The organism is Sphingobacterium sp. UBA5996, assembly GCF_002429765.1.
In the GTDB taxonomy this organism is placed as follows: Bacteria; Bacteroidota; Bacteroidia; order Sphingobacteriales; family Sphingobacteriaceae; genus Sphingobacterium.
The window spans coordinates 173015-225133 of sequence record NZ_DJAS01000024.1 but is presented as its reverse complement, the minus strand read 5'-3'; the positions used below and the strand labels follow the sequence as shown (position 1 = coordinate 225133).

The 52119-nt window shown below is 39.1% G+C and carries 48 protein-coding genes (1 of these 48 running past the window's edge); 30 read left to right on the top strand and 18 right to left on the bottom strand.

Translation table 11 applies throughout. The annotated features are described in order from the left end of the window. Nucleotides 1-242: 242 nt before the first annotated feature. On the top strand, nt 243-584 hold the full coding sequence (locus B3E00_RS19425) for a hypothetical protein (RefSeq protein WP_293885345.1): 342 nt from the start codon (nt 243-245) through the stop codon (nt 582-584). Nucleotides 585-610: 26 nt separating this feature from the next. Then, nucleotides 611-1552 (top strand): TIGR01212 family radical SAM protein, encoded by a 942-nt coding sequence (locus B3E00_RS19420; RefSeq protein WP_209581625.1) that lies wholly within the window; start codon nt 611-613, stop codon nt 1550-1552. 138 nt (nt 1553-1690) lie between these two features. Here the strand turns inward: B3E00_RS19420 and B3E00_RS19415 are convergent, their stop codons facing one another. Then, nucleotides 1691-2158 (bottom strand): nucleoside triphosphate pyrophosphohydrolase family protein, encoded by a 468-nt coding sequence (locus tag B3E00_RS19415; RefSeq protein ID WP_046671593.1) that lies wholly within the window; start codon nt 2156-2158, stop codon nt 1691-1693. Between the two features lie 93 nt (nt 2159-2251). After that, nucleotides 2252-3643, bottom strand: coding sequence for a pseudouridine synthase (locus B3E00_RS19410; protein ID WP_293939728.1), 1392 nt, complete (start codon nt 3641-3643; stop codon nt 2252-2254). A 243-nt stretch (nt 3644-3886) separates the two neighbouring features. Between B3E00_RS19410 and B3E00_RS19405 the strand changes: the two genes are divergently transcribed. Next, nucleotides 3887-4699, top strand: a complete 813-nt coding sequence (locus B3E00_RS19405) for a lytic transglycosylase domain-containing protein (protein ID WP_293888784.1) — start codon at nt 3887-3889, stop codon at nt 4697-4699. 97 nt (nt 4700-4796) lie between these two features. Here the strand turns inward: B3E00_RS19405 and B3E00_RS19400 are convergent, their stop codons facing one another. Together B3E00_RS19400 and B3E00_RS19395 are read right to left on the bottom strand one after the other, a co-directional pair. Next, the gene (locus B3E00_RS19400) at nt 4797-5450 is read right to left on the bottom strand and encodes a LolA family protein (protein WP_293885338.1); all 654 of its coding nucleotides are present in this window, start codon (nt 5448-5450) and stop codon (nt 4797-4799) included. 1 nt (nt 5451) lies between these two features. After that, entirely contained in the window at nt 5452-8187 is a 2736-nt protein-coding gene (locus B3E00_RS19395; protein WP_293885336.1) for an FtsK/SpoIIIE family DNA translocase, read from the bottom strand. Nucleotides 8188-8461: 274 nt separating this feature from the next. On the opposite strand from B3E00_RS19395, the gene B3E00_RS19390 reads away from it, so the two are divergent. Further along, nucleotides 8462-8971 (top strand): GNAT family N-acetyltransferase, encoded by a 510-nt coding sequence (locus B3E00_RS19390; RefSeq protein ID WP_293885334.1) that lies wholly within the window; start codon nt 8462-8464, stop codon nt 8969-8971. Nucleotides 8972-9083: 112 nt separating this feature from the next. Here B3E00_RS19390 and tyrS read toward each other — a convergent pair whose 3' ends face one another. Further along, nucleotides 9084-10367 (bottom strand): tyrosine--tRNA ligase, encoded by a 1284-nt coding sequence (tyrS, locus tag B3E00_RS19385; RefSeq protein WP_293885332.1) that lies wholly within the window; start codon nt 10365-10367, stop codon nt 9084-9086. Nucleotides 10368-10470: 103 nt separating this feature from the next. Between tyrS and B3E00_RS19380 the strand changes: the two genes are divergently transcribed. Next, entirely contained in the window at nt 10471-11154 is a 684-nt protein-coding gene (locus tag B3E00_RS19380) for a hypothetical protein (protein ID WP_293885330.1), read from the top strand. Nucleotides 11155-11233: 79 nt separating this feature from the next. Beyond that, nucleotides 11234-12928, top strand: coding sequence for an amino acid permease (locus B3E00_RS19375; protein ID WP_293939726.1), 1695 nt, complete (start codon nt 11234-11236; stop codon nt 12926-12928). A gap of 73 nt (nt 12929-13001) precedes the next feature. Here B3E00_RS19375 and rlmF read toward each other — a convergent pair whose 3' ends face one another. Beyond that, a complete protein-coding gene (rlmF, locus tag B3E00_RS19370; protein ID WP_293888786.1) occupies nt 13002-13913 on the bottom strand; it encodes a 23S rRNA (adenine(1618)-N(6))-methyltransferase RlmF in 912 nt (303 codons plus the stop codon). 77 nt (nt 13914-13990) lie between these two features. Continuing rightward, nucleotides 13991-15937 carry a KUP/HAK/KT family potassium transporter gene (locus B3E00_RS19365; RefSeq protein WP_293885326.1) on the bottom strand — a complete coding sequence of 649 codons (1947 nt, stop codon included), beginning with the start codon at nt 15935-15937 and terminating at the stop codon, nt 13991-13993. A 260-nt stretch (nt 15938-16197) separates the two neighbouring features. Here B3E00_RS19365 and B3E00_RS19360 point away from each other — a divergent pair, with 260 nt between their 5' ends. After that, entirely contained in the window at nt 16198-16632 is a 435-nt protein-coding gene (locus B3E00_RS19360; protein WP_293939725.1) for a T9SS type A sorting domain-containing protein, read from the top strand. Between the two features lie 84 nt (nt 16633-16716). Here B3E00_RS19360 and ispG read toward each other — a convergent pair whose 3' ends face one another. Together ispG and B3E00_RS19350 are read right to left on the bottom strand one after the other, a co-directional pair. Next, complete coding sequence (ispG, locus tag B3E00_RS19355) at nt 16717-18723, bottom strand: (E)-4-hydroxy-3-methylbut-2-enyl-diphosphate synthase (protein WP_293939723.1); 2007 nt, start codon at nt 18721-18723, stop codon at nt 16717-16719. A 45-nt stretch (nt 18724-18768) separates the two neighbouring features. Beyond that, nucleotides 18769-19719 carry a LiaI-LiaF-like domain-containing protein gene (locus B3E00_RS19350; RefSeq protein WP_293885320.1) on the bottom strand — a complete coding sequence of 317 codons (951 nt, stop codon included), beginning with the start codon at nt 19717-19719 and terminating at the stop codon, nt 18769-18771. 246 nt (nt 19720-19965) lie between these two features. On the opposite strand from B3E00_RS19350, the gene B3E00_RS19345 reads away from it, so the two are divergent. The 3 genes from B3E00_RS19345 to B3E00_RS19335 all read left to right on the top strand — a co-directional run bounded on the left by B3E00_RS19345 (nt 19966) and on the right by B3E00_RS19335 (nt 22480). Beyond that, complete coding sequence (locus tag B3E00_RS19345; RefSeq protein WP_293885318.1) at nt 19966-20700, top strand: MlaE family ABC transporter permease; 735 nt, start codon at nt 19966-19968, stop codon at nt 20698-20700. Between the two features lie 9 nt (nt 20701-20709). Further along, nucleotides 20710-21465 carry an ABC transporter ATP-binding protein gene (locus B3E00_RS19340; protein WP_209581341.1) on the top strand — a complete coding sequence of 252 codons (756 nt, stop codon included), beginning with the start codon at nt 20710-20712 and terminating at the stop codon, nt 21463-21465. 109 nt (nt 21466-21574) lie between these two features. Beyond that, the gene (locus B3E00_RS19335; protein ID WP_293885316.1) at nt 21575-22480 is read left to right on the top strand and encodes a class I SAM-dependent methyltransferase; all 906 of its coding nucleotides are present in this window, start codon (nt 21575-21577) and stop codon (nt 22478-22480) included. An 88-nt stretch (nt 22481-22568) separates the two neighbouring features. Here the strand turns inward: B3E00_RS19335 and B3E00_RS19330 are convergent, their stop codons facing one another. The 3 genes from B3E00_RS19330 to B3E00_RS19320 all read right to left on the bottom strand — a co-directional run bounded on the left by B3E00_RS19330 (nt 22569) and on the right by B3E00_RS19320 (nt 27165). After that, entirely contained in the window at nt 22569-24347 is a 1779-nt protein-coding gene (locus tag B3E00_RS19330) for a hypothetical protein (protein WP_293885314.1), read from the bottom strand. Nucleotides 24348-24430: 83 nt separating this feature from the next. After that, nucleotides 24431-25273 carry a formyltetrahydrofolate deformylase gene (gene purU, locus B3E00_RS19325; protein ID WP_293888792.1) on the bottom strand — a complete coding sequence of 281 codons (843 nt, stop codon included), beginning with the start codon at nt 25271-25273 and terminating at the stop codon, nt 24431-24433. Nucleotides 25274-25311: 38 nt separating this feature from the next. Beyond that, entirely contained in the window at nt 25312-27165 is a 1854-nt protein-coding gene (locus B3E00_RS19320) for a DNA topoisomerase IV subunit B (protein WP_209581351.1), read from the bottom strand. A gap of 178 nt (nt 27166-27343) precedes the next feature. Here B3E00_RS19320 and B3E00_RS19315 point away from each other — a divergent pair, with 178 nt between their 5' ends. Together B3E00_RS19315 and B3E00_RS19310 are read left to right on the top strand one after the other, a co-directional pair. Further along, complete coding sequence (locus B3E00_RS19315; protein WP_293939721.1) at nt 27344-28492, top strand: SPFH domain-containing protein; 1149 nt, start codon at nt 27344-27346, stop codon at nt 28490-28492. Between the two features lie 24 nt (nt 28493-28516). Then, the gene (locus B3E00_RS19310) at nt 28517-29626 is read left to right on the top strand and encodes a zinc finger domain-containing protein (protein WP_293885308.1); all 1110 of its coding nucleotides are present in this window, start codon (nt 28517-28519) and stop codon (nt 29624-29626) included. 72 nt (nt 29627-29698) lie between these two features. Here the strand turns inward: B3E00_RS19310 and B3E00_RS19305 are convergent, their stop codons facing one another. The 4 genes from B3E00_RS19305 to B3E00_RS19290 form a co-directional block, all read right to left on the bottom strand. Next, the gene (locus B3E00_RS19305; protein ID WP_293888797.1) at nt 29699-30691 is read right to left on the bottom strand and encodes a hypothetical protein; all 993 of its coding nucleotides are present in this window, start codon (nt 30689-30691) and stop codon (nt 29699-29701) included. 26 nt (nt 30692-30717) lie between these two features. Beyond that, nucleotides 30718-31827 carry a hypothetical protein gene (locus B3E00_RS19300; protein ID WP_209581360.1) on the bottom strand — a complete coding sequence of 370 codons (1110 nt, stop codon included), beginning with the start codon at nt 31825-31827 and terminating at the stop codon, nt 30718-30720. Between the two features lie 10 nt (nt 31828-31837). Further along, nucleotides 31838-32578: a hypothetical protein gene (locus B3E00_RS19295; RefSeq protein ID WP_293885305.1), complete on the bottom strand. Its 741-nt coding sequence runs from the start codon at nt 32576-32578 to the stop codon at nt 31838-31840. A 227-nt stretch (nt 32579-32805) separates the two neighbouring features. After that, a complete protein-coding gene (locus B3E00_RS19290) occupies nt 32806-33303 on the bottom strand; it encodes a phosphoheptose isomerase (RefSeq protein ID WP_209581364.1) in 498 nt (165 codons plus the stop codon). Between the two features lie 195 nt (nt 33304-33498). On the opposite strand from B3E00_RS19290, the gene B3E00_RS19285 reads away from it, so the two are divergent. From B3E00_RS19285 to atpG, 9 genes are all read left to right on the top strand, one after another. Continuing rightward, nucleotides 33499-35724, top strand: coding sequence for a helix-turn-helix domain-containing protein (locus B3E00_RS19285; protein WP_293939720.1), 2226 nt, complete (start codon nt 33499-33501; stop codon nt 35722-35724). A gap of 83 nt (nt 35725-35807) precedes the next feature. After that, nucleotides 35808-36023 (top strand): AtpZ/AtpI family protein, encoded by a 216-nt coding sequence (locus tag B3E00_RS22265; protein WP_209581368.1) that lies wholly within the window; start codon nt 35808-35810, stop codon nt 36021-36023. After that, nucleotides 36020-36406 (top strand): hypothetical protein, encoded by a 387-nt coding sequence (locus B3E00_RS19280; protein WP_293885301.1) that lies wholly within the window; start codon nt 36020-36022, stop codon nt 36404-36406. The genes B3E00_RS22265 and B3E00_RS19280 overlap by 4 nt, the downstream gene beginning before the upstream one ends. A 104-nt stretch (nt 36407-36510) precedes the next feature. After that, nucleotides 36511-37707, top strand: coding sequence for a F0F1 ATP synthase subunit A (atpB, locus tag B3E00_RS19275; RefSeq protein WP_293885299.1), 1197 nt, complete (start codon nt 36511-36513; stop codon nt 37705-37707). A gap of 34 nt (nt 37708-37741) precedes the next feature. Then, nucleotides 37742-37930 carry an ATP synthase F0 subunit C gene (gene atpE, locus B3E00_RS19270; RefSeq protein WP_021188666.1) on the top strand — a complete coding sequence of 63 codons (189 nt, stop codon included), beginning with the start codon at nt 37742-37744 and terminating at the stop codon, nt 37928-37930. Nucleotides 37931-38026: 96 nt separating this feature from the next. Continuing rightward, complete coding sequence (locus B3E00_RS19265; protein WP_209581373.1) at nt 38027-38527, top strand: F0F1 ATP synthase subunit B; 501 nt, start codon at nt 38027-38029, stop codon at nt 38525-38527. 29 nt (nt 38528-38556) lie between these two features. Further along, nucleotides 38557-39099 carry a F0F1 ATP synthase subunit delta gene (locus tag B3E00_RS19260; RefSeq protein WP_293939718.1) on the top strand — a complete coding sequence of 181 codons (543 nt, stop codon included), beginning with the start codon at nt 38557-38559 and terminating at the stop codon, nt 39097-39099. A 54-nt stretch (nt 39100-39153) separates the two neighbouring features. Beyond that, on the top strand, nt 39154-40728 hold the full coding sequence (gene atpA, locus B3E00_RS19255; protein ID WP_209581384.1) for a F0F1 ATP synthase subunit alpha: 1575 nt from the start codon (nt 39154-39156) through the stop codon (nt 40726-40728). A gap of 77 nt (nt 40729-40805) precedes the next feature. Then, nucleotides 40806-41708, top strand: a complete 903-nt coding sequence (atpG, locus tag B3E00_RS19250) for an ATP synthase F1 subunit gamma (protein WP_293888800.1) — start codon at nt 40806-40808, stop codon at nt 41706-41708. A 67-nt stretch (nt 41709-41775) separates the two neighbouring features. Here the strand turns inward: atpG and B3E00_RS19245 are convergent, their stop codons facing one another. Beyond that, nucleotides 41776-42822 carry a 3-oxoacyl-ACP synthase III family protein gene (locus tag B3E00_RS19245; RefSeq protein ID WP_293881461.1) on the bottom strand — a complete coding sequence of 349 codons (1047 nt, stop codon included), beginning with the start codon at nt 42820-42822 and terminating at the stop codon, nt 41776-41778. A gap of 78 nt (nt 42823-42900) precedes the next feature. Between B3E00_RS19245 and B3E00_RS19240 the strand changes: the two genes are divergently transcribed. The 3 genes from B3E00_RS19240 (at nt 42901) to B3E00_RS19230 (ending at nt 46614) form a co-directional block, all read left to right on the top strand. Beyond that, nucleotides 42901-43182 carry an ATP-dependent Clp protease adaptor ClpS gene (locus B3E00_RS19240; protein ID WP_209581393.1) on the top strand — a complete coding sequence of 94 codons (282 nt, stop codon included), beginning with the start codon at nt 42901-42903 and terminating at the stop codon, nt 43180-43182. 104 nt (nt 43183-43286) lie between these two features. Further along, nucleotides 43287-45737, top strand: coding sequence for a TonB-dependent receptor domain-containing protein (locus tag B3E00_RS19235; RefSeq protein WP_293939716.1), 2451 nt, complete (start codon nt 43287-43289; stop codon nt 45735-45737). Nucleotides 45738-45804: 67 nt separating this feature from the next. Next, entirely contained in the window at nt 45805-46614 is an 810-nt protein-coding gene (locus B3E00_RS19230; RefSeq protein WP_209581398.1) for a 3-keto-disaccharide hydrolase, read from the top strand. A 32-nt stretch (nt 46615-46646) separates the two neighbouring features. Here B3E00_RS19230 and B3E00_RS19225 read toward each other — a convergent pair whose 3' ends face one another. Then, nucleotides 46647-47351 (bottom strand): YjjG family noncanonical pyrimidine nucleotidase, encoded by a 705-nt coding sequence (locus tag B3E00_RS19225; RefSeq protein WP_293888808.1) that lies wholly within the window; start codon nt 47349-47351, stop codon nt 46647-46649. Nucleotides 47352-47553: 202 nt separating this feature from the next. On the opposite strand from B3E00_RS19225, the gene B3E00_RS19220 reads away from it, so the two are divergent. The 6 genes from B3E00_RS19220 to B3E00_RS19195 all read left to right on the top strand — a co-directional run. Continuing rightward, on the top strand, nt 47554-48429 hold the full coding sequence (locus B3E00_RS19220; RefSeq protein ID WP_209581404.1) for a sensor histidine kinase: 876 nt from the start codon (nt 47554-47556) through the stop codon (nt 48427-48429). Continuing rightward, nucleotides 48419-49126 (top strand): response regulator transcription factor, encoded by a 708-nt coding sequence (locus B3E00_RS19215; RefSeq protein WP_070563139.1) that lies wholly within the window; start codon nt 48419-48421, stop codon nt 49124-49126. The genes B3E00_RS19220 and B3E00_RS19215 overlap by 11 nt, the downstream gene beginning before the upstream one ends. Before the next feature lie 10 nt (nt 49127-49136). Continuing rightward, nucleotides 49137-49655: a hypothetical protein gene (locus tag B3E00_RS19210; RefSeq protein WP_293881477.1), complete on the top strand. Its 519-nt coding sequence runs from the start codon at nt 49137-49139 to the stop codon at nt 49653-49655. Beyond that, nucleotides 49655-50692 carry a uroporphyrinogen decarboxylase gene (gene hemE / locus B3E00_RS19205; RefSeq protein WP_293881478.1) on the top strand — a complete coding sequence of 346 codons (1038 nt, stop codon included), beginning with the start codon at nt 49655-49657 and terminating at the stop codon, nt 50690-50692. Before B3E00_RS19210 ends, hemE begins: the two co-directional genes overlap by 1 nt. Before the next feature lie 163 nt (nt 50693-50855). Beyond that, nucleotides 50856-51407: a CopD family protein gene (locus B3E00_RS19200; protein ID WP_293881479.1), complete on the top strand. Its 552-nt coding sequence runs from the start codon at nt 50856-50858 to the stop codon at nt 51405-51407. A gap of 64 nt (nt 51408-51471) precedes the next feature. After that, on the top strand, nt 51472-52119 hold the 5' portion of the coding sequence (locus B3E00_RS19195) for a DUF4476 domain-containing protein (protein ID WP_293939714.1). Its footprint extends 246 nt past the window's final position; only the first 648 of its 894 coding nucleotides appear in the window; it begins with the start codon at nt 51472-51474; its stop codon lies beyond the right edge, outside the window.

Sequence of the window (52119 nt, the reverse complement as noted above, 5' to 3'; positions counted from 1 at the left end):
TAGATGCGGCTGGTCCATCTGCTATGTTCCGCAACCGGCACTGTCCTCAGTCGCACAGTGCATCTTCATAGAAGTCTGCCGATCAATCTTAGTCCAAACTTGCAATTGTATCGATAGTGGCTATTGCATAACTGAAGTAAAGGAGTGCTCTTAAACAATAGATACGGCATAGCCATATTGCTTTTCTATAATTCTTGTATTCGTGTTTTTGTATCTTGCTGTAAATATTACTTATTGGTCATATGAGAAATTGTTTCATCATCGCTTTCCTACTATTGTTTATCTTGAGATCAGGTATTTCCCAAGAGGTGCAAGATTACACTTTTCTTTCTTATGAAAACTATCTTCCAACTCCAGAGATAGGTATTGTTGATTTTTATAAGAACTTAAATGAAAAATGGAAATGTAATTGGAATATGAATCATGATAAAGCTTATGTAAGATTCGAGGTTAGTAAGGATAGTACCGTTAAGGTTGTTTCTAGCAACATTGGACATGTCGATATGACTGAGGAAATGAATCAGAAATTTTCTTCCATATCGAAGTTTAACATTCGATCCGAAGAAAGTAATGGTAACATATGATTTTAATTGAGTAACTTTGCAGGGCAATGGGTACATTATTGGATAAAGGAGTTAAACCGTATAATCATTACGGGGCTTATTTAAAGCAAAAGTATAACGGACAGAGAGTGTTTAAAGTGATTGTGGATGGTAATTTTACTTGTCCAAATCGCGATGGCAGTAAGGGCTACGGCGGTTGTACGTACTGTAATGTAGATTCTTTTACACCGGATACAGCCCGCAAAATTCCTTCGATACGGGAACAAGTGGAATCGGGTATCGAAAGAGCCCGCAATAGCTATGGAGCTGAAAAGTTTATTATCTATTTCCAGCCAAACACGAATACGTATGCGCCGACTCATTTACTGAAAATGATGTATGATGAGGCCCTAAGCATTGATCCTGAAAATACCTTAGGTCTTTCTGTGGGAACACGTCCTGATTGTTTAGATTTTGAAAAGATCGCGTTATTGGAATCTTATACGGATCGTTATGATGTAGATTTAGAAATGGGAATGGAATCTATCTACAACGATACATTGGAGAAAATTAATCGAGGCTGCTCGCACGATGAGTTTGTTCAGGCAATGGATATGTTAAAGAATACTCCTCTGGAGATTTGTGTACATACAATTTTTGGTTTTCCATGGGAATCTGAAGAGATGATGTTAAAGTATGCAGACGAGATTAACCGGTTTCCACAGATTAAATTTGTGAAATTGCACCACTTGCATATTGTAGAAGGCTCCATTATGGGGGTAAAATATAAAAGAGAACCTTTTGAACTTTTCTCGATAGAAGGTTATACTGATTTCTTAGCCAAATTGATTCCACGATTACGGCCTGATCTGATTATTCAACGTATTTTCGGGATCGCAGACAAAGAATTGCTGATAGCACCAAATTGGGGCTTTCCGAAGTCACATATACAAACGGCAATAGATAAAGGTTTGGAGGCACGTCAGGTTGTGCAGGGGAGTCTTTTTTAAAGTCTATATCCGTTCCTCTAAATTTTGCGACACTGGCATTGAACCGGTTGTTTGAACGTAAAATAAGATAAATAAATAAGGCNNGCCTTATTTATTTATCTTATTAAAGAAAAGGGGAAAGCTATTTTCCTTTTCCATTTAGCCCTCAACAATCGTTTTTAGATCCGCTGGAGAATAATTGATGGATTTTAAAGTTTTGTTGTCAGCAGTTCTGAATACTAAAAACTTGCCATCAACTTCTTTGTAATAAGATTCTACTCCTTTCAATTTATAGTGTTCTTGGGTAGCAATTGCTTCCGCTTCGTCTTTACATGCTTTACTCATGTTAGAACGTTGAACCTCATCAAAAAGGGCAGAGAATTTATCTTTTAAGCCAAATTCCAATACTGCTCCGGCAAGTACATATTGGATGTCACATAGTGCATCTGCAATCTCTACCAAATCTTTATCCTGGATGGCTTCTTCTAATTCTTTTAATTCCTCAGCAATCAACGATACCCTTAAAGCACATCGTTGTTCAGATGGAATAGTAGGCGTGTCAAGGATGGGATGTTGGAATGTTTTATGGAATTCCGCAACGGAAGAAAGTGTTTTCGGATCAGTCATATTCTTTGTTTTTTTATTTTAAAGAGCAAATATAAAAAATAAGGACGGTTAACTGAATGACCGTCCTTTATTTTTATTGATATCCTTGAGCGATTAAAGGAGGTGCTTCAATTGCACAATTTCTCGTTCTTCTAGGTATCTCCAACGGCCACGAGGTAAGTCTTTTTTAGTCAGATTGGCATATACCACACGATCTAATTTAACTACTTCATATCCTAAAGATTCAAAAATACGACGTACGATACGATTTTTCCCTGAGTGAATCTGGATGCCGACTTCGCGTTTTGATCCGCCTTGAACATAGCTCAAATCGTCCGGTTTGATCACACCGTCTTCTAATTCGATACCAAAGTTAATTTTGTTAAAATCGCCCTGTGTAAGGCTTTTGTTTAGTTCGACATTATAGATTTTGCTGATGCTGTTACGCGGGTGCGAAAGCTTTTCGGCAAGGCTTCCATCATTTGTCATTAAAAGGAGTCCAGTCGTATTTCTATCGAGGCGACCAACAGGATAGATTCTTTCTTTGGTTGCTTTAGAAACAAGTTCCATCACCGTATGACGCTCTTGGGGATCGTCTGTAGTCGTGATATAATCTTTTGGTTTGTTTAACAAAACATAAACATTTTTTTCACGTTTCAAGCGTTCGTTGTTGTAGCGGATTTCATCTGTTGCAGGGTCTACTTTAGTACCCAATTCGGTAACAGGTTCTCCATTTACCCAAATGACACCAGCCGTGATAAGTTCATCTGCTTTACGTCTTGAACAAATACCAGCATTGGCTATGTAACGATTCAAACGAACTAAGCCGTCGTCTTCTGACTCCGCAGCTTTTTTCTTTGGACGTTTAATATATTGTTTTTCACCAAAGTTCTTGTTGTCATCTAAATTTCGACTTCTTTCTCCGTCAAATTTTCTGTTTGAAGACCTTGGACCGTCATTTCTGTCGGTACGTTTGAATTTATCTTTTTTGTCGAAAGAACGTTCTGATCTGTCGAATGACCTTGGACCGTCATTTCTGTCGGTACGTTTGAAGTTATCTTTTTTGTCGAAAGAGCGTTCTGATCTGTCGAATGACCTTGGACCGTCATTTCTGTCGGTACGTTTGAAATTATCTTTTTTGTCAAAAGAACGTTCTGATCTGTCGAATTTATTGAAGGAATCTTTTTTATCAAAAGATCGTGAAGAATCATTTTTATCAAATGAACGAGATCCTCTACCGAATGATTTTTCTGAATTATCTTTTGAACGGGAGGAATTATTATCTTTTTGGAATGATGGTCTGTCTGAGAATTTTTTAGATCCGAATGATCTATTTTCACGATTATCATCTTTTCTGAAAGATCCTCTTTCAGAAGAGTCGTTTGACCCGTATGATTTTTTTCCGAAACTATTGTTCTTATCGCTTCTAGATTTGAAGCCGTCTGAGTTGCCTCGTGACTTTCTGGAGTTGTCATCACGACTGTTCCTTTTATTGCTGAATGGCATTGTGTTTTACTAAAAATGTGAACAGCAAAGTTAGGTATAATTTTGGGTTTTGCGAAAAAATCCTTATCTTTTTGTCTTTTCCTGAATTTACTTCATTTTTAAACTAAAAAAGCCGCTTTAAAGTGCTTAGGAGGTAACTATTTGTTTTTTAAATAAATAGTGTTTACCTTTGTACCCTTGAATTTGAACCAAGCTATTTTTTGATCGATTAGAGTCGTGGATAGGATAGCATTAAGGGAGTAAATGATAAGAAAGAAAGTTTTATGTAGTAGTGTGATTTTGTTTGCTTTATTGCTGTCGAAATTATACTCAACCCCACACAACAACGCTTCGAACGGCGGTCAGATCGCCGAGCCAAAGCTCATCTTAATTCCAGCTCATTCTGGAAAAGATGAAGAGAAGAAAGAAAAAAGCAATTCGTTTGAATCTTATATGAGTTCATTGACATTTGCCGAAGATTCCTTACCTATGGATCGTCCGCTTGTGGAAAGTAAATTGCGCAAATTTTTCAATCGATTCTCGTTTAAAAAGACAGGATCATACGATATGCATAGAAAGGCAGAAACCTATTTGCCGATGATCGCAAAGATCCTTAAATCACATGGTATTCCGGAGGACTTTAAGTACATTCCATTGGTGGAAAGCGGGCTCAGTAAGGCTGTAGTTTCCTCCAAGGGGGCAGGTGGCTATTGGCAGTTTATGCCTGCAACAGCCCGTTTGTATGGATTAAGAGTCAATGGTAAAGTAGATGACCGGAAAGATCTTGTCAAATCTACGCATGCTGCTGCCAGGTACCTTAAATATCTGTATGCCCAATTTGGAAACTGGACTTTGGTGGCTGCTGCATACAATGTCGGTGATGGTAGTCTAAAGGGCTCCATGAGGAGGCAAAAAAAGGACGATTATTTTGCGTTGAAGTTGAATAATGAAACTGGTTCCTATGTATACAAGCTAGTTTCGATGAAGGAAATTATTGAACATCCGCAGAAACATGGCTATTCGCGTTATGCAAATAAAGAATTGGAGACTTTAGATAAGGAACCTAATATGCTGTAAAATCAGTTGAATTAAAATAATGGCTACAGTGCAATAGAAAAGGCTNNAGCCTTTTCTATTGCACTGTATTTCTAAGTAGTGTATTATCGATGGATTCTTATCTTAAATCGACTATATCGAATCCTTTGTAGTCATTTTTGTTAAATACGAATAGATTGTCTGAAAGTACCTTATTGCCCTGTTGTGAAGCTAATGTATATGTATAGCGGTTTCCACTTTTATCGAATATAGTGGTATCATAGATCAAATTCGTTGCTTTATTGATGCGTAGCTTTATCTTTGAATAGTTTTTTTTGCTATCCACTGGGGTTAAATTGACGACATTCAGTGTAAGTCCATTGATCTTTTCGGTATTGGTCAATGTATACTTAAAACCAGTTGTATAGAAGCTAAAGATGTTTGTTGCGTTGATCTCATTGGTCGAATTGCTGGCTTCCGAGATTTCAACTTCCTTTTCGGCTTTCATGATATTCCACTGTGTCTTGGAGTCTGATATCAATACTTGATTTTTGGTGTTCACCTGATATTTGTTGTTAGCCTTGTCCAGATATAGGGTTCCAGCATCAGCATGTGATCCTCCGTTCGCTTGTTTAATATGCAATGAGAAATTGGCCTGTATTGTTTTGTATGAATTGTACTTTTGGCTTACTTTCGTCAATAGCGTCTTAGCAGCCGCATCATTTTGTGCATAGCTGTTTTGACTGTATATCATAAATAGCAGCCCTACAATAAACCATAATTGTTTTTTCATTTTAGTTGTCCTTTTTTAACGTCTCCAAAAATTGTTCTAATGAATACTCATCTGGATAGAGCACTTCGCGTGCTTTACTTCCTTCAAATGGACCTACAATTCCTGCAGCTTCCAATTGATCGATGATTCGTCCTGCTCTGTTATAACCCAATTTTAATTTACGTTGGATTAATGAAGTTGAGCCTTGCTGATGCATGACAATCAATCGGGCAGCTTCTTCAAACAATTGATCGCGGTCTTTGGGATCGAAATCTGTACTACCAGAACCATCACCGTTTTCATCTACGTATTCCGGAAGCATAAATGCCGAAGGATAGCCTCGTTGTGCACCGATGTAGTCGGAAATCTGTTCAACTTCAGGCGTATCGACAAATGCACATTGGATACGTATCAGATCACTTCCAGTTGCCAGTAGCATATCACCTCGACCGATCAACTGATCTGCACCTCCTGTATCGAGAATGGTCCGTGAATCGACTTTTGATAAAACACGGAATGCAAGACGAGCAGGGAAGTTGGCCTTGATTGTACCGGTAATGATATTAACAGAAGGTCGCTGGGTCGCTATGACTAGGTGAATACCCACTGCACGGGCTAATTGGGCCAAGCGCGCAATTGGTGTTTCTACCTCTTTTCCTGCTGTCATCATCAAGTCGGCAAATTCATCAACAATAAGAACGATATAAGGTAAGAATCGATGACCCTCCTCAGGGTTTAATCGGCGATTGATAAATTTTGCATTATATTCCTTTAAATTACGTACCTGAGCATTTTTTAACAAATCATAACGTTGATCCATCTCTATACACAAGGAATTTAGCGTGTTAATTACTTTTTTAGTATCGGTAATAATGGCGTCTCCGTCATCAGGTAATTTCGCAAGGAAGTGTCGTTCCACTTTTTTGAATAAAGACAGTTCCACTTTTTTAGGGTCAACAAGTACAAATTTGAGCTCAGCCGGATGCTTTTTGTACAGCAAAGAGGTCAGAATGGCATTAATACCGACTGATTTACCTTGGCCGGTAGCACCTGCAACCAAGAGGTGGGGCATTTTCGCCAAATCTGCAATATACACTTCATTAGAGATTGTTTTACCTAAAGCGATAGGGAGATCCATTTCTGTTTTTTGAAACTTTTCAGTAGCCAGGACTGATCGCATGGATACCATCTCCGGATTGGAGTTTGGTACCTCAATACCGATTGTTCCCTTTCCGGGCATAGGTGCAATAATTCGGATGCCTAAAGCAGCAAGACTTAAGGCAATGTCATCTTCCAGATTCTTGATTTTTGAAATCCTTACGCCTGGTTTCGGTATAATTTCATACAGCGTTACCGTTGGACCTATGGTTGCTTTGATGCTTTCGATCTCTATGCTATAGTTTCTCAGGGTATCAACAATCTTGTTTTTGTTTGCTTCAAGTTCGTGTTGATTGATTGTTATTTTACCCCCACCATAGTCTCTCAATAAATCCAAAGTTGGGTGTTGATAACCCGAAAGATCCAATTTTGGATCATATTGTCCGAATTGCGCCACCAGGTCGCTGGCAGTAATTTCTTTTTCTTCTTTGATATCTTCGACAACCAGACCTGGTACTGCTTCCACTTCTAGTGATGGTTCAGGTTCTTTTTGGGACGGAGTTGCAACAGCTGGCGGTTGGTATTCACGTATTAGCGGTACTTCTGCGTCTTCAAATTCTTCATTCGGCTGGTCAATCGTAAAACTGATAGATGGTGTATTATCTGTTCGATCCATCGGACTATCATCAAATGATAGTACCACTTTGTCTTTCGGATCAATCTGTACATCAGGTATTGGATGATGGGTAAATGCAGGGCGTTGAAGCTCTTCTTGTACTTCTTTTTCCCGGGCAGATTGAAAACGCTCGTTGATGGATGTCGGCCGCTGGATAGATTCCCGGACAGATTGGATGGAATCATCTTCAATATGAATTTTATTCCTTAGGTTTTGCGTAGCGTATTCATCTTCGTCCTCCTGATCTATATCCTCCGAAAATGACTTGGATTTTCTATTGCTGAAAAGAACAAATTTGAAATCGAGGTTGTAAAGTAAGATTAATGTGGTCAGATAGGCAAAACCTAATATACACCCAACGCCCACAATGCCAACTTGCGCTTCCAATAATTTATTGGTCCAAAAGCCAAATTTACCCTCGAGCATATGTGGAGTGTCGGCCATAAATCCATGTAAGAAACCCAGTGTTACGGAAATAAAAACGATGGCGACAAAGGAATAGACCACAGTACGGTACAATGGAAGCAAAGATTTTTTAAACAGCAAGCGATATCCTAAAATAAAGAGCACTGGAATAAAAAGAAACGATGCAACGCCAAACCATTCGTACATGAACTGGTTGGCAAGCAATGCTCCAAACTTTCCTAATTTATTATCGACAACAGGTAGATCCACTGCTTCATCATTGATTTCTTCTACAGACCGGAATAATGTAGACCAGCCGCCATTGGTTTTAGCGATATAACTTTGATCGTCTTCCCAAGTGAATAGATAGGAGACGAAAGCTGTGGCAAAAGCCAACGAAAGGAAGATCAATAAAATTCCTAATATCTTGACCGCCTTTTGCTGTGCATCAGAATAATCTGTTGGTACAGCGTTTTTTAGACTTTTTTCTTTTTTAAATGTTGTCGATTCCTTTTGAGGGGCACGTTTGCCAGAAACTGAATTTCCTGTCTGCCTAAATGTATTTCCTTTGTTTGACATTGAAAAGCTCACAATTATACTGCGTACAAACTTAGTTATTTTGATAGTATTTTAAGGATGCCTATGACCTATTATTTTAAGTTTGTCGTTTTTTATGAATGAATAAATTTAGATGTCGCTAAAAAGCGTGATAGGTATAAGGACTAGCAAATACTATGCCCTGCAAATAGGTCGGTTAAAAGAATGGCGAATAGCTGTAATGGATTGCTGGTGCTTTGTATATTGTTGGAGTTGCAGTAAAATATGTAGTTTTACGAAAAATACAAAAGATAGCATGAACAAGTTTGAGATACGTAAAGCGACATTAGCTGATAAAGGACGAATTTGGGAAATTATACAGCAGGCAATTGCCTTAAGGAAGGAACAAGGCAGCAGGCAATGGCAAGATGGGTATCCGAATGAGGATGTCGTGCAATCGGATATTGATAAAGGATATGCCCATGTCGTTGAAGTAGCGCATAGGATTGTAGGTTATGTTGCAATCATTTTTGATGTGGAGCCTGCTTATGATGATATCGATGGGAAATGGTTGAGCAATGGTCCCTATGTCGGTATACACAGACTTGCCTCGGCGCAAGACCCCCATATGAAGGGTGTGGGAACGGCTATTATGCGGGGTGTTGAGGAGATTGCAATTGATCATTCGGTTTATAGTATCAAGGTAGATACTAATTTTGATAATGGCGGTATGTTGCATGTGTTTGAAAAATTGGGATACCAATATTGTGGTGAGGTGCATTTTAGAGGTGCGTCACGTAAAGCTTTTGAAAAACTACTAAAATAATCGGCTCAATTTTTTCATAATGAAAAAAAGCTTTCGACTGCATAATAAAAAGTCCCTTTTGATTTGCTCAAAAGGGACTTTTTTACCTATAGGGTTCAATAAACCACAAGCATTAATCTACAATAATCAGGTAGTAATTCTTTTTACCACGTTGTGCAACAATATATTTATTGTTTAGCAGGTGATTGATTGTAATTGAGGCGTCAATATCCGTAGCTTTTTCTCTATTGATAGAAACTCCCCCGCCTTGTAGCATTTTTCGGGCTTCGCCTTTTGAAGGGAATACTTGGGTCTGAACAGCCAGTAAATCAAGAATATTAATTCCTGCAGCGAGATCTGTACGAGCGATCTGGAATTGCGGAATACCTTCAAATACTTCTAGAACAGCCTCATGATCTAAGTTGTCCAAGAATTCCAACGAACCATTTCCAAAAAGAAATTCAGAAGTTTTGATAGCTGTTTCATAAGCTTCTTCTGAGTGTGTGCGAATGGTGATATCTTTTGCTAATGCTTTTTGAACTAAACGTAGATGAGGTGCAGCATCATGGTCTGCAATAATAGCCTCTATTTCGTTCTGAGGTTTTAGCGTAAAAATTTTGATCCAGTTTTTAGCATCATCATCGGACGTATTCAACCAAAATTGGTAATATTTATACGGCGAAGTTTTCTTTGGATCTAGCCATACCGCCCCAGATTCTGTTTTTCCAAATTTTTGGCCATCCGCTTTTTTGATCAATTGTGTGGTGATAGCATAGGCTGTTCCTTGATCCTGGCGACGAATCATTTCACTTCCTGTTACGATATTACCCCATTGATCGGACCCACCCATCTGAATTTTGCAGTTGTGGTGCTTCCAAAGGTAATAGAAGTCATATCCTTGAATCAATTGATAGGTAAACTCTGTAAATGAAAGCCCATTGTCACCTTCTAAACGTTTTTTCACAGAATCTTTTGCCATCATATAGTTAACGGTAATCATTTTACCAATATCACGGATAAAATCCAAAAATTTAAAATCTTTAAACCAATCGTAATTATTAACCATTTTGGCGTCATTTTCACCTTCTCCAAATTCGAGAAATTTGCCTAACTGTTTTTTCAGACAAGCTACATTATGCTGTAGGGTAGCTTCGTCCAACAAGTTACGCTCTGCAGATTTGAAAGAAGGGTCCCCAATCATCCCCGTTGCTCCTCCAACCAAAGCAACCGGCTTATGGCCCGCATTTTGGAAGTGGATCAAGGTCATGATTTGAGTTAAGTGTCCTACGTGTAGAGAGTCTCCTGTGGGGTCAAAACCGATATAACCAGCGACTTTTTCCTTATTTAGTAAGTCTTCAGTTCCCGGCATAATGTCTTGTAACATGCCTCTCCAACGTAATTCTTCTACAAAGCTCATTGTTAAATGGATTTAATTTTTTAATTTACAAGATGCAAAGATAGGAGATTAAGCGTATATTGAGCGAATAAATCCGTATAAAACCACACGCTAATAAGCTGGTATGAATTTTTTATCACATTTTTATTTTGAACGGTTTGCCACTAATCCCGAACGTATTGTAGGTGGATTACTACCCGATCTATTAAAGAATGCTGATAAATCTTTTATGCTAAAGCCTCGTCAGTATGAAGATGAGCTTTTGAATAATCCTTTATTGGAACAAATGTATATCGGTTGGAACCGTCATATTGAAGTGGATCGGCTTTTTCATAATTCAACTTATTTTTTTCATCATACGCATCAGCTAAAGTTACAAATTCAGCCGAGTTTGGTGGGATTGCCTATCCGGCCTTCCTTTATGGCACATATTGGGCTAGAGCTTTTGTTGGACCATATACTCACGCAAAAGAGTGCTGTTTCAGTCGATAAATTCTATGCCGCGTTAATACACGTCAACCAAGATGCCCTGCGGAAGTTTTTAGCAGTAAACCAGCTTCATGACATTCCGAAGTTTGAAAAATTCTATCATCAGTTTATAGACTGGAAGTATATTTACGACTATGCACAGGTGGAAAAAATTGCCGGGGCGCTTTTTAATATTTGTAGGCGATTGTGGCATTTTGACGTTTCAGCGCAGCAAAGACAGGCGCTTACGGAACAGCTGATTTCTTATCTGCATATACAGATGGCCGATTATCAGGAAATTTACCAGTATATTCAATATGAGCTGATGGACTTTAGTTAGCCTATCAGAAAATACCAATAGTATAAGACCTTGAAAATATTTATTTTCGCATAATTTTAAGTATCAAAACTAAATTTACATGTCACATAGACTTTTTCGGAAGAAAAGTGTTGATCAGATTCTCCATGACACTCAAAAAGAGGAGGGAACAGGCCTTGCAAAGGTATTGGGTGTAACCGATCTGGTTTCTTTGGGTATCGCCGCCATTGTTGGAGCTGGAATCTTCAGCACAATTGGATTGGCCAGTTATGAAGGTGGACCTGCAGTATCACTTCTCTTCGTTTTTACAGCTTTTGCCTGTGTTTTTACGGCATTGGCTTATGCGCAATTTGCCAGTACAGTTCCTGTTTCGGGCTCTGCGTATACCTATGCTTATGTGGCATTTGGTGAATTGTTTGCCTGGATCATCGGTTGGGCATTGGTTTTAGAGTACGCGGTTTCGAATACAGTGATTGCGATTTCGTGGTCGCAATATTTTGTCTCCATGCTGGAGGGCTTTGGGGTTCACATACCGCCTTGGTTATCCATGGCTCCAGGCTACGCTTACGATGCTGTAGACAAAATGAACCAGCATGGCGCGGCTGCCTTAACTGCAATCGATCAGCATGGGTTAGATGCTTTTAATAGTGCTCCGCGAATCGGAGGGCTACCCATTATTTTCGATTTACCAGCGGGAGTTATTACATTTTTGGTCACATGGTTGGTTTATATCGGTATAAAGGAATCTCAAAAAGCGAGTATGATCATGGTGATGATCAAAGTTGCTATTATTCTGGCGGTAATATTTGGTGGAATATTCTTCATAAAGCCCGAAAATTGGACACCATTTGCACCTAATGGCCTTAAAGGTGTACTCGGAAGTGTTGCCGCTGTGTTCTTTGCCTTCATCGGATTCGATTCGATATCGACAACTGCTGAAGAGTGTAAAAATCCGCAGCGCGACCTGCCTAAAGCCATGATTTATTGTTTATTGATTTGTACGGTACTGTATGTAGCCATAACCTTGGTATTGACAGGAATGGTCAACTATACAGAATTGAACGTAAAGGATCCATTGGCTTTTGTCTTTAAGTATGTCGGCTTTGATCATATGGCGGGAATTATATCGGTGACTTCTGTAATTGCCATCACTAGTGCCTTACTGGTATATCAACTGGCTCAACCAAGAATCTGGATGACTATGAGCAGGGATGGTCTGTTGTGGAAGAAATTTGCAACGATCCATCCCAAATATAAAACGCCTTCTTTCGCTACGATCGTCACGGGGTTGGTGGTAGCCATCCCGTCGTTATTTTTTAAAATGGACTTCTTTGTGGATCTGACGAGCGTGGGCACCTTTTTTGCCTTTATCCTTGTTTGTGCAGGCGTATTGTATATGGACTATTCCGGCTTATCTGCAAAATCGAAATTTAAGGTTCCTTATATCAACGGTAAATATTTGGTCGGTGGTGGACTGTTAATTGCTATTGTGCTCATTTTTATCTACGGTCAGGGAACGGTGCAAGAATGGAAATCGCTGTCGGCACTTGAAATTATAGAACATAAAATGCTCGTTATTATATTTTGGCTGATTTGGCTTGGGCTAAGTGTTTACAGTTTCAAAATGAATTTTTCTTTATTGCCTGTCGTTGGCATCCTGATCAACCTGTATTTAATGACCGAATTGGGCGCCAGCAACTGGATTATATTTGTGATCTGGCTCGTGGTCGGCCTGGCTGTGTATTTTATGTATGGCTATAAACATTCTAAGTTAAACAAGTTGACGCAAGTATAACGGATGATATCCTATTCAAAAAAGGAGCTATCTGTCGTAAGATAGCTCCTTTTTTGAATCCTTTATATCGTTATTAGAATCTCCATAGGAGAATCCGGCTTACTTTGTTGCCTTGTTCCATGCGGATCACCTCGGTCTCTTTTACATTTATTTTCTTTAGTTTGTGTTGTAGAAAGCGGATGTCTTCACGATGTGCTACTAACGTCGTAAACCATTTTACTTGATCTTTGTGAAACTGGCTTTCAAAGATCATGCGTGACAAGAAGGCTTTTTCACCGCCATCGCACCATAATTCGCTTCCCTGCCCCGAAAAAGTTTGTGTCACCGGTTTTTCGTCTATTTTAGCATCTTTTATACCTGTGGTTTTGCGGATGGATTGTTGTAAAGCTTCGGTTTGAGAGCTAAAAAATGGCGGGTTACAGATCACTACATCATATTTTTCACCTGGAAGGATAATATCTTTGAATATGGCCTTTGGATTATTTTGTAGGCGTATTTGTATACTCTTTTTTAGGCTCATGTTTGTCCGTGTTATCTCGATTGCATTTTTGTATGCGCTCTTAATAATTTCGGAGCCTACAAAGCTCCAGCCATATTCCTGATGACCGATGATCGGGTAAATACAATTGGCACCAACACCGATATCGAGGATATGGATATTTCCGCCTTTTGGAATTTCATTGTTGTTGTCGCGCGCAAGCACATCCGCGATATAATGAATATAATCTGCACGACCTGGGATAGGAGGGCAAAGATTCTCTTTGGGAATGTCCCAGTGTTGAATATGATAGTATTTCTTTAGAAGCGCCTTGTTTAATGTCTTAACGGCATCAGGATTGTTAAAATCGATGGATTTTACTTTGTAAGCGTTTTCTATTACAAATTCCTTGAGCGAGGGTTCTACTTTGCTCAGTTCTTCAAAATTGTAGTTATCGAGATGTCTATTTCTAGGATGTAATTTCTTTTTTGGATTAGCGTCTGCCATGATGTATTATTTGCAACAAAAGTAATGCAATTCTATTGAATAAAAAAGGTGATGCTTTGGCATCACCTTGAGAAGTATTAATCTTTGCGTATGAGATGGACTTCTGAAGTCTGCGGAAAATTGAGCGGTACGCGCTCTATCGTAACAAAACTGGAATCTAAACCGAAACCTTTTTCTTCGGATAAGCTCATTTTTTTGAGGTAACCATAGATGTCCATAATAACCTTTTCTATCCATGTCATCTGATTGGTTTTGGAAAGTACTTTTTCTAAAACAACAAATTTAAAATCGCCTGGTATATTATGTTTACGTAAGGTATCGTACTGGCTAGTGATGTCAATTTCACCTTTTTTCACCATTTCTTCCACAACTTTTCTAAACAATAAACTGATGCGTTGCTCTTCTCTAAAGCCAAGTTTGAAATCAATTCGTATTAACTTCCCTGGGATAAGTTGATCGATCGAATATTCTTTGGTGTGTGGATGATCCATCACGTCAACATGTACCAGCCAATAGACGTCAGCCCGCTTTGGTTTTTTATTTATAATGGAATAAATAATTTTAGCTTCTATCTCTGATTTAAAATTTGCGCTTGTTAGGTACACTAAATGCGATGCATATGGTGGAACAGATTTGTCTTCGCTTAATTCTGAGATGATGGGGTAATATTTGTTAATATTGATAAAGTTGACATAGCGATTTTTAATTTTTCGCGCTGTATACCAACAGTACATCGTTACGAATAATGCCGTGGCAAGCATCAGGGTTAACCAGCCTCCGTGGGCAATTTTTACCCCATTTCCGACTAAGAAAGTTATCTCGATGACAAAGTAGGCGATCAAGAATAGGGCAATCACTGCTCGATTGACTTTTTTCATCGACAGAAAATAACCCATTAAGACTGTCGTCATCAAAACGGTTAGATTGATCGCGAGACCATAGGCTGCATCCATTCGGCTTGATTCTTCGAAAACCCAGATGACAATCATACAGCCTATCCATAAAATTAAATTTATGGAAGGAACATACAGCTGTCCTTTATGTTCGCTTGGATAGCGGATAGCAACTTTAGGCCATATATTCAATCGCACTGCTTCGGAAATCAATGTATAAGATCCGGATATCATGGCTTGACTCGCTATGACGGCCGCAATTGTCGCAATAGCGATACCATAGCCGATAAACCAATCGGGCATGATCGAGTAGAAGGGGTTTGATCCTCCTAGAACACGTCCCTCCTGGGTCAATAACCAGGCACCTTGTCCGAAATAATTTAATATCAGCGTGATCTTTACATAAATCCAGCTAATACGGATATTGTTTTTACCACAGTGCCCCATATCCGAATATAAAGCCTCGGCTCCGGTAGTACATAAAAACACCGCGCCAATCAATAATAGCGAATGCGGGTACGTAATCAGAATATGAAAGGCATAATAGGGGTTGATTGCTTTCATCACTTCCGGTGCAAGGTGGAGATGGGATAAACCAAGCACGCCAATAATTGAAAACCAGATGGTCATCAGCGGTCCAAAAACCTTTCCAACAACGGATGTTCCAAATCGCTGAATAATAAATAACAAGGATATGATTGTAACGACGATAGGAACTGTAGGTAACCCTGGGAATTTGATGTCTAGACCTTCAATAGCCGAAGATATTGTAATTGCAGGTGTGATCATTCCATCAGCCAATAAGGTGGCTGCACCTATCATCGCAGGGAAGATCAACCAAGGTGCGCGCTTACGTACCAAAGAATAAAGGGATAAGATGCCACCTTCACCTTTATTGTCTGCCCGTAGTGTAATCCAAACGTATTTAATCGTTGTTTGGAGGGTCAGCGTCCAAAAAACGCAGGATAGTCCTCCCAAGACCAGGTCTTTTTGGATGGCTCCTTGTCCCATGATTGCTTTGAAAACGTATAATGGGGAAGTTCCTATATCTCCAAAAACAATTCCTAAACTGATCAATAATCCGGCGAAACTCACCTTATTGATACTGCTGTGATGACTATTGTCTGCCATTTATCAATTATTTTATTTCAAAAATATACTGCAAAAATATACTTTTTGCCTGTACTTTAAGTAAGTACATTTGCTGCGCCAAATTTTAGCATTTCCTTTGACATGCGCAATAGCTGTTAAAATTTGTTAAAAGAAACTTGGAAAGGCTCTTCTTGATAAAAAACTTTTAAACAAAATACTAACTTTGTTGTTGATAATTCAAATAGTTAGCGTTATATTTGATTAAACCGTAACCAGTATTTGAAGTCTAATTTAACACTATGGGGAGAAATCTACTTAAAGCAGCTTTTTTAACACTATTATCCGCACTGACATTGTGCAGTGGAGGGGCTCGGGTGTATGCAAAGTCTCCTTATGACCCTACTTTTTCGCAACATATTTGGGACGGCAATGAGGCATTCGGAGGTGATAAAACGATCAAAGAGACCGAGAAATTGATCAATAATGTTAAAGTATTCTATAATCCGATTGCTGAACAGATAAACCTTTCTTTTAAATTGGCAAAATCCTCGGGTGTTTCTATCAAAGTCATGGACGCATTGGGCAATGAGATTCTTCAATTAATGAATGGTAATCTGGATTCGGGAATTCAAAATCTTTCTTTTGAGCATGGCGGAAAATTAACCACAGGATTTTACTTCGTAAGGATAGTGGCTGGTTCTGAAACTGTTGTTAAAAGATTTTCTATTCGATAAGGAGATAATTTACAGCGTAATTCGTTAGTATACAAAAACAGCAGCGGNNCCGCTGCTGTTTTTGTATACTTTTAGTTGTAGGCTTTAGTCTTGTAATTCTTCGATCCAAAGGCCATCATCTTTAATGATTTTGATCAATTCGTCCAAGGCATGTGCAGAACTCACATTTTTCTTGACAACCTGCTGGCCCCTGTACAATGTAACTTTATCAGGTCCCGCTCCAACATAGCCATAGTCTGCATCAGCCATTTCACCAGGGCCATTAACAATGCAGCCCATGATACCAATTTTTAACCCTTTTAAATGGTTCGTGCGGCTTCGAATCATTTGAGTAGTTTCTTGTAGATCAAACAAGGTTCTGCCACAGCTTGGGCAGGATATATATTCGGTCTTGGATATTCTGGATCGTGTTGCCTGCAAAATTCCGAAAGATAATGAGGCTATGTTTTCTAATGCTGTTGCAGGAGAATCAATCCAGATTCCCGATCCTAAGCCATCGATCAATAGCGCCCCTAGATCTGTCGATGCATAAAGCTGTATTTTGGAGATAGGTTCTTCGGGATTCATATATTCACCAATAGGGCCTGAGAAGTCTTCTTTTGGATAGGAGCGTTTGATAATGACGGGATTGTTGATGCCTATTTCCTGTAAATTACGGAAAAATTGCCTTTGATCTGCCATTCCGTGCAAGTAATCGGTTTCTACTATAAATACGACAGTTTTGTCAAGCTGTAAAGATTCAAACAATGGGGTCAATAAATCTGAATTGCAGATTTTGACCATATTCAACACCTTATCTTTATGGTCCGATGCTATGAATTGGTCCAAGGTAAAGAGGGGATGAATGTTGGTTTTATCCGCAAGTTTGAACCAGGTGTCGTAGTTGTAAATTTGCTTCAGGTTGGCTGGCATGGTGAAAGACGGTAAAGTATCTGCGAGATAGACAAAGTCTACAGACTGCTCCCCCATGTGATATTTATCTAACAGGATATCATAGCGATAGCCAACTTTGGTGAGTATCTGGGCGTCTTTCAAATTTTCTTTTGAGATATCAACGACAATCCTGGGAACTAAAGCCCCTCCGATGAATGTATTTACTTCTTGGCTGGTATAAGGGACAACGGGTGTGTCTGTGGATAATTGAACAATTTCTTGTTTGGGCTGGAGCTCGAGGTTTGCCTGCCGTTTGCTATATCGATTGACAAGTGCTATTGCAACAGGGGCTTCGCGTTCGGGCTCTTCGGTTAACGATACGCGTACAGTATCTCCCAGTCCATCCTCCAGCAGTGTTCCAATGCCGACGGCAGATTTTACACGACCGTCTTCACCGTCTCCGGCTTCGGTTACTCCGAGATGTAGCGGATAGTTCATGTTTTCGGAAACCATTTTTTCGACCAACAAACGGTAGGCTTTAACCATGACCTGCGGATTGGATGATTTCATCGAGATACAGAGATTATAAAAATTTAGGTCTTCGCACATCCGGATAAACTCCATGGCCGATTCGACCATGCCTTCAGGCGTATCGCCATAATGGCTCATAATTCTGTCGGATAAGGAACCATGGTTGGTGCCAATGCGCATGGCGGTACCGTTTTCTTTACAAATATTGACAAGTGGTGAAAATTTGTGATAAATGCGCTCCAATTCGAGTTTATATTCAGCTTCGGTATACGACAGCTGATCGAATTTTTTCTTGTCCGCATAGTTTCCGGGGTTGACCCTTACTTTTTCTACGATACGGGCGGCTACCTCGGCAGCATTCGGTGTAAAATGAATGTCAGCAACCAAAGGAACTTGATATCCTCTTCGCCGGAGTTCATTCTTTATATTGGCTAAATTATGTGCTTCTTTAATACTGGGAGCGGTAATACGAACGTATTCGCAGCCCGCTTCGACCATCCGAATGGTCTGTTCAACTGACCCAATCGTATCCATCGTATCTACCGTTGTCATACTTTGAATACGAATGGGATTATTGCCACCCATGGGGGTATCACCGATTTGAATTTCCCTTGTTTTCCATCTCGAATAATCTACCTTGGAATTGCAATAGATTCCAGGCAATGTCAACATATTACTTGTGTCCATATCTAACACAAAGTTAACTTTTCTTGACTAAAAATCGGCTGTCAATTAATATCTTCTAATTTTTATTGATGCAATACCACCGTTGATGTCAAAATCGAATTTTTGAGTAGCTGTTTCGTAATTTATCGATTTTACCTCTCCTTCGCTTTTGAGGAAATCGCCCTCATAATCTGTAGATGATAACGCATTGTCGCTTGTAATACGGCAGGCAGCGTTTTTTGGGATCATGATTTCGATAGAGGAGGCTCCGGCGTCTATTGAAATTTTTGTTGTAGCTAGTGGCTGACCTAATTTTAGTTTTAAACTTGTTGCACCGGCATCGATATCTAATGCCTCTATTTTATAGGGGGAAAGATCCAGCTTGGCATCGATCGCGCCGACATCAAAATTCAGGTTCCATACGATGTTGGGGTTTAAAGCAATAAAAGTATTATTATTTTTGCTATTGAAATCCTTGTTTTGGAATTTCCCTTTTAAGTTGATGTCAACTTTTTCGGTAGACTCTCCATTTACTGTTACGCCCAGTAAATATTCTTTTGAGGTATTATATGCCGAGAAGATATGTGACGTCGTGCTGCTATCATTTCTTAATGAGGTGGCGCCCAAATCAAGATTTAAGGTAGCACTATGGATTTTATCGTCCAGTGGTACGTTTAGCTTTTCTGTCGTATAATTCGTTTTATCATTTGGATCATCGTTATATTTGACGCCAAGGGTTTTACTTTTTAATAGCTGTGTTAAAAGTGGTTCTTTGGGTGTAGATAGGCCGATGTATGTCAGAAAACCTAAAATGACCACGGTAGAGCCAATGGTAACAAATTGTCCAATCTGTTGATCTTTGGGTACCAGCATACGAATTCCGGCAAGAACGATGAACAGCGGCCAATATCTAAAAATACCGGCCCAATTGAATGAAATTGTGTCAAGCTGTGACAATAATAAGACAACGCCTATAAAGAGAATGGTGATACCAGTTGTTATTCTTCGTGTATTCATAACTAATTCTGTTTGTTAATATATCTCAAAAGTAATTTGATTTGAGAGATACCGTATGAATGTTTAGGCTATTATACATAAAAAATCGGTAAATGTGACTAATTGATCGGTAAGTAATTTCGTTTTTCCTTTACTTTTTGGCTTTTCGCTTGTTTATATATTAGCGGGAATTAATTACCTTTAATGGATATCTCGGCTTAATATAGTCCTATAATTGACGTAATACATTGAAATTAAATAGATAACATGATCTTTCATCACATTGGTGCATATCTCATACTCCTTAAATCAGTATTTAAAAGACCGGAGAAGAGCCGGATTTATTGGAAGGAAACCGTATTGGCAATGACCGATATTGGTATTGGCTCGCTCGGCCTGATCGTCATTATCTCCACGTTTATTGGTGCTGTTATGACCATGCAAATAGCCTTTCAGATGGTTTCGGACTTGATCCCTAATTCGATTATAGGTTCTATCAATCGGGATTCAAATATCTTGGAATTGGGGCCAACGATCTCTGGATTGGTTTTAATGGGGAAAATTGGTTCGTCCATATCTTCACAGATTGGATCTATGCGTGTTACAGAGCAGATTGATGCCTTGGAAATTATGGGGATCAATGCTCCTGGCTATCTGATTTTGCCCAAAATTTTGGCTGGTGTCACCATGATTCCAATGTTGGTTATTATTTCCATCGTGTGCGCCCTGGTGGGCGGCTTGTTGGGGGGATCCCTTTCGGGAGCGGTTACGCAGGCCGATTATATTTTGGGGATTCAAGATGGCTTTAATGGTTTTACCGTAACGGTGGCGCTTGTGAAGGCAGTGGTCTTTGGATTTATTATTACATCGGTTTCTGCTTATAAAGGATATCATGTGAAGGGCGGGGCTTTGGAAGTTGGGCAGGCGAGCACGGAAGCTGTTGTGGTAGGCTGTATTACCATTCTAGCGGCGGATTATGTAATTACGGCACTAATGCTTTAAAAAGATTTTATGATTCAAATCGAAGATATTAACAAGTCGTTTGGTGATAATCATGTGCTGAAAGGTATCAGCGCGAATTTTGAACCCGGTAAAGTAAGTTTGATTATTGGTGGTTCGGGGTCGGGAAAGAGCACCTTACTGAAGTGTATCGTGGGGTTACATCAACCGGAAAAAGGAAAGGTCATTTTTGACGGCAAAGATTTTACACGGATGAATTTTGAAGAACGTGTTCCCATTCGTAAAGAAATAGGTATGCTTTTTCAGAATTCAGCATTATTTGACTCAATGACTGTTGAACAAAATATTATGTTTTCTTTGGATATGTTTACGGACATGTCGAAAGCGGAGAAATTAGACCGGGCAAACCATTGTCTAGAACAGGTTAATCTGGAGGGAAGGAATAAGCTATTTCCTGCCGAGCTCTCTGGTGGGATGAAAAAGCGGGTAGGTATTGCGCGTGCAATCAGTATGAATCCCAAATACCTTTTTTGTGATGAGCCTAATTCGGGTCTGGACCCTGAAACTTCTATTGTTATCGATGAGTTGGTTTTGAAGATTACCCAAGAATTAAAATGTACAACAGTTGTTGTTACGCATGATATGAATTCTGTGATGGGAATAGGGGAATATATTTTGTTTCTTTACCAAGGGGCGAAATTTTGGGAAGGTTCCAATAAGGATATGATGCGCTCGGATGTGAAAGAATTAAACAACTTTGTCTTTGCAAGTCCATTGATGAAAAGTGCTAAGGCCTCAATGGGGTAATAGTGGGTAAGATGATTGTTTTAGTGCGCCCGATTTTAGGCGTTGATCAGGGTTAGGATCATGCAGATTTCTTTTATATTGAAATTTAGCTTAGTTTTGTCGGAAAATTTTGATTTTGGCAGCAACAAATATACAACTATTGACTCCACAGCATTGGAGGGACTATGAACTCATTGATTGTGGTGATTTTGAAAAATTGGAACGCTTTGGTGATTTAATTCTGATCAGACCAGAGCCTCAGGCTGTATGGCCTAAGGCGTTGAGTGAAGCAGAGTGGAACAAGCGTTATCATATCAAATTCAAAGGTCGTTCGGCTACTTCTGGAGAATGGTTGAAGAAAAATCCGAAGGTTCAGGACCGTTGGCACATCGAATATAAAAATAGCGACGTGGCCATCAAATTTAGATTGGGCCTCACATCTTTTAAACACGTCGGGATATTTCCGGAACAGGCTGTAAATTGGGACTATATTTCGGAATCTGTTCGTTCATTTAAGACGGAAAAACCAAAGGTTCTCAATCTTTTTGCATACACGGGAGGAGCATCTTTAATAGCGAAAGCTGCTGGCGCGGATACAACTCACGTGGATTCGATTAAACAGGTTGTTACCTGGGCGAATGAAAATATGGAAATTTCCAACTTGGATAACATTCGCTGGGTTGTTGAGGATGCGTTAAAGTTTGTGAAGCGTGAACTGAAAAGAGGTAATACCTATAATGGAATTATTTTGGATCCACCAGCTTATGGACATGGCCCGAAAGGCGAGAAATGGAAATTAGAAGACCACATTATGGAAATGATGACAGAGGTTGTTCAACTATTGGATCCTAAAGAACATTTCTTGATTTTAAATACGTATTCTTTAGGTTTCTCTTCGGTTATTGTGGAAAATTTAATTAAGACTGCTTTTCCGAAGGTTGAAAACTTAGAAATAGGCGAGCTATTTTTACAAGCAACTGCAGGGCCGAAACTTCCACTTGGCGTATTTGGTAAATTCCGTAAGATAGCGAAGTAAGACGGTCAAAAGATTGCTTATAACAAACACGGGGCGCNNGCGCCCCGTGTTTGTTATAAGATACAATTGTTTTAATATGCATTAGGCATTACATATGGATATCCTTCAACCGTAACGATGCTAGTTCCAACTGCTTTGGAATAGCTGTAATGATGTTCTGTGGGATATGTGATAAGTGTTGAGCTAGCTCGTCATAGTAAGCAATTCCAGCTTGTAACTGCGCTTTAAACTTGGCTACGTACTTTATCTTTTTATCATTAATGATGTTTTGATTGTCTGTTACATATTTTTGAATATGATCAATATAAAGGTTGAGCTCGTTGATCAGGACAAATGGCCGATTGTTATTTTCAAAGACTGAGATACGGCCATAGATATGGTCTATCATTTCCCGTAAAGTATATTGTTTTTTAAACCAGACGAGATTTGGACCCGGGCAAATGGCTACGGCAGTCTGTTCTTTAGTCTTCTGGATATTGTATTTGAGATAGGCAGGCGCTGCGAGCCCTTCACAGAGGCAGGTTTTTTCGGTAATGGCCTCAAAAGCTTTTTCGTATTCAACAGCAGGCAGGTTCTGTTGTTTTAGTTCCTGTATCTTTTGATGTTGATATACGCGTGATGCGGTACAGATGGGCTTGTCACTGAATTCTGTGTTGGAAATAAGATATTCTTTTTTGCAGGGGCTACCAGGACGGCCTTTTTTAATTCGTTCCACTCGTAAGTGCTCAGCGCCACTTTTTCTGAAGTTGTTGAAAGGAATCCCTAATGGAGATGCTCCACTGCAGTAGAAGTCTTCTTTTTCGGCAAGTTCCAATGCTTTCAACGTTTCTTGATCTACCGTGGTTGCTTCGGGTACCATTAGAAATGGAGATCCCCAGCCCACAGCATCAAATCCATAATAATCTAATAAAAATTGATGTTCTGAAGCGGTACCCACCCCGCCTTGAACCGTATATTTGATAACGGGAGGTATGGTTAGAAAGCGCTTTTGAGCAGTCCAATAATCTTGGTATATCTCGAAAAGTTCGGCTTTTAAACTTTCTTTCTTTTCTTTAAATTCTTGAAGGATTGGACCTAGAAGAAAGCCATCCGTTGCGAAAGCATGTCCACCACAGTTCAAACCGGATTCTATTCTGAATTCAGATACCCAAACCCCTCGTTTGGCGAGATATTTTGCCTGAATGAGTGCCGATCGGAAATCACTTACTTTTAATGTGACCTTTTTGTCGAACATACTTTCATTATCGGGGAAGAAAGCTGGCAATTCAGCAAGGTAAGCATATAAGTGTGGATTCATTCCGGCAGAAAGGATAAGCGAAGAATGAAGATTGGAATTTGCAAAGCCACGTAAGGCTGCTAGTGCATCAGAAAAGCGCTCGTCCAATACCTTGCCATCTTTATAATTTATCTTGTCAACTTTGGACATGATATTAACATCAATGTCACCCGGTTTTAGATAAGTGATCAATAAGTCTTGGAGTTCGGTCTTAATGGCCAGATTCGTTTCAATTTCCATAGCGTGATACAGTGGCTTGGATGGATGTGAATCTGGTAGAAGCTGAAAGTATTTTGCCAATTCGGAACCTTCTGTAAAGGGTTGATGTTTTAAGGCTGTAATTTGTTTATTGACCACAAATTGTACCATATTGAGGTATGCGGTGATTCTATTTGCCCGATAGTCTTCTTCAGATGTGAGGATCGGTTGATAGGGGATTTGATATTCTCCACAGTAATAGCAGCGCATGCGCTCGATTAGTTCATCGTCAACGATAGACATCACGGAGGAGATTCCGTACTGTGCAACCTTAATTGCGGAATCGATGGAGAAAGCTAAGCCTAATACGGGGATATGAAAAGTATGCGTCATTCTTAAATATTTCTTTTACGAAATAATGGAGAATAACGCTAAAAAAAAGTAATGATTGTTTTATGGGGAGATGATTGTAATCACTATTCAAATACAATTGTTTTGTAGTCGTTGCGCATGACACGATCCTCGCTAAGCAAGCGAATTGCCCGGCTTAAAACGGCTTTTTCTATTTCCTTTCCGGCAGTAACCATATCTTTTACAGTGTAGGTGTGGTTGACATGCCGTATGTCCTGGACGATGATTGGGCCTTCATCAAGTTGGTCGGTCACGAAATGGGCTGTGGCTCCAATAATCTTAACACCTCTTGCATGTGCCTGTTTATAGGGGTTGGCGCCGATAAATGCCGGTAGGAAGGAATGGTGGATGTTAACCAATTTATTCTCAAAGGTGCCAACAAACTCTGGTGATAAGATCCGCATGAATTTAGCTAAAATAATATAATCGAAATTATATTGTTTGATTTTTGCTATCAGTTGTTTTTCGAACGTTTCCTTTGTCAGGTTTTCATGTGAGATACAGTGAAAAGGAATGTCGAACTTTTCTGTAAAAGAGCGTAGCGATTCATAATTGCCAATGACAGCCTGCACTTCGGCTCCCCAAGTTTCGAAATGCTGTCGTACGAGTATGTCTGCAAGGCAGTGATGCTCTTTGGTCACCAAGACGACAATCTTTTTTCGGGTATTGGGGTTGATCTGTATTTGAGCAGAGGCAGGAAGAACCTCAGCCAAGGAGTCGGAAAGTTGTTTTTGCTCAATTACTAGACCGTTACAGACCACACGCACGAAGAATTTATTGGCTTCTTCATCTACATATTCGCGCATGGTGACAATATTGAGCTGATATTTTGCAAGCGTGTTTGAGATGTTAGCGACTAGTCCAACGGCATCTTGACATTGGATCAGAATTAAGGTTTGGTTGTGCATGAAATTTGGTTGTAGGTTATTGAAAAAAGCGGGCTATCTTAACCCGCTTTTTTTGTTAGTTCTTCTTCAAGGTCAACTTCAACACGTAGATTTTCGACGATATGTTTTTGTCTATCTGGCGTGTTTTTACCCATGTAATATTCTAATAATTGTTGAATTTTATTGTCTTTGGACAAGATAACAGGATCGAGGCGGATATCTTTTCCGATAAATAAACCAAACTCGGAAGGTGATATTTCACCCAGACCTTTGAATCGGGTGATTTCGGGTTTAGCGCCTAATTTTGCGATTGCTTTTTGCCGTTCTTCGTCTGAATAACAATAAATTGTTTCCTTTTTATTGCGGACACGGAAAAGTGGGGTCTGCAAAATGGAAACGTGGCCCGCTTTAACGAGGTCTGGGAAGAACTGTAAGAAAAACGTTAATAATAGCAAACGGATGTGCATTCCGTCCACGTCGGCATCGGTAGCGATAACGATATTGTTGTAACGTAATCCATCTAGACCATCTTCAATATTGAGTGCATGTTGCAAAAGATTGAATTCTTCGTTTTCATAAACAATCTTTTTGGACATTCCATAAGAGTTAAGCGGTTTTCCTTTTAGGCTAAATACGGCTTGAGTCTGTACGTCGCGTGATTTGGTGATCGAACCAGAAGCAGAATCCCCCTCGGTAATAAACAGTGTTGTTTCTTGGTTACGTTCATTTTTATCGCTAAAATGCACTTTACAGTCGCGTAGTTTACGGTTATGAAGAGAGGCTTTTTTTGCCCTTTCGTTGGCCAGTTTTTTAATACCCGCGATGTCCTTACGCTCACGTTCGGATTGCAGTATTCGTTTCTGAAGGGCATCTGCCGTGGCTGGATTTTTATGCAGGTAATCATCCAGTGCCTTTTTTACAAAGTCATTAATGAAGCCCCTTACAGTAGGGCCTTCAGGACCGACACTTTGTGAGCCCAATTTTGTTTTAGTTTGAGATTCGAAAACAGGCTCTTGTACTTTGATGGCTATTGCTCCGATGATTGACGACCGAATATCCGATGCATCAAATTCTTTTTTGTAGAATTCGCGGATTGTTTTGACGAGTGCTTCACGAAATGCTGCCTGATGTGTTCCTCCTTGGGTTGTATGTTGTCCGTTTACGAAGGAATAATATTCCTCTCCATATTGTTGCCCATGCGTCATGGCAATTTCAATGTCTTCACCACGTAGGTGAATAATTGGATAGCGCATGGATTCGGCATCAATATTACGTTCCAATAAATCTTTTAGACCATGCTCGGAAATAAATTTCTGATTATTGAAATTAATGGTAAGACCAGAATTCAGGAACACATAATTCCAGATCATGTTTTCAACAAATTCAAGTCTGTATTTATAATTCCGGAAAATGGAGTCGTCCGGATAGAACGTTACCGCTGTGCCATTTCGTTGCGTTGTTTCTTTTTGTTCATCATGGACTAACTCTCCCTTAGAGAATTGAGCGATGCGGGTAATATTTTGTCGATAGGACTGTACGGTGAACTGACTAGACAAAGCGTTCACTGCTTTTGTACCGACCCCATTTAAACCGACGGACTTTTGGAAAGCCTTACTATCATATTTACCACCTGTATTGATTTTAGAAACAACATCAACTACAGAACCAATTGGAATACCACGTCCATAATCGCGTACGGAAACTTTATTCTCGTTTACCGTGATATCAATTGTTTTACCAGCTCCCATAACAAACTCATCTATGGAGTTGTCAACGACCTCTTTCAATAAAACATAAATACCATCATCATAGGCCGAACCGTCCCCCAACTTTCCAATGTACATTCCCGGACGAAGGCGAATATGCTCTTTCCAATCCAGGGACCTAATGCTGTCTTCGTTATATGTACTCATAAATTTATGTAGAACTTAGCTAACAAAAGTAAAAAAAATAAACTACGATAAGTAGTTTAAAAGGCTAAATTTTTTAGATATCCGCAGTTTATGTCCATATGGTGAAAATTGCTGGTTTGCCGGGAAATGTTTACATTTAGTGTAAGTAATTTTAAAGCGAATTTAAAGCGAATAATTTATGGGATTATTTGATAAAATCAGGAATGAGTTTGTCGATATTATCGAATGGGTCGATAATAGTACAGATACAATTGTGTGGAAATTTCCAAGGTATCAGAATGAAATAAAAATGGGCGCACAGTTGACCGTAAGGGAAGGACAAGCTGCTGTATTTTTAAACGAAGGTGTGGTGGCTGATGTCTTTCAGCCCGGTCGTTATGAATTGACGACTCAAAACATGCCGATCATGACAACCATTAGGGGCTGGAAGTATGGATTCAATAGTCCTTTCAAAGCGGATGTTTATTTTGTGAATCTTCGTCAATTTGTTAATCAGAAATGGGGTACCAAAAATCCAATCATGTTGCGGGATCCTGAATTTGGCCCCATTCGACTCCGAGCTTTCGGTAATTTCTCCTTTCAAGTGAAAGATGTTACTGTTTTTATGAAACAGCTTGTTTCAACGACGCCGGTATTTACGGTTGAAGATATCACAGAGCAGCTTCGAAACATTGCGGTATCGAGAGGGATGGATGCTATTGCGGAGTCCAAAATTCCTGCTTTGGATCTTGCATCCAACTACGATGAAGTGTCGGCCTTGATACAGCAGAAAATTGCATCCGATTTTGATGAGTTGGGGTTAAGTTTAACGAAGTTTTTAATTGAGAATATTTCTTTCCCAGAGGAAGTTGAAAAGGCACTTGATAAGCGAAGTAGCATGGGAGTTGTTGGTAATCTTGGGGTATATGCTCAATTTCAAGCTGCTAATTCGATGGAGAAAGCTGCAGAGAATCCAGCTAGTGGAGGTATCGTCGGCGCGGGTTTTGGCGCTGGATTGGGGGCAGGAATGGTTGGTCAGATGGGAAATATCTTTCAACAAAATAGTTTTGATGGAAACAATCCAACTGGAGTAGGGGGCGCAGGTGCTTCTTCTACACCCGCGGGTCCACCGCCGCTACCTAACAGCGTAGTTTATTATCTCGCGATTAAAGGAAAACAGGAAGGACCATTTGATCATGAGCAATTGAGTAGCCTTGTCAAGGATGGCACGCTGAATACAGCTACCCTAGTGTGGAGAGAAGGACTTGAGAACTGGATTGAAGCTGATAAGGTGAGCGATTTGAAAGGACTTTTTTCACAGATTCCGCCTCCAATACCGGGAGTTTAGGAAAGAAACGCATGACTGTACTGTATGAGTTTTGAAGAAAAAACCTCCGAGATAGAACAAGGACTGAAATGTCAGGGTTGTGGTGCAATTTTGACTTATCAGCCCGGTACTTCCTATTTAGCATGTTCCTATTGTGGAACCAGAAATGAAATAGCTGATCAGTTGCCAGAAAATGGGCGTATTGAATCAACGGATTATAAGGTCTTTGGAGCCGCGATGGAAGAACTCGAAGATGACCGATATAGTTATTTAGCTGAGGTTGTGCATTGCGGAAACTGTGGTGCAAATTCAAGGTTAAATGCTCACGTCACAGCGGATTTATGTGCTTTTTGTGCTTCACCATTGGTCATTGACCATCAGCAAAAACGTATTGTAAAACCGCATGGTGTTGTTCCTTTCGGTGTTGACTATAAAAGTGCCTTTGGGCTATTGACGCAATGGGCCGGGAAGGTATGGTTTGCACCGAATGACTTTAAGCGGATTTTTAACGCTAGGAATGACCGTCTAAAGGGGGTATACATTCCTTTTTGGTCTTATGATGCAGATGTGAACTCTGATTACGTTGGATCCCGAGGTGAGTATTATTATGTGACAAGGACGCGGCGTAATTCGGATGGCGAAACAGAAGAATACGAAGAAAGACGAACCAATTGGTATCCAACTTCGGGTACTGTTTATAGCCAATTCAAGGATATTGTTATTTCTGGATCAACCTCCCTTCCGGAAAAGTTTTCCGAAAAGATCGGGCCGTGGAATTTAGGTTATCTAAGACCTTTCAATGAGCAGTATTTGAGTGGTTTTATCGCGGAAACTTTCAGTGTAGATCATGTGAAAGCAGCAACAACTGCACGAGCGATTATGGACCGGGAAATCGAGCGACAGGTTGAGAACGACATCGGTGGCGATACGCAGGATATCGATTCCATTGACAGTGATTTTAAATCCATTAAATTGAAATACATTCTTTTGCCCATTTGGTTATCTGCTTATCAATACAAGGGAAAGAGTTATCAGATCATGGTTAATGCATTTAACGGTAAAGTTTACGGGCAACGGCCTTATAGCTTTTGGAAAATAGCTTTTTTGGTATTAGCGATCCTTATTGTTCTGTATTTATTAAGCTTTATGGGATAACAAATAGGTTAGTAAAAGAAAGCGCTGTCCTCAAACGAAGAGAACAGCGCTTTTTTGTATGCTAAAAGGTGCCTATTTGTTCAACGATAGTAGGAATCCAATGGTAAAGTTGGCATCCCAGTCAAAAACAAAGGTATCGCAGTTGGTCGCATCTTTAATTGCTTTATAAATGTTAACGCCGCTTTTTGTTTTTATTTTATCTGCGTTGTAGGAAGCTGGGTCGTTCAGAACGGTAAAACGTTCTTCACCTTGGCGCGTTTGTGAGGCAAGTTCAAAAGGAACGCCCCCTATAATAAAACAAACTTCTCTTTTATTTTCAGGAATCTTTTCACCTAATTTTTTTACTTCTGCATAGACAGCATCATCTTTGAGATCTTTCTCATAGTACTTTGCTCCAGGTGCTTCGACAGATTTTGTATCGCCATCGATCCATGAAATTTTTGTGTTACCAGACCCGATGTCAACAACAAATGCATTGTCTTCATATGCTTTTGGAAGGACCGATTTTAATGCAAGCTTTCCTTCTTGCTCTGCTGTAACCAAGTTGACCACAAAGCCCATTTTTCTAAGTTCACTACTAATGATAGTTGTTTTGGGTTCCTTTTGCGCTCCAGAGCTAATGACGAAATGTATGTTTTTCGATTTAACACCTTTATCCAGCATCATGCCGATATAGTCTTTTAATCCTTTGCGAATATCCTCGGTATTTGCCAATCCTTCATAAGCAAAAGACTTTCCAAAATCTTTGGAAACGATTTCCCAACGATTCTCTTTATCCATATTCACGACGAAGGAATTGAAACCAGAGGCGCCCACTTCAACCACTCCTTTGTATTCACCGTCAACAGGCTTTTCAGGTTGATAGTTGAATGAACGAGTGTCTTTCGAGCCCGATGAGTGGTTTGAATCCGCATTTTTGTGACTGGTTGAGTCTGTTTGTACAGTAGGGTTAGCATCAAATTTGCCCGATTGCATTGCCCAGTAACCGATTGCCAGAATAGGTAAGGCAATAATAATTGCTTTTATAGGCCATCTTAATCTTGCCCATGTTGATTTTTCTTCCATAATGTTGAAGTAATATAATTTTATAGTTAATCAAGTAGTGTAAATCCTTTATCCACTTTCTCTTCGGGCTTGAGCTCGTAGCTGGCGTCTGTCATCTGCGTTACATTCAACACCTTCAGATTACGTTCGTCTACTTTGCGGATGAATTCTTCCAGTTCACCCTGCGTTGGCGCTCCGCCGACAGTGATGTTGTTGTTTTGATCCAAGAAATCCAAATTGGACCGAATAGATGCTATATTTTGACTAATGGCACCTGTTGCGGCATTCATCGCTTCCTGAAAAGCCCAGCCATCTTTGATATTGAATACATCTGCAAGGCCGTCGGTGGCATTTTTCATTTTTTGGGTCGCTTCTAGCTTCTTGGAAATAATAGAAATGCTGCTATCTAAGGTGCTAACATAAATTCGGGCGGCACTTTCATTGTCTTTGAGTACTTCCAACACTTTAGCAAACTGATTGGCATATTGGACGTAGCTGCGCGCATTTTGCTCTTCTGATTCTCCTTCTTTTCCTAATAAAAAGGCTTTAGTACGGGTTTCTTTAGCATCTCTGGCATAAGCATTTGCTTTTTCTGCGTTATTTTTACTCGCTTCTTCTTTTGATTTTTCGTCGAGATTAGCTGCCTCTGCTGTAAAACGTTTGGCATACGTATATTTTTCTTCCGCAGTTTTCTGTGCTGTTTCGCCACTTTGAATCATATCAATGCGAACTCCATCGACATTGCTAATTTTTTCCTTTACTCGTTTCAGCGTGTCTTTTGCATCTCTTGATAGCAATTGTAGGGTCTCTATTGGGTTATTTCTAATGATTGATTTTTCTCCTTTAAAGAGTAAAACGGTGCCAAGGCGATGCAGTAGTGCGATGATTTTGGGGGCTAACAACAATAAGGTAATCAGGATAATACTAAATATGACAAAAAGTATGCTTTTTCCAGCATACTCCAACATAATCGGTAAATATTTGAAAAATGCAAATGCGCCACCGAGTAAAATTGCCCAAAAGAAAACCTTTGACGCAGTTTTTTTTGCTTCTGGGGATTGTAGCTGTGCAGGCAGATGATCGCCCAATACTTGAAATATCGGAAGTTGCGTCTTTATCTCAGCGGGAATGTTAACATATTGATCTTTTCTTTCCATTGATTTATTTTTATGTTATTGATTGATTAATCATACGCAATGCCGTATTGATTTCGGTAACGACCTCATCAACGGCTGCACTGCCGATGTTTATTTTTTGTTCAATGTCTTTAATTTTGGGTTCGTACTTTTCATTAATTTGCCCCAAAGCGAGCTGTTTTTTCTGTAAATCATCTTGCAATTTTGCAATATTTTCCGTTATTGTTTTGATTTCAGCATTCAGATTTGCAATCTCCAAGGTTCGGTCCTGTTCAGTCTTTTTCTTTTCAGCCTGTTTCTGTTCCGATTCTTTGGCAATGGTTTCTTTGAGTTTATTAGCATAATTTGTGCCAGTTGCTATCAATTTTTCTCTGGACAACGAACTGTCTACAAATTTAAGCGAGGTATAAGCTGCTTTGAGGGTGTTTTCCTCGACTTTACCCATTGCTGCTGCAGCATTCCATACCTCAAAAAAGTCTACCCCTTGTTCATTTAGTTTTTCCAGGATAGCATAGACCTTTAATTTCATTTCTTTAAGGTCGGTAGTTCCATCGTTGGCCGTTATGGGTATTGGGGGAGGTGTTTTTCCAGTTGTTGGCGGAGCTGGAGAATAGGATGGTTCCTTATAAGGGGTGTTTGGAATAGCATTTGGTGCAGGCGCCGATGGCGTTTGTGGGTGCTGGTTTTGTTGAGGTTGATCATCTTCAAAAATTAATTTCTTCAGACTGTTTAATATACCAGATCCTCTTTTAGTGTCGTCGTTGCTCATCATGTCATAGTTGCTTATATCTTTACTAAAATAATAAAAATTACTATTCTCTACTGGATTGACCGATAGAAAATCTATAATGGATGGGAAGAGCTATAGGCTGACATGAAAAGATGAAATTCTATTTTAGGGACTGAATTAGCTCTACGGGCATTGTAGACGGCTAAAAAAAGAGCGATAGCCAATCAATAATTGGTTATCGCTCTTTTGTTCATGGCGGTTATTGAATATTATCTGCCAAAATCATCCTGTACGCGAACGATATCGTCTTCGTCAGAAGGGTTGTTGGCATCTGTATGTTGCCAAATTTCTGCTAAAATACCGAATCCGTCCAATCCAATTAAACGGTGACGTTGTCCTTGGCGCAATCGGATTGTTTCCCCTTCTTTCAATGTAGATACAACAGATTCTTCATCTGTGTCAGAAACCATAACCCCTACGTTACCTTGGATAACCCGCCAGATTTCAGCCCGACGGTGGTGATATTGCCAAGATAGTCTTTTATCCGGTGCAACAATTAGAATTTTAGGACTTAATTTTCCGGATATTCTTAATTCTTGTACATCCATTCCGCCGAAATATTCATCGGCAAATTCCTGCGCCTGCGATTCGTCAATGACGAAAAATCCACCCCAAGGACGCGCTGCATCTGATTTATCGATACGAAAACCTTTGGAAGTCAGCATTTCCTGTACATTTTCAAACAATGCAATTTTATCTATAGCCATATTACAATTCTAAAAATTTGTTATTCGTTAATTTAGCAGCTAAATATAAAAAAAATCTATTAATAATTTAAGTTAACCGTTTTAGCAATATTTACATGCCGACTATAGTCGTTTCTTTGGTCGTGCTCAATCGCCATGTGCCGGGTAAAGTTAAAAATGAAATTGCTAATTTTGTGATCAATCTAATTTCAGGATATGTCAAACTTTCAAGTCGATCGGGAAAATACTGCATTTATGCAGGCTGTTGCTTTCGTTAACCAAACGAATCAAAACGTATTTATTACAGGGAAGGCAGGTACCGGAAAGACGACGTTTTTGAAGTATATAAAGGAGCATAGTTACAAGAAGATGGCGATTACGGCACCTACTGGCGTTGCGGCGATGAACGCAGGCGGAACGACTTTGCACTCTTTATTTTGGCTTCCTTTTGGAACTTTTATAGAAGATTATGAGTTGCGGTGGGATGAGCAGGATAGTCATATTTACAATAAATCACGTCTTTTTAGCACGATTAAACTGACGAAGCAACGCCGGGCGATTTTGCATGAACTTGAACTTTTAGTGATTGATGAGGTCTCGATGGTTCGCGCAGATACCTTGGATGCGATTAATGTTATCCTTCAATCTGTTCGTCGCGATATGCGGCCTTTTGGCGGATTGCAGGTGTTGTTTATCGGAGACTTGTACCAGTTGCCGCCTGTCGTGAAAGATGCAGAGTGGAATGTATTAAAAGATCATTACTCTTCTGTTTTCTTCTTCAATGCCAAGATATTGAGAGATAATCCTTTGGTGATGTTAGAACTTAATAAGATCTATCGTCAGCAAGATGAGGGCTTTATTTCCATTTTGAATGCGATACGAAACAATCAATGTACAAGTGATATGCTCAAGACCCTAAATGGTTACTATCAGCAGGACTTTGTTCCAAATGAAGCAGAGCAATATATTACATTGACCTCTCATAATCGAAATGCCGATGAAATAAACGGTGCTAAATTGGCATCATTATCTGGTAAAATGTTAAACCTTAAAGCGGTAGTAAAGGATGATTTTGCACAGGGCTCCTATCCTGCAGAGGAAACATTGTCATTGAAAATAGGAGCACAGGTCATGTTTATTCGCAACGATTCGGGAGATGAACGTAAGTATTATAATGGTAAGATAGGTACGGTAAAGGACATAGACACTGTGCAAGGAACTGTAACGGTTACCTTTCCTGATGGATCGGAGTCCGTAAGCGTTAAAAGGGAAACCTGGGAGAATATCCGTTATAATTATGATAAGGGGCAGGATCAGATCAAGGAGGAAATTTTAGGTACATTTTCACAATTTCCGCTTCGGCTCGCCTGGGCGATCACTATCCATAAAAGTCAGGGCTTAACATTTGAAAAAGCAATCATTGATGCGGGTACCTCTTTTGCAGCAGGTCAGGTTTATGTTGCATTGAGCCGTTTAACGAGTTTAGATGGACTTGTATTAAAGTCTATCATTCCTTCTTATGCCATTCGTACCGATTATCAGGTCGTTGAGTTTGCACAGCGCGCGCAGGCGCAGCCTGATATCAATTCGATTCTGGAGCAGTGTCAACGGAATTACCTTGGTCAGATTTTAATGCACGGTTTTCGGTGGGATGGCTTATTGGCGGAGACGTCTGATTTATTGAAGTCGCTCGAAGAACGTAACATTGATGGTAAGGAACAAGCGGTATTGTTTTTTCAGCAACTCGTCAAGCACCTGCAAATGCAAGAGAAAGTTGCCCATAAGTTTATCGTTGTTTTATATGATTTATTACGTGATAAAAATGCAATTGATTACGATGTTATCTGTGAGCGTTCTACCGCGGCAGTCAATTGGTTTTTGCCAAAAATGGATACCGATCTGATTGATGCGTTGAACAAACATATTGAAGAATATCAGATACGAAAACGTACCAAGAAATATATTGACGAGCTCAAAGCGCTATTGCTTGATTACAAGCGAAAACGCGAACAGTTGCAGCATTGTCTGCTTATTGCTGCTACACTATCCAAGCGGGAAGATTTTCAAACGGCCATGTTGGATGTAGCTGCCAGTGTGAAGACCAAAGAGAAAGATGATTTGGCTGCACAAACTGCAGAGGAAGAAGGGCCTAGAAAATTAGATACCAAAGAGATTTCTCTAGAAATGTTTAAGGATGGAATGAGCATTGCTGATATAGCAGGTAAGCGCGGGATGGTTGCAGGCACTATTTACGGACATTTGATTACCTTTGTAGGTACAGAAGTGGAGGCTACAGACTTGATCGAGCAAGAGAAGTTGGATCGTATACTAGAGGTGATCCGGACAAACCCGGATAAATCGTCTTCTGAACTTAAAATGCTTTTGGGGACAGATATAGACTACCCAGATATTAAAATTGGACAAAAAGTTTTGGGATTGTAGGCAATAAGGATTTATGATGTATATTTGTAACAAATATTGTGATGTAGTTTGTTGAGAGCCCATTGATAACCTTACGATTTCTTATGGAAGACAAGAAAGATCCTAACAAGTGGCTTGTGTTGACAACTATTTCTACTCAAATGGTTTTTACCATTTACGTATTTTATTTATTAGGAGATTGGTTGGACGGCAAGTTTCATAGTGATAACCAATTATGGATGAAAATCTGTACCCTTGCTGGGATTGGGATTTCTCTCTACCAGGTCATTAGACAAGTGAATCGATTAAACGATAGATGATAGTATATTTAAAGCAGGCACTTATTTTATTTTTTGTTGCGGTATTGGTATTTGCCCTTCATTTCTTTTTGTTAAAATCTTTTGATGGAATACAAAATCTTGACGATCTACATTTTCCATTGTATGAAATATATGTTTTTCAATTGATTTTATCGATTATTATTATGGCAGGAGTGCGTTACTTTTCGCAGCAATTCCCACCATATGTCGGTTTTATTTTCTTAGGATTATTGACGTTAAAATTTGTCCTAAATTATTTGTATATCCATAGCGGGCTAGCAAAACCACATGCTGATATTTTAAAATATAACTATTTGATCGTTGTCGTTTTATTCCTTTTGTACGATGTTGGATTTGCTTATAAGGCTTTAAACAAATCCTAAGGGAGAAAACGATAGTTTTTTCAAAAAAATGTAATATTAAAGTAGCTTTTGTGCTTTATATGTAGTATTTTCGCAAAAATTTTAAATAACATAATAGTAGTATCGTGAGTCTTAAAAGAACACTTCAATTTTTAGCAGTTATTCTGTTTGCAGTTGCGCCATTTTTAACAAAGGCCAATGAGAATGCACACGGAGAAAAATCGCAGGCTGAGGAAATCAATAGCCATATTGAGCATCACTTACAAGATGATTATTATTTTAGCTTCTTTTCCGACGAAGAGACAGGTAAGCATTTTGGCTTTTCGTTGCCAGTTATTTTGATTGACAATGGCTTGAAAGTTTTTATGGCTTCTGCATTTGATCACGGTAATAAGGTTGCTGAGGTTGATGGTCAATACTATGCATTATACCATGGGAAAATTTATAAGACCGATGCTACTGGTAATTTAGCTGGTCATGAATACCTCAAAAATGCCGATGGTAGTTATGTTATGACTGTAAACGAGAATGGAAAGGAAGTGAAAAAGGAATTTGAAACTTCTTATGTTGTCGGTTCTCATGAAATTCATGAAGCTACAGATTTTCATCCGTCTGTAGACATGCCTTTAGATTTTTCGATCACAAAGAGTGTTGTAGGTTTATTTTTGGCTGCGTTTTTAATGTTTTGGGCATTTATAAGTTTGGCTAAAACTTATAAAAAAGGTGCTAACAACTTACCTAAAGGTGTAGGACGTGTATTAGAGCCTTTGGTTATCTATGTGCGTGATGAGATGGCAATTCCAAACATTGGTCATCGTTATAAAGAATTTATGCCCTATTTATTGTCTGTATTTTTCTTGATCTGGATTTTGAACTTGGTTGGTTTGACACCACTAGGCTTTAACGTGACAGGTAACATTACAGTAACATTATGTTTGGCTCTCTTTACTTTTTTAATTGTAAATATCAAAGCAAACGCAAACTATTGGAAACACATTTTCTGGATGCCAGGTGTTCCTGTTCCATTTAAATTCGTTTTGGCACCAATTGAAGTGTTGGGGTTGTTTACAAAGCCATTTTCATTGATGGTTCGTTTGTTTGCAAATATTACAGCTGGTCACACGGTTGTGATGGGATTGATTGCGATTGTTTATTTATTGCAACACCAATTGACAGTGGTGGGTAGTATCGGTGTTTCCATGTTCTTAACGATCTTCTTGATGGTTATTGAATTATTAGTTGCCTTCTTACAAGCGTTTATTTTTACGATGTTGTCATCCTTGTTTATCGGTATGGCTGTTGAAGAACATCACGATCATTAATTAGCAAATTTTTTAATTATTCAAATCATACATTATGTACAATTTAATTGGAGCCGGTTTAATCGTTATCGGTGCAGGTTTAGGTTTAGGTAAAATTGGTGGTTCTGCAATGGAAGCTATCGCTCGTCAACCAGAAGCAGCATCTAAAATCCAAACTGCAATGATTATCATTGGTGCCTTACTTGAAGGTTTAGCATTCGGTGCTTTATTATTAGGTAAATAGTCACAACGGTTTTATGATATAACCTGCAACGGTTGGTTGCAGGTTATATTATTCCTGAATCTTAAAAAATAAAAATTATCATTATATAGTATAACAATGGATAAATTAATACATTCGTTTTCGTACGGTTTGTTTTTTTGGATGGTCATCGTCCTTGTAGTTATTATCTTTTTATTAGGTAAATACGCTTGGAAACCAATAGTTGATGCCCTAGACGAACGTGAAAAAGGTATTGCAAGTGCTTTGGAGGCAGCTGAAAAAGCTAAATTGGAAATGGCTCGTTTAACAAATGAAAACGAACAATTACTGAAAGAAGCACGCGCAGAACGCGACGTTATCCTTAAGGAGGCAAAGGAGCTTAAAGATAAGATCGTAGCTGAGGCAAAAACTCAGGCGCAAGCTGAAGGTGCAAAAATGATTGCTCAAGCGAAAGAGGAGATCAATGAACAAAAGAACAAAGCTTTGGCTGAGGTGAAGTCTCAGGTTTCTTCTTTGTCTTTGGATATTGCTCGTAAAGTGTTAAACAAAGAATTTGAGGACCAAGGAAAGCAAGAAGCTTTAGTTGCAGATTTGCTTAATGACGTTAAATTGAACTAATCCGGTCACTCAAATTACGAAATAGAATTATGTCAGTATTTAAAGTAGCATCGAGATATGCGAAGTCATTAATTGACTTGGCAGGCGAGCAAGGCTCACTGGAAACAATCAAGACCGATATGGATTCATTCATTGCGGTTTTGAAATCCAGTACCGAATTGCAAGCTGTTTTGGCCAATCCTATTGTTCCTTTGGACAAGAAGAAAAACATATTGGATGCGCTATTTAAAGATAAGATCAATCCAAATATCTTGGCGTTCTTTAAGATCATGATCAATAAAGGTCGTGGCGAGATTGTATATGCCACTGCTCAAGAATTTATTCGTGAGTATAATGAGGTAAAAGGAATTGTGAAAGCTACAGTTACATCTGCAGCACCACTTTCTGAAGCTAATTTGGCAGCGATGAAAGATGTACTTGCGAAAGAAACCAACGCTCAAGTGATATTGATCAATAAAGTTGATCATAGTTTGATCGGTGGATTTGTAGTCAATATTGGTGATCGCCAAATTGATGCAAGTATTGCTGGTAAGTTGAATAAATTGGAAAGATATTTGAATCAGAATAATTAATTTGTTCTGATACTTGAAGTAAAATAAATCAAAAAACCCCTTATAATAATTAAAATGATAGAGGTAAGACCAGATGAAGTTTCGGCAATTCTAAGAGAACAATTGTCGGGCTTTAAATCAGAAGCCGAACTAGAGGAAGTGGGTACCGTACTTGCTGTAGGTGACGGTATTGCTCGTATTTACGGCTTAACTAAAGTTCAGTCCGGTGAGTTGGTTGAATTTGATAACGGATTACAAGGTATTGTATTAAACTTGGAAGAAGACAACGTCGGTGTTGTACTTTTAGGTCCTTCTGATGAAATCAAAGAAGGAGATACTATTAAACGTACTAACCGTATTGCATCCATCAAAGTTGGTGAAGGCTTGTTGGGACGTGTTGTAAATACTTTAGGTCAACCAATTGATGGTAAAGGACCTATTCAAGGTGATTTGTATGAAATGCCTATTGAGCGTAAAGCTCCAGGTGTTATCTACCGTCAGCCAGTAACTGAACCATTACAAACAGGTATTAAAGCGATTGATGCGATGATTCCAGTTGGTCGTGGTCAACGTGAGTTGGTTATTGGTGACCGTCAAACAGGTAAAACTGCTGTTTGTATTGATACAATCTTGAACCAAAAAGAATTCTATGATGCAGGGCAACCTGTATTCTGTATCTACGTTGCCGTAGGTCAAAAGAATTCTACCGTTGCGAATATCGTGCGGACATTGGAGGAAAGAGGTGCGATGGCTTATACAGTAGTTGTTGCTGCATCTGCTGCTGATCCTGCTCCACTTCAATTCTATGCGCCAATGGCAGGTGCTGCTATCGGCGAATTTTTCCGTGATACAGGCCGTCCGGCATTGATCGTTTATGATGATTTGTCTAAACAAGCTGTAGCTTACCGCGAGGTTTCATTATTGTTGCGTCGTCCACCGGGCCGCGAAGCCTACCCAGGTGACGTATTTTATCTACACAGCCGTTTGTTGGAGCGTGCAGCGAAAATCAACTCTTCGGATGATATCGCACGCAACATGAACGATTTACCAGAATCAATCAAACATTTGGTGAAAGGTGGTGGTTCATTGACTGCGCTTCCGATCATCGAAACACAAGCGGGTGACGTTTCTGCTTATATCCCAACCAACGTAATTTCAATTACAGATGGTCAGATCTTCTTGGAGTCTAACTTGTTTAACGCAGGTATCCGTCCAGCGATCAACGTAGGTATCTCTGTATCTCGTGTAGGTGGTAACGCACAGATCAAACCGATGAAGAAAGTATCGGGTACTTTAAAGTTAGATCAAGCGCAGTACCGTGAATTGGAAGCTTTTGCTAAGTTTGGTTCTGATTTAGATGCTGCTACAAAAGCTGTGTTAGACAAAGGGGTTCGTAATGTTGAAATCTTAAAACAAGGTCAATACTCTCCAGTTTCCGTAGAGAAACAAGTTGCGATCATATACATCGGAACTAAGGGTTTATTGCGTAATGTTCCTGTAAATAAGGTTAGAGAATTTGAAGAGGAGTTCTTAACACAATTGGAACAACGTCATCCAGAAGTGTTGGCAGCATTTAAAGCTGGTAAGTTCTCTGATGAATTAACTGCAGTATTAGAAACAGTAGCTAAGGATTTAGCATCAAAATATTAATAGTAATGAGTATTTAGTATTGAGTCTATTGACAAGGCTCGATACTCAATACTAGGTACTTAATACTTAAAACAAATATGGCAAATTTAAAAGAAGTAAGAAACCGGATTACCTCCGTATCATCAACGCAGCAGATTACAAAAGCTATGAAGATGGTTTCGGCTGCTAAATTGAAGCGCGCTACTAACGCTATCTTACAATTGCGCCCATATGCGAATAAACTAAGAGATATTTTGGCGGATGTTTCTGCAAGCGTGGAGGGAAGTAATTCTCCGTTTACTGTAGATCGCGAGCCAAATAAGGTGTTGATCGTTGTTGTTTCTTCTAACAGAGGTTTGGCTGGAGCATTCAACGCAAATGTTATCAAAGCAACTAATAACTTGATCGCTAACAAATATGCCGAGCAACATGCAAAAGGAAATTTGAGTATCATTGGTATTGGTAAAAAGGGTTATGATTTCTTTTCGAAGCGTAACTTTAATGTGGTAGCTAATCACTCTGATTTGTTTTCTGATTTAAATTTTGGTGGGGTATCCGTGGTGACTGAATTTATCATGGAACAATTTAAAGAAGGTAATTTTGACCGTGTTGAAGTGGTGTACAACCAGTTTAAAAATGCTGCAGTTCAAGAGCTGACAGCGGAGCAGATTTTACCTTTAATACCACCAGCCCAGGAAGACAAACAACATACGCATAAAGCAAAAATAGAAGCTGAGGTGGATTATATCATCGAGCCTTCCAAAGAGAAGATTATCGAAGAGTTGATTCCTAAAGCAATCAAAATTCAATTATACAAAGCTGTTTTGGATTCAAATGCTTCTGAACATGGAGCACGTATGACAGCGATGGATAAAGCGACAGAAAATGCAGGTGATTTATTAAAATCATTGAAGCTATCGTATAACCAGGCACGTCAAGCAGCAATTACAACAGAACTGACAGAGATCGTATCAGGGGCCGCTGCTTTATCAAACGGATAGTTTTTATTCGGGTAAAAACAAAAAAAAGGTGCTGATCTTATGATCAGCACCTTTTTTTTGAACTAAATTACCATCGAATTAAGGCTGATCCCCATGTAAATCCTGCTCCAAAGGCGGCCAGACAGATAAGATCACCATTTTTAATTTTTCCTTCTTCCCAAGCCTCGCATAGTGCTATCGGCACAGAGGCTGCAGTGGTATTGCCATATTTCTGAATATTGTTGAATACCTGATCTTCCCTTAATCCAAGTGTTTTCTGTACAAATTGAGAAATACGAAGATTGGCCTGATGCGGAATCAATAAATCGATATCATTGGTTTTTAAATTATTTTTTTCCAATGCCTCTTGAATTACTTCAGGAAATTTGACAACAGCTTTCTTGAAAACAGCCTGTCCATCCATATTTGGAAATGCTGTCCCGTCTTCGAGCATCTCTTTGGTCATCAATAATCCTCCTAATTCCTGCTCGGGCCATTTGGGCATTTCATCCAGCCATATTCCGCTGGATGCCCCCGGGTAATACATAGCTAGCTTTTCGGCTTCTGCTCCGTCTGAATGTAAATGTGTACTCAGTATACCTTTGCCATCTTCCGCTGTTGGTTGCACAACGACCGCTCCTGCACCATCGCCAAAAATTACGGAAACGGCTCGTCCCCTGGTTGAAAAGTCGAGGGCAAAAGAATGTTTTTCTGAGCCGACGACCAGCACATTTTTATACATACCTGTTTTTACAAATTGGTCGGCTATAGAGAGGGCATATATAAATCCCGAACATTGGTTTCTGACATCCAGTGCGCCAACCTCATTCATCCCCATTTCCCTTTGTAGTAAAACCGCACAGCCCGGGAAATAATAATCTGGGGATAGTGTTGCGAAGATGATAAAATCAACATCCTGAGGGGTAATTTGGGCACGTTCTATAGCAATTTTAGCCGCTTCGACTCCCATTGTTGTGGTGGTCTCACCGATTCTGTCAGCATATCTACGTTCTTTAATTCCTGTTCGTTCCTGAATCCATTCGTCACTGGTATCCATAAAGCGTGTAAGATCATTATTGGTATAAACGTTTTTTGGAACGTAATAGCCGATTCCGGCAATTTTTGACTGTAACATAATAAATTCTGCTAATTGATTGTATTCTTCCCTTTTATAATGTCGTTAATTTAGAAAAAAATATTCTATTTTTGCAGCATGGGTACCCAAACTGCTGAAGAAACCTTTACGTTAGAAGAGATTTTAGCCTCTGTCAAAGAGTCTAATCGACTCATTTTATGGAATGATGAAACCAATACGTTTGAACATGTGATTCACTGCTTGATTTATCATTTGCAATATACCGAAAAGCAAGCCGAGAAGATTGCCTGGAAAGTACATACCGAAGGAAAATGTGCTGTATTGGAAGGGAGTTATACGGAGATGGAAATTTATCGCAAAATTTTGAAAGCCGAAGGATTAACTGTCTCTGTAGAGTAACTTGCCATTCTTTTGTTACCGTAATAATATGGTTACGCTTCTATTTTGTCTATAAGTTTTAGTTTTCTTTGTAGATCATAACTATAAACTAAGCTGAAGCTCTCATGTTGTTTAACGCTAAATCGTTTAAATCTTTTTTATTTTTATTGTTTTTACCTGTTTTTCTTTTTGCTCAAACGGGTCAAATTAAAGCTATTCTGGTTGATAGCGCAACTGCTAAGCCTATATTATCCGCGAGTGCCACAATCCTGGATGCGAAAAATAATACCGTTGTGAAAGGTGGACAGTCTGTAGACCAGGGATTTCTCTTGTTATCTGATATTAAACCAGGTAAATACAATATACGTTTTTCCTATGTCGGCTATGAAGCAAAATCTATTGATGCTGTAGAGGTCTTAGGAGGAAAGAGTAAAGATTTAGGCCGAATTGCTTTGAAGTCCATAGGTAATATCTTGAATGAAGTGGTTGTTGAAGGTAGGGTTCCAGCCATGCAAATTGGTATAGACCGTAAAACGTTCAATGTAGGTGAGAGTTTGGTAAGTGCTGGCGGAACTGCAACTGATGTATTAGCTAATGTCCCAACTCTACAGGTTGATCAGGACGGATCTGTCAGTTTGCGTGGGTCGAGTAGCGTGAAAATTTTAATCGATGGCCGAGAGTCCGCTTTAGCCGGAAGTGATGTGACTTCGTTGCTTCAAAGCCTACCTGCTAATTCAATCGATAAAGTTGAGGTCATTACCAATCCTTCTTCCAAATACGACGCTGAGGGACAGACTGGGATCATCAATATTGTTTTAAAGAAGAATATCAGAACCGGATTAAATGGTTCTATCAATACTTCTGCCGGGTCTTATGATAACTACATGGCAGGACTGACCTTGAATTATAGGGATAAAAAGTTTAATTATTTTGGATCTTATAATTTCAACAAACGCCATATGGTTGGAAGCGGTGCCGTTGATAATATCTTTAAAAATAACAATAGCCAGATATCAAATAATTCGGAATCATCAAGAAAAGGTAATAGTCATACGATAAAAGCTGGAGTGGACTATAGTCTTTCTGATAAAACTTCCTTGAGCCTTTCTGGTAATGTGAGCATAAGGGATAATAACCGTGGTGAGGACTTATGGTACCGTTATTTTAATCACCCAACCTTATCCGGCACGAGCACTAGAACTTCTCGCCAACTCGAGGATGATCTGGGCTATGAATTTACAATGGATTTTAGACATCAATTTAAGAGATCTGGTGAAGAACTGACCGCTAATGCCAGCTATGGCCGCGATAAGGAAGATGGCACAAATGTTTTTTTACAGGAGTTTACCTCTGGAACAACTAGTACAGGCCGAAATAATGTCAGTTCGGAAGACGGTAAAAATATCAATATACAAGCGGATTATGTGCTCCCTTTTTCAGAAGAGAGTAAATTTGAGGCAGGTTATCGTTCGCAAATCAGAAAGTCATTTGATACTCAATTCTCGGATACGTTGTCGGTAGCTAATGGTAGCTATCTGCCAGACTATGGCATCAGCAATGATTTTGATTTTACGTCTACTGTTCATGCCTTATATGCCAACTACCAAGGGAAACTATCGGATAGAATAGGTTATCAAGTAGGTTTGCGTGCTGAGCAATTTAACCTAAATTCTACTTACTTTTCAAAAGACCCAACTGTTATTGACAAGGAAACTAAGGCCAGTCAAGACTTCTTTCGTCTATATCCAACCTTATTTTTAACATACAATGTTGGTGATGACGGTGATAAAATTCAATTCAGTTATTCTAGAAGAGTTCAGCGAGCGAGAGGTTGGCAAGTCAATCCATTCTTGAATGTTTCAGATGACATGAACAGACGGCAGGGGAATCCCAATCTGAAGCCTGAAGATGTTCACGGCTTTGAGCTGAGTTTTGCCAAAACCTTCGGTAAGGTGAATTTGATTTCTTCTGCGTACTTCAATCATACCAATGAGGTGATGCAGCCTTATGTTTATTTTGTGGACACCTTGAGCAGTGTGACCTACAGCCGATGGGAGAACTTGACAAGTAGAAATCTCTCCGGATTTGAATTTATCTCTAAAGTCAATGCGACTAAGGATTTTGATTTTACATTCAATCTTAATCTGATCAATATCAATTTTAAGGCGAATGAGGCTTATAATGTTAAAGCATCCAATGGTTTTGCATACAATACCAATTTAACGGCTAATTACCGTTTTACGCCAACGTTTTCCGCTCAAGTTCGTGGTGAATATAACTCTTCGCGGGTGATGGCACAAGGAAAGATGAACGCTATGAAAGGTGTTGATGTGGCATTGAAAAAAGATGTGCTAAATAAGAAGGCATCTATTATGTTCAATGTTAGAGATGTATTTAATACACGGAAAATGCAGGGCTTTACTGAGACACCACAATTGAGTTCTAATTTTGAACACCGCTGGATGAAGAGAATGTTTACTTTGTCGCTTTCCTACCGGTTTGGTAGCCAAGATTTAAACAAATCAAAGAAGACGGTGTCAAACACAAATGAAGTAGGGGAAGGAGAGGAATATTAAAAAATATTGCTCTTTGTAATCCCAAATGCTTAAATTTAATTTTAAAACAAACCTAAAACTAAAAAGAATGAAGGTATTAAAAACAGTTCTTGCGGTATCGGTGATTGCTTTTTCAGCACACTTAAATACTGCCATAGGGCAAACAAAGAAAGAAGTTCCTGCTTACAAAATTTTAGATTTACCACGTGTAGATATCAAGAAATTTAAAAAAAATAAGGCTGGAGCTTATGTTATTTTTGATGGTACTTCTATGGACGGCTGGAGAGGCTATGATAAGACTGTCGTTCCTAAACGATGGGTGATTAATGAAGGTGCAATCAAATTTGATAGCCAAGCTAATCTTGGAAAGGAAGATGGGGGAGATTTAATTTTTGCTCATGATTTCAAAAATTTCGAATTAGAAATGGAATGGAAAGTTGCCAAAGGAGCAAATTCGGGAATTTTCTTTTTAGCCAAGGAGGTTGAGGGACAACCGATATATATATCGTCTCCAGAATGTCAGGTTTTAGACAATGAAAACCATCCTGATGCAAAAATGGGTGTTGACGGAAACCGAAAATCGACATCACTATATGATATGATCCCGGCCAAACCACAGAATGGTAAACCATATGGCGAGTGGAATAAGGTTAAGATCAGGGTCAACAATGGAAAGGTAGAGCATTTTCAGAATGGTGTAAAAGTTGTAGAATATACATTGTGGGATAAGTCATGGATTGATTTATTGCAAAAGAGTAAATTCAGTGAGGAAAAGTGGCCTTTGGCTTTTGAATTGTTGAGCAATGTTGGTGGCGATAGTAAGTCAGGGCTTATTGGTCTCCAAGACCATGGAAACGATGTATGGTTTAAGAATATTACCGTAAAGGTATTAAAATAAAAAAAGCAGCTTTAAGCTGCTTTTTTTATTTATTATAGTATCGATTGTAATTCTTTTAAATCGATAATCATATGGGCGACATCCTCCGGCTTTTCGGCGCTAGTAGGGTTAAAGAAAATGGCGTCCATCCCAACATTTACCGCACCACGGATATCGGCATCAAGGTTATCTCCAATCATCAATGACAGCTGAGGTTGCGCAAAGGCTGTCGCCATGGCAAATTGAAATATTCTAGGATCCGGTTTGTTTACGCCGACTACCTCTGAAATAAAAATATGTTTGAAATATTTTCTTAAGTCGCTTTTTTCCAATTTTGTTTCACACGCTTCTTTAAAACCATTGGATATTAAGTGAAGATTATATCTGTCACCTAAATAGGTCAGCGTTTCATGAGCATTGGGGAACAGATTTGTTTTTTGGGGACAGATGGCAAGATATTCTAATTCGAATTCCTCAGGAAACAATTCGGGATCCACACCGAGTTCTGTAAAGGTATCGGCAAACCGTGCTGTCCTGAGTTCCGGTTTTGAGATCTTTCCGTGATGATAAAGTCCCCAAAGCCGATGATTGTTGATCGTATAAGTTTCTATAAAACGGGTGGACGACTCTTGATTAAACAAGCGATCAAACTTGTATTTAAAATATAACTCGTGAAGACTTTCTTCGGCATTTTTATCAAAATCCCAAATCGTATGATCCAGATCGAAGAAAATGTCTTTTTTTCCCTGATTAAACATATGCAAAACTAAAATAAAATCGTCTGAAATACGAAAGAGTATCTGTTATTTGATTGTTAAATTGGTAGAAAGCATGTTGCAGTGAAGATATATTAGGGGTATTGTAATGAATTATTAATGTTGCGACTCCGTTAATTTTCTTCTTTGTGTCATAATCCTTCGGATATTTCCGAATACCTAGTTGAATACCTATTTTTGTCACATGAAGAAAGCGCTGTTACTCTTTTATTTTCTATTGTTTTATGCGGTTATGCAATTGATCTGGTGGGGGGTGATGTTCGTTCGATTTGACCCCAGTAAGCAGAACATGATCATTGGAGAAGGGATTTTCTTCCTAATTATTTTCCTATGGGGAGCATGGCGACTAAAACGACTGGTGGAAAGAGAGCAGAAATTATTGCAGCAACAGCAAAACTTTCTTTTAGCCATTACACATGAACTGAAATCACCCTTGGCTTCTGTCAAACTGTATATTCAAACGATTTTGAGGCGCGATTTGGATAAGGAACAACAGCAGACATTCTTGCGTAATTCACTAAAGGATATCGAGCGTTTGGATGATTTAGTGGAAAATGTGCTAATGACCACCAAATTGGATAGCCGCAATTATAGTATGCCGAAGGAGGATTTTAATTTTACTTCTTTGGTAGAACAGATCGTTGACAGGCTGCAAAAGAATTCGTGTAGTTCACAAGTTTTGAAACCTTATTTGGAAGCGGATATTATTATTCATGCTGATAAGTTTGCGATTAGTAATGTGGTGACTAACCTGATTGAAAATGCTATTAAGTATTCACCCGCATGTGCTATGGTGGATGTGAAATTATATACGGAGAATAGTAAAATAATTTTTTCTGTTGCTGACCATGGTATTGGTATCAGCGATGAAGAGAAAAAGCTTATCTTTAATAAGTTTTATCGGGTGGGCAGTGAGGCTACACGGAAAACCAAAGGCACAGGTTTGGGGTTATATATCGTGAAAACCGTGTTGCAGAAACACGACGCGACCATTAAAGTTAAAGATAACACTCCTAAAGGGAGTATTTTTGAAGTAACATTTGAAAGAAATGCAAAGTAAACAAAGAATATTACTTGTCGAAGATGAAGAACACTTGTTAGAAGCTATCAAGTTGAATCTCGAAATGGAAGGTTACCGTGTCACTACGGCTACCGATGGAAAAAAAGCACTAAAAGTCTTCAAGGAGGAGCGTTTCAACTTGGTTGTCTTGGATGTGATGATTCCGGAAATTGATGGATTTCAAGTTGCTGAAACTATTCGACTGCAAAATACAGAAGTTCCTATTATGTTTTTAACTGCCAAAAATAGCAGTGAGGATCGGATTACCGGCCTTAAGAAAGGAGCAGATGACTATTTGGTGAAACCTTTCAACTTAGAAGAGTTGATTCTGCGTGTTGGAAATCTAGTTCGCCGTGGCATGAAGCCTGATGATCTCAAAGAACTAAATTCTTATCAAATAGGAGATAAAACGATCTATTTCAATTCGTACGAACTGCATCATGCGGATGGTACGATAACTTCTTTGACAAAAAAGGAAACGATGTTGTTAAAGCTGTTGATTGAAAGACGTAATGAGGCGGTATCGAGGGAGCAAATATTGGAAACCGTGTGGAACTATGATGTTTACCCATCTACTCGGACAATCGATAATTTTATCCTGACCTTCCGGAAATATTTCGAGCCGGATCAAAAACACCCAATTTACTTTCATTCTATCCGCGGTGTTGGTTATAAGTTTACCGACAATAATGCCTAGGTAATAAGAGATGATGACAATTAAGGCTAGGATAGCCGTTATTTTTATCGCCGCGTTATTTTTGGGCTATGGCATATATCAAGGTCATTATCAGACTGCTGTACTGATAGCTGGTGGAATAGGCTATTTGATTTGGAGCCATTTCAGAGAAGGGTCTGTTTTTTTGGCTACACAGGCTTTTCATAGGCAAGATTATGAGAAAGCAAAAAAATTGTTGGCTGAAATTAAGAACCCCGACGCGCTGCGGAAAGGTAGACGTAATTTCTATGAATTTATGATGGGAAATATTGCGCTGAAAGAAGAACGTGTCGATGAGGCGGAATATCATTTCCAGTTAGCATCACGTCTGCCTTGGAAAAAAGATAATGAAAAGGGCATGGTTATGATTAATCTAGCAAACATAGCACTTCGAAAGTTTGATTACCAAAGAGCCAGAGCGTATGCAGATGTGGCCAATAAATTGCATCTGACGGCTAGACAGAACAGTATTATTACAAAAATAGAAAACGAAATTTCAAAACATTTATAGTGAGTACTACTTTACAAAACGACTTATTGATTAGGGCTGCATTCTCGCAGCAGACAGAGAGACCTCCTGTGTGGATGATGCGCCAAGCTGGGCGCTTTATGAAAGAATATTGGGATATCAAGAATAAATATTCCTTTCTGGAAATGTGCAAAACACCCGAAATCGCCGCTGATGTCACTATGCTTCCGGTTGATTTATTGGGTATTGATGCTGCTATTTTATTTTCCGATATTTTAGTAACAGCCGAAGCAATGGGCGGCGATCTTTCTTTTGAACAAGGTGTAGGACCTCGTTTTTCTAATCCTATTCGTTCTGTAAAGGATGCCGAAGCTTTATCCGTTAACTGTTTGGATAGATTGCAATATGTAGCTGATGCCATAAAGGTGATTCAGCAACGTCTTGATAGGCGTATTCCTTTGATTGGATTTGCAGGAGCACCGTTCACAATTTTAAGTTATTTGGTCGAAGGTGGATCTTCAAAAGATTTTAAGTTAACAAAATTGATGTTGAATAATCAGCCGGAGCTGGCCCATATGATTCTTCAAAAGATCGCCGATGTTACTGTTGACTATCTGAACATGCAGATCGAAGCTGGTGTTAATGCGATTCAATTATTTGATAGTTGGGCTTTAGCCTTATCATGGAATGATTACCGTGATTTCTCACATTATTATAATAAACAGATTATTTCAAGATTAAACCGTCAAGACATTCCAGTTATTTCATTTTGCAAGGGATCGTCTGTTTTTGCACCGATGATGGTTGAAGCGCAGCCTGATGTGATATCTATTGATTGGAATGCAGATTTAAAAAATATAAAGCAATCCCTACCACAGGGGATCGCTGTACAAGGAAATTTAGATCCATTTGTTTTGTATGCTGATAAGGCTGTAATCAAAAGGAAGATTACAGAACTCTTTGAACGTATGCGAGGTGAAAATGGGTTTATCTTTAACTTGGGGCATGGTATAATGCCAGATATTCCATTTGACAATGTAAAATATGCCATTGAAGTAGTGAAAGAATTTCGCTATTAATTGTGGTCTCTTAAAATATACAGAACGACTTGCGAAAGCAAGTCGTTTTTTTTTTACCAGGTCGGAAACTGATGATATTCGATTTTTGTATATTGGATGTAAGATTTATACAAATCATAGTTGCTGGTGACAATTGCTCCTAACTTTTCTTAATTTTGTAATTATGATCTATTTATATGCAAAAGCTGTTCACATTATCTTTGTAGTGTGTTGGATGGCTGGATTGTTCTATATTGTCCGACTATTTATCTACCATACGGAAGCTAAATCTAGGCCTGCAGAAGAATATGGCATTTTGCATAGGCAGTTTACTGTAATGGAAAGCAAATTGTGGTGGATTATAACCACTCCAGCAATGTACCTCGCTGTAGTCGCAGCACTAGTTATGCTTTATATGAATCCGGGTTTGCTGAAGATGGGCTGGATGCATGTTAAACTCACCTTCGTTTTAGGATTGATACTTTATCATTTCTCCTGCCAGCGGATTATGTTTCAATTACAAAGTGAGTCTTCCAATTGGTCTTCGACAAAATTGAGGCTATGGAACGAACTCGCTACAGTTTTACTATTCGCGATTGTTTTTACAGTAGTTTTAAAATCGGCCTTGAATTGGATATTTGGCGTTTTGGGACTGTTAATTTTATCGATTGCGCTGATGATGGCTGTAAAGCTTTATAAAAAATATCGGAACAAGAGTGTTGGGCGAAAGCGTTAAATTCTATGCTTTCTTAATCCTTTGTGATTCTTTATAGTCGAAAGATTATAAATAGAATAGGATTATGTATAGAAAAATTCTAAGTATGTTCTTGTTGCTGACTGTAGCAGCAGCTGGTTTTGCGCAACGATACAGACCTTTGGGTGGTACATTAAATATCTACTCTACAGATGTACCTTTTTTTCTTTATATTAATGACATTTTGTATAATAATAGAGCTTCAAGGGGTGTCAAAGTATCTCATTTGAAGAATAGGCGTTATGATTTGCGTATCGTGTTTGCCGATCGTCAGCACCGCACATTAAATGGTTCCGGAATACAACTTGTCGATAGAAATGGGCAATTCATGGACGTTGTGTTTTCTGTTAGTAACAGAAGAGGAAATAAGGGGATTATTTTAGAATCCATAAATCCTATTGATCGTTATGGCAATGGTAATTATCGTAACGACTTACTTTATGATAATCAGGATATAGATAGGGATGAACAGTATGATGAGCCATATAGCCAATTGGAAAGTCGTGGCGATTCACCGGCCTATAATCGGAATGGCTATGATCATGACAGGAACAATAATCAACACAGGCAGCCGGAGGAATCCGAAATTTATCGTAATGGTGTAGATCGTCCTCATGGAAATGCTAAAGATGAAGGAAATGGTCAACTGGATAAAGAAGTATTCCTTAAAACAGATTCTAACCGATTGAATGAC

Coding starts and splice junctions, on each gene's coding strand:
- B3E00_RS19425 (WP_293885345.1), top strand. CDS start 243: ATGAGAAATTGTTTCATCATCGCTTTCCTACTATTGTTTATCTTGAGA.
- B3E00_RS19420 (WP_209581625.1), top strand. CDS start 611: ATGGGTACATTATTGGATAAAGGAGTTAAACCGTATAATCATTACGGG.
- B3E00_RS19415 (WP_046671593.1), bottom strand. CDS start 2,158: ATGACTGATCCGAAAACACTTTCTTCCGTTGCGGAATTCCATAAAACA.
- B3E00_RS19410 (WP_293939728.1), bottom strand. CDS start 3,643: ATGCCATTCAGCAATAAAAGGAACAGTCGTGATGACAACTCCAGAAAG.
- B3E00_RS19405 (WP_293888784.1), top strand. CDS start 3,887: ATGATAAGAAAGAAAGTTTTATGTAGTAGTGTGATTTTGTTTGCTTTA.
- B3E00_RS19400 (WP_293885338.1), bottom strand. CDS start 5,450: ATGAAAAAACAATTATGGTTTATTGTAGGGCTGCTATTTATGATATAC.
- B3E00_RS19395 (WP_293885336.1), bottom strand. CDS start 8,187: ATGTCAAACAAAGGAAATACATTTAGGCAGACAGGAAATTCAGTTTCT.
- B3E00_RS19390 (WP_293885334.1), top strand. CDS start 8,462: ATGAACAAGTTTGAGATACGTAAAGCGACATTAGCTGATAAAGGACGA.
- tyrS (WP_293885332.1), bottom strand. CDS start 10,367: ATGAGCTTTGTAGAAGAATTACGTTGGAGAGGCATGTTACAAGACATT.
- B3E00_RS19380 (WP_293885330.1), top strand. CDS start 10,471: ATGAATTTTTTATCACATTTTTATTTTGAACGGTTTGCCACTAATCCC.
- B3E00_RS19375 (WP_293939726.1), top strand. CDS start 11,234: ATGTCACATAGACTTTTTCGGAAGAAAAGTGTTGATCAGATTCTCCAT.
- rlmF (WP_293888786.1), bottom strand. CDS start 13,913: ATGGCAGACGCTAATCCAAAAAAGAAATTACATCCTAGAAATAGACAT.
- B3E00_RS19365 (WP_293885326.1), bottom strand. CDS start 15,937: ATGGCAGACAATAGTCATCACAGCAGTATCAATAAGGTGAGTTTCGCC.
- B3E00_RS19360 (WP_293939725.1), top strand. CDS start 16,198: ATGGGGAGAAATCTACTTAAAGCAGCTTTTTTAACACTATTATCCGCA.
- ispG (WP_293939723.1), bottom strand. CDS start 18,723: ATGGACACAAGTAATATGTTGACATTGCCTGGAATCTATTGCAATTCC.
- B3E00_RS19350 (WP_293885320.1), bottom strand. CDS start 19,719: ATGAATACACGAAGAATAACAACTGGTATCACCATTCTCTTTATAGGC.
- B3E00_RS19345 (WP_293885318.1), top strand. CDS start 19,966: ATGATCTTTCATCACATTGGTGCATATCTCATACTCCTTAAATCAGTA.
- B3E00_RS19340 (WP_209581341.1), top strand. CDS start 20,710: ATGATTCAAATCGAAGATATTAACAAGTCGTTTGGTGATAATCATGTG.
- B3E00_RS19330 (WP_293885314.1), bottom strand. CDS start 24,347: ATGACGCATACTTTTCATATCCCCGTATTAGGCTTAGCTTTCTCCATC.
- purU (WP_293888792.1), bottom strand. CDS start 25,273: ATGCACAACCAAACCTTAATTCTGATCCAATGTCAAGATGCCGTTGGA.
- B3E00_RS19320 (WP_209581351.1), bottom strand. CDS start 27,165: ATGAGTACATATAACGAAGACAGCATTAGGTCCCTGGATTGGAAAGAG.
- B3E00_RS19315 (WP_293939721.1), top strand. CDS start 27,344: ATGGGATTATTTGATAAAATCAGGAATGAGTTTGTCGATATTATCGAA.
- B3E00_RS19310 (WP_293885308.1), top strand. CDS start 28,517: ATGAGTTTTGAAGAAAAAACCTCCGAGATAGAACAAGGACTGAAATGT.
- B3E00_RS19305 (WP_293888797.1), bottom strand. CDS start 30,691: ATGGAAGAAAAATCAACATGGGCAAGATTAAGATGGCCTATAAAAGCA.
- B3E00_RS19300 (WP_209581360.1), bottom strand. CDS start 31,827: ATGGAAAGAAAAGATCAATATGTTAACATTCCCGCTGAGATAAAGACG.
- B3E00_RS19295 (WP_293885305.1), bottom strand. CDS start 32,578: ATGATGAGCAACGACGACACTAAAAGAGGATCTGGTATATTAAACAGT.
- B3E00_RS19290 (WP_209581364.1), bottom strand. CDS start 33,303: ATGGCTATAGATAAAATTGCATTGTTTGAAAATGTACAGGAAATGCTG.
- B3E00_RS19285 (WP_293939720.1), top strand. CDS start 33,499: ATGTCAAACTTTCAAGTCGATCGGGAAAATACTGCATTTATGCAGGCT.
- B3E00_RS22265 (WP_209581368.1), top strand. CDS start 35,808: ATGGAAGACAAGAAAGATCCTAACAAGTGGCTTGTGTTGACAACTATT.
- B3E00_RS19280 (WP_293885301.1), top strand. CDS start 36,020: ATGATAGTATATTTAAAGCAGGCACTTATTTTATTTTTTGTTGCGGTA.
- atpE (WP_021188666.1), top strand. CDS start 37,742: ATGTACAATTTAATTGGAGCCGGTTTAATCGTTATCGGTGCAGGTTTA.
- B3E00_RS19265 (WP_209581373.1), top strand. CDS start 38,027: ATGGATAAATTAATACATTCGTTTTCGTACGGTTTGTTTTTTTGGATG.
- B3E00_RS19260 (WP_293939718.1), top strand. CDS start 38,557: ATGTCAGTATTTAAAGTAGCATCGAGATATGCGAAGTCATTAATTGAC.
- atpA (WP_209581384.1), top strand. CDS start 39,154: ATGATAGAGGTAAGACCAGATGAAGTTTCGGCAATTCTAAGAGAACAA.
- atpG (WP_293888800.1), top strand. CDS start 40,806: ATGGCAAATTTAAAAGAAGTAAGAAACCGGATTACCTCCGTATCATCA.
- B3E00_RS19245 (WP_293881461.1), bottom strand. CDS start 42,822: ATGTTACAGTCAAAAATTGCCGGAATCGGCTATTACGTTCCAAAAAAC.
- B3E00_RS19240 (WP_209581393.1), top strand. CDS start 42,901: ATGGGTACCCAAACTGCTGAAGAAACCTTTACGTTAGAAGAGATTTTA.
- B3E00_RS19235 (WP_293939716.1), top strand. CDS start 43,287: ATGTTGTTTAACGCTAAATCGTTTAAATCTTTTTTATTTTTATTGTTT.
- B3E00_RS19230 (WP_209581398.1), top strand. CDS start 45,805: ATGAAGGTATTAAAAACAGTTCTTGCGGTATCGGTGATTGCTTTTTCA.
- B3E00_RS19225 (WP_293888808.1), bottom strand. CDS start 47,351: ATGTTTAATCAGGGAAAAAAAGACATTTTCTTCGATCTGGATCATACG.
- B3E00_RS19220 (WP_209581404.1), top strand. CDS start 47,554: ATGAAGAAAGCGCTGTTACTCTTTTATTTTCTATTGTTTTATGCGGTT.
- B3E00_RS19215 (WP_070563139.1), top strand. CDS start 48,419: ATGCAAAGTAAACAAAGAATATTACTTGTCGAAGATGAAGAACACTTG.
- B3E00_RS19210 (WP_293881477.1), top strand. CDS start 49,137: ATGATGACAATTAAGGCTAGGATAGCCGTTATTTTTATCGCCGCGTTA.
- B3E00_RS19200 (WP_293881479.1), top strand. CDS start 50,856: ATGATCTATTTATATGCAAAAGCTGTTCACATTATCTTTGTAGTGTGT.